This is a genomic window from Streptomyces sp. NRRL F-5630, from assembly GCF_000719475.1.
Lineage (GTDB): Bacteria > Actinomycetota > Actinomycetes > Streptomycetales > Streptomycetaceae > Streptomyces.
Window position 1 is genome coordinate 1 of sequence record NZ_JOGO01000046.1, and the last position, 52,555, is coordinate 52,555.

The following is a 52,555-nucleotide window of genomic DNA, read 5'->3' on the forward strand; positions in this document are numbered from 1 at the left end:
GACGGCATACGAGATTCGCCTTAGTCTCGTGGGCTCGGAGATGTGTATAAGAGACAGGTCCGGGCGGGCCGGGGAGCGGGGCCACGCGGAGGGACGTCGGCGGCGCGGGCGCCGATGCGAGGTGGGGCCGGGCGGGGGGCGCGGGGGACGCGCAGGCGAGGGGGACGAGGGCGAGGGTCACCGTGAGCAGGACGGGGCACGACCTGCGGGCGGCTCCCGGCCGTGGGCACGACGGCATCGAGGACGTCAACCGATCTCCAGCGAACGCACGAACGGATGAACAAACCGTCGCGGACCGTAACCCCCCGCCGCCCCGGGTCCCGCCGGGCGCGGACGTGACGCGCGGGAGGTCACCCGCCTACCGGTACCGCGGCAGAGGACCATGGCGCCCCCTCCCCCACCGCCGGCCCGCCACGCCCGCGTGCCGGCCGGCACTCCGTCACGCCCTCACCGGTCGCGCCCCGTACGGCCGCTCCGTGCCACCCCGCCGGTCACGCTCCGTACCGCCGCGCCCTCCGGCCTAACGCCCGGGCCGGGGCCCGTCAGGCGCCCGCTCCCCCGTCCACCGGCAGGATCGCTCCCGTCACCATCGACGCCCGGTCGCTGAGCAGCCAGGCCGCCGCCTCCGCGACCTCCCGGGGCTCCGCCATGCGGCCGAGCGGGACGGTGGAGGTGATCCTGTCGACGACGCCGGGTGTCGCCGCCTCCCAGTCCTCGATCATCTCCGTCGCCGTACCGCCGGGGGTGATGCCGTTGACGCGGATGCCGTCGCCCGCCCAGGTCACGGCCGCGCTCTCGGTGATGCTGTTGAGCGCGCGCTTCATGGCCCCGTAGGCGGGGAGCGCCGGGTTGGCGCGGCGGCTGCCGATGCTCGACGTGTTGACGATCGCTCCGCCGCCACCGCGCCGCATGAGCGCGGCCTCCGCGTTCATGGCGATCCAGTGCGCGCGGAAGTTGACGGTGAACTGCTCCTCGATCACCTCGTCCGTGGTGGTGTGGAGCGGTCCGGGCTGCTGGCCCGCCGCGCCGTTGTTGAAGGCGCCGTCCAGGCGGCCGTGGAGGTCCGCGACACGGTCGACGGCGGCGCGGATGCTCGCGGAGTCGGCGAGGTCCAGCGGCACGGCGTCCGCGACGCCGCCGGTGGCGCGGATCTCCTCGACGATGGCGGCGAGCGCGTCCGTCCCGCGTGCCGCGAGGACGACGGAGGCGCCCTCGGCGGCGAAGAGGCGGGCCGCAGCCGCGCCGATGCCGCGGCTTGCGCCGGTGACGAGGACGACCTTGCCGGTGAGCAGGCCGAGGGGAGTGTGTGCGGTGTGCTGTGTCATGACCTCAGCGTCGGCGCGGCACCGATCCGGATACAGGCACAAGCGGTACCAGGATGCCGCCGGGCGCACGGAGCACACTGGGCGTATGGACAAACAGGAGCTGGGCGCGTTCCTCCGCAGCCGCCGGGAGCGGCTGCTCCCCTCGGACGTCGGTCTTCCCTCCGGCCCGCGCCGCCGCACGCCGGGGCTGCGGCGCGAGGAGGCCGCGGTCCTCGCGCACATCTCCACGGAGTACTACGTGCGGCTCGAACAGGGCCGCGCGCCCCGCCCCTCGGGCGAGGTGCTCGCGGGGATCGCGGGCGCGCTGCGGCTCACCGAGGCGGAGACCGCTCACCTGCACGTACTCGCCGGGACCACGCCCGTGCGCGAGCGGACGCACCGGCGCGAAGTGCGGCCGAGCATCCTCGCCCTCTTGGAGCGGCTGCCGCACACCGCGGGGTTCGTCCTCTCCGCGACCTTCGAGGTGCTCGCGTGGAACGCCCTCACGGTCGCGCTCATGGAGGACTTCGGCGCGCTCGACCGGGCGGACCGCAACCTCGCGCGCCGGGCGTTCCTCACGCCGGGGGAGCCGGAGTCGCCGCTGTACGGGATCTCCGACGCCGCCGAGTTCCGCCACCACGTCGTGAGGGAGCTGCGGGCCGCGCTCGCCCGCCATCCCAAGGACCCCGAGGTGACCGGGCTGATCGAGGAACTGCGGGCGGGCTCCCCGGACTTCGCACGGCTCTGGGAGCGGCACGACGTGCAGACGTCCCACGTGCTCACGAAGACGTTCCGCCACCCGCTCGCCGGGGAGATCACCGTCGACTGCGATGTCCTCGGTCTCGACGAGGGCGGACAGCGGCTCGTGCTCTACAGCGCCCCCCAGGGGTCTGCGAGCGCGGAGGCGCTGGCGTTCCTGGGCGTGCTGGGGGCCGAGGCGAGCCGGGCGCGCTGAGGAACCGGGGCGGGGAGCACTCAGCCCCTCGCGGCCCCGGCCCTCGCGCCGGGCCCGGTGCGCTCAGTGCGCGAAGCCCCAGTCGAGCACCTTCGTGGCGTCGTCGAAGCGGCCCGTGTCGTCGCCCAGGATGACGCCGATGAGGGTGCGGTTGTCGCGCTCGGCGGCGAAGACGACGCAGTAGCCGTCCTCCGGGCCGCTGCCGGTCTTGACGCCGAGAGCCCCGTCGTAGGTGCTCAGCAGCTCGTTGGTGTTGTTCCAGGTGTAGTACCGGGTGCGGCCGTTGGCGGCCGGTGCCTCGGTCTTGTACTGCGTGTTCTTGACGACCTCGGCGAACACCGGCTGGAGCATGGCGCGCTGGCCCAGCTTGGCGAGGTCGCGGGCCGTGCTGTGGTTGTTGCCGTCGTTGATGCCGTCGACGGAGTCGAAGTGCGTTCCGGAGAGGCCGAGTCGCTGCGCCTCGGCGTTCATCTGCGCGATGAAGTCGCTGATCCGCGCCTCCTCGGTGTCCCCGTTCCCGAAGTGGTCGGCGAGCGCGCGGGCGGCGTCGGCGCCGGAGGGGATGAGCATGGCGTGCAGGAGCTGCCTGGCCGTCAGGGTGTCGCCGGTCTGGAGGTCCGCCGTGCTGGCGCCCACCTTCTGCACGTAGTCCCGGTACTCCTGCTTGACGGTGATCTGCCGTTCGAGCCACTCGGGGTGCTTGAGCACCACGACCGCCGTCATGATCTTGGTGGTACTGGCGATCGGCACGCTCTCGTCGGCCTTCGCCCCGGCCCACAGCTCCCGCTCCTGGCTGCCGTCGCGCGCGTCGAGGAGGAAGGCGTGGTCGGCCTTGATGGCGGGGGCGGCCTCCTCACCCGTCTCGGTCGCCGTGGCGTGCGGGGTGCTGTCCGGGGCGGCGGCCTGGGCCAGCCCCGCGGCACCGATCGGGAGCGCCGCTCCCACGAGAGCGACCGAGGCGATGCGGACGCCGGTGCGGTGGAAGCGGTTGGGACGGGCGTGTGCACCCATGAAGTTCATTTCCTCCTGCCGGCGCGGACGCCGAACCGTACGTGCCCGGGGGCCCGGCGGGCGTGACACCGGCCGCGACGCCCGGAAGGCCCCGAGACCCTCCCGGGGATACACCGCCCAGACGATCATGAGGGGCGCACCTCGTTCAAGAAACCGCATGGTCTCGTCACAGGGCCCACACGCGACGGTCTGATCATCGTCATGCGGGCCCGTGGCCCACCGGGACCTGGGCCCGCTCACTCGCATACGCGGACAGGGACGGCGTGCCCGGGCGGCGGAGGTGCGCGCGCCAAGGCGGCCGACTCGCACGAGAGAGGAGCCGGGGCCTCCGCGAGGGGAGGTCCCCGCTCGCACGGCCCTCTCGCCGTCCGGCGGGACGGGCCGGGCGAGCAGTACCCGGTCCTCCCCGGGGGACACACGGCGTACGCGGCGGGGCGGCGGCTCGGCCGAGACCCGGACGCCCCTCAGCCCAGTTCGCGGAGCACGACCTCGGCCAGCGGCCCCGCCGACGCCGGGTTCTGGCCGGTGTGGAGGGTGCGGTCGCTCACCGTCTTCGGGGCCCACGCCTCGCCCTCCAGGACGTCCGCGCCGAGCGCGGTCAGGCGGTCCTGGAGGAGCCAGGGGGCGCGGGAGGCGAAGCCGGACTGCGTCTCCTCGGCGTTGGTGAAGGCGGTGAGGCGGTAGCCGGCGAAGGGGCTGTTCCCCTCGGCGTCCGCCGTGGCGAGGAGCGCGGCGGGGCCGTGGCAGACGAGGGCGAGCGGGCGCCCGGAGGAGAGGGCGCGGGTGAGCAGCGCCGCCGAGTCGGGGTCGTGGGAGAGGTCCTCCATGGGGCCGTGGCCGCCGGGATAGAAGACGGCGGCGTAGGCGTCCGGGTCGATGCCGGCGAGGGGGCGGGGGCGCAGCAGCGGCGTCATCGTGTCGAGCGCCTCGCGCAGCCGCGCCGCGCCCTCCGGACCGCCCGCGACGGAGGGATCGAGGCTCGCCGCGTCCACGGTCGGGACGACCGCCCCAGGCGTGGCGACCTCGACCTCGTACCCGGCCTCGGTGAACACGCTCCACGGCGCGACCACCTCGTCGGCCCAGAAGCCGGTGGGGTGGCGGGTGCCGTCGGCGAGCGTCCAGTGGTCGGTGCCGGTGAGGACGAAGAGGATCGTGGGCATGGGGGGCTCCTTGGTGAGGGGTCAGGGGGTGCGTGTGCCCCGGCCGGTACAGGTCAGGCAATGCCTGTGCCCCGGCCGGGACGGATCAGGCGAGAGGTGTGCCCGACCGGTAGGGGTCACGGGGTCCCTGCCCGGGCGGGTGCCCCGGTCCCGGCGGGGCTGCGCCGGACGGATGAGCTCTTCACCTGCGCGGCGGCAGCCGGGGGGCCGCGCGGGTGCGCTGGGGGCGGCGCGGCCGTGGGCTGGGCAGCGGCCCGCACGGTCCTCCCGTCGCGCGCCCGCCCGGGCGCCGCCGTGCCGCACCCGAGGACGGTCCCCATGCCTTGCGCGACTTCCCTGACAGCGACCGTGCTGGGCGCCTGCGCCCTGCTGGCACTCGCTCCCGGCGCCCACGCGGACGGCGCCCCGGCGCGGGATCCCGTGACGGTCCGCGCGCAGGGCTCGACGGTCCGGCTGACGACCTCGGCGTGCCCCGGGGGCGGCACGGCGACCCTCGTCCCGGTCGGCCGCGGCGCGGCCCACGCGGGTTACGCGGTGGACCTGGCGCCCGGAGGCCGGGCCCGCACCGCCTCCTGGCTCGCGGTCGACGACGGGCGGTACGTGGCGCGCGTACGGTGCGCCGACGGTACACGGCTGAGCGGGGCCGCCGTACGCGTACCGGGGCCCGTGCCGTCCCCTGCCGTGACGCCGCAACCGGAGGGGACGGGCGCGAAGGACTCACCCGTACCGCGCCCGAGCGCACCGGCGACGGCGAGTGCGTCGCCCGTGGACCCGTACGCGGACAGGGGGATGGCGGAATCACCCGCCGGTGTGCCCGGTGAGATGCCGAAGGGCGGGGTACGGGGCGGGCTCGGCGGGAGCGCGAGGGCGGAACGGGACTCGCCCGGCGCCTTCGGCGCGGGGATCGCGCTCGTCACGGCGGCGGGCGCGGGGGCGCTGGTGTGGTGGCTGCGGAGGAGGGTGTGGGGGCGGTGAGGGGCGGACGGGCTGGAAGAACCTCGGTCCAGGCCGCACCGCCCGGGGGCGGGTGCGGCTCGGTCCGACCGGTATCGCGCCGCGTCTCGGAAGCGCCGGTCCCCCGCCGTCTCAGAGGCGCCGCTCCCCCGGCAGCGCTTCCGCGATCCAGCCGATGGGCAGTTCCTCGTTGTCGACCGTGAGTGCCTCGACCGCGTTGTTCTCGGGGTTGATGTCGGCCTCGACGCCCTCGCCCGCGAAGCGCGGATAGCCGCTCGTGCCCTCGGCACCCGTCGGGCGGACGACCGCGCGGCGCAGTTCCGTGCCGTGGTCGAGGTGCCCCGCCTCATCGGTGATCTGGGGCTTGAGCACGACGGTGTACGTGAGATCGGCCGGCATCGATGTCATGGGGCCGGAGTGTAGGGCGGTCGTGCGCGGGAGCCGGGGCGCCGCGCCAGACCTGCTCCCCGTACGGCCGCCGCGCGAGGCGGGACCCACGCGAGGCGGGGACCCGCCCCTGTCCGCGACGCGCGGCGAACCGGGCCGCGTCAACCGTGCTCCCGGGCACGGCGGTTCGCTCCGGGACGGCGGTACCTTCGCCGCACGCGCCGTCAGGACGCCGTCGTCGGCAGCCCGGACGCCTTCAGCGCGCGCGGGGTGGGCCGTGCGCGCCGCGGTCCACGGCGGGAGACTGGGCGCATGGCGATTCGGCGCAGCGCGGGCCTGCTGGTGCACCGCACGACGGACGAGGCGGGGCTCCAAGTGCTGCTCGGCCACATGGGCGGGCCGTTGTGGGCGCGCAAGGACGCGGCGGCCTGGTCCGTCCCGAAGGGCGAGTACACCGAGGCGGAGGCACCGCTCGACGCGGCGGTGCGCGAGTTCACCGAGGAACTGGGCACCCCTCCCCCGCCGGGGCCGTACACGCCGCTCGGCGAGATCCGGCAGAGCGGGGGCAAGCACGTGACCGTGTGGGCCGTGGAGGGGGACGTCGACCCGGCGGCGCTGCGTCCGGGGACGTTCACGATGGAGTGGCCGCCGCGCTCGGGACGCCGCCAGGAGTTCCCCGAGCTGGACCGGGTGGGCTGGTTCGCTCCCGACGAGGCGCGCGGGAAGGTCGTGAAGGCGCAGGTCGCCTTCGTGGACCGGCTCCTGGAGCACCTGGGCTGAGGCGGCGGGGGCATTCGGTCCCGCGCGCGGGGCAGGTGTCCCGTACGGCCCCGTTTGCACGCCTGTGGCAGGCGCGCGAGCGTGGGAGAGGACGAGTACCTGCCAGGAGGAGAGCCATGCCCATCGCGACGGTGAACCCGGCCGACGGCGAGACGGTCCAGACGTTCGAGGCGCTGTCCGGGGACGAGGTGGAACGGCGGCTCGCTCTCGCGGACCGCACGTTCGCCACGTACCGTACGACGTCCTTCGCCGAGCGCGCCCGGCTGCTGCGCGCGGCCGCCGACCTCCTGGAGAAGGAGGAGGCTGAGATCGGGCGGACGATGACCCTGGAGATGGGCAAGACGTACGCGGCGGCGCGCGCCGAGGCGGCGAAGTGCGTCAAGGCCATGCGCTGGTACGCGGACCGCGCCGAGGGGCTGCTCGCGGACGAGCACCCCCAGCAGCGGGACGTCGAGGACTCGGGGGCACGCGCCGCGCGGGTCGTCTACCGGCCGCTCGGCGTGGTGCTCGCGGTCATGCCGTGGAACTTCCCGTTGTGGCAGGTCGTGCGCTTCGCCGCGCCCGCGCTGATGGCGGGCAACGTGGGGCTGCTCAAGCACGCCTCGAACGTCCCGCGAACCGCTCTCTACCTGGGCGATCTCTTCCGCCGCGCGGGATTCCCCGAGGGCGCCTTCCAGACGCTCCTCGTGCCCTCGTCGGCGATCGAGGCGATCCTGCGCGATCCGCGCGTGAAGGCGGCGACGCTCACGGGGAGCGAGCCCGCCGGGCGCTCGGTGGCCTCCATCGCGGGCGACGAGATCAAGCGGACGGTCCTGGAGCTGGGCGGCAGCGACCCGTACCTCGTCCTGCCCTCGGCCGACGTGGAGCGGGCGGCGCGTACGGCGGTGACGGCGCGCGTGCAGAACAACGGGCAGTCCTGCATCGCGGCGAAGCGGTTCCTCGTGCACGCGGACGTGTACGAGGAGTTCGCGCGGGCCTTCGTCGCGGGTGTCGCGGCGCTGCGCGTCGGCGACCCGATGGACGAGCACACGGACGTGGGGCCGCTCTCCAGCGAGCAGGGCCGCGCGGACCTGGAGGAGCTGGTGGACGACGCGGTCGCGAAGGGGGCGCGCGTCCTGACCGGCGGGAAGCGGCCGGAGGACCGCCCGGCGGGCTGGTTCTACGAGCCGACGGTGCTCGCGGACATCACCCCGCAGATGCGCGTCCACCGCGAGGAGACCTTCGGCCCGGTCGCGACGCTCTACCGCTTCGCCGACCTGGAGGAGGGCATCCGCCTCGCGAACGACACCTCGTTCGGCCTCAGCTCCAACGTGTGGACGCGGGACGCCGCCGAGAAGGAGCGCTGCGTGCGCGACATCGAGGCGGGCGGGGTCTTCTTCAACGGCATGACGGCCTCGCACCCGGCGCTCCCCTTCGGCGGCGTCAAGCGCTCGGGGTACGGGCGGGAGCTGGCGGGGCACGGGATCAAGGAGTTCTGCAACGTGACGACGGTGTGGGAGGGGCCGGAGGACTGAGCGGTCCCGGAGGTACGAGCGGGGCGCCCCGAGGACGACCGGGCGCCCCGCTCCCGTACCGTCAGGCCCCCCGCTCCTCGCCCCGCCCCTCCCCCGCCAGCCCCGCGAGGATCTTGTCGGGGGTGAGAGGCAGTTCCCTGAAGCGGACGCCGGTCGCGTGGTGGACGGCGTTCGCGAGGGCGGCGGCGGTGCCGACGATGCCGATCTCGCCGATGCCCTTGCTGCCCATCGGGTTGAGGTGCGGGTCCTCCTCGTCGAGCCAGTCCGCCTCGATGTCCGGTGTGTCGGCACAGGCCGGTACGTGGTAGGAGGCGAGGTCGGACTCGACGAAGGCGCCCGAGGCCGGGTCGAGCGAGCTGCCCTCGGTGAGGGCCATGCCGAGGCCCATGACCATGCCGCCCCGGAACTGGGAGCGGGCGGTGCGCGAGTTGAGGACACGGCCCACGGCGTAGTGGCCGAGGAGGCGCCGGGCGCGCACCTCGCCGGTCACGGTGTCGACCTGCACCTCGGCGAAGTGGGCGCCGAAGGCGTGCCGCGCGTACGGCGACCCGGCGCCCGCCAGGTCCGTCGTGTCGGCCGCGACGGTGAGCCCTTCGGCGGGCACGGAGCCGCCGTACTCGCCGAGCGCTTCGAGGAGTTCGGTGCACGCCTGGTGGACGGCCCAGCCCCAGGACGCGGTGCCGGAGGAGCCGCCCGCGAGCGGGGCGCGGGGCAGGTCGCTGTCGCCGAGGGCGAGGCCGACGCGGTCGAGCGGGACACCCAGCGCGTCGGCGGCGATCTGCGCGAGGACGGTGCGGGCGCCCGTACCGATGTCCGTGGCGTTGACCCGTACCGCGTACGTCCCGTCGGGGCGCGCGGTGGCCTCAGCCGTCGAGGGGGAGACCAGGACCGGGTAGGTCGCCGCCGCGACGCCGGTGCCGAGGAGGAGGCGGCCCTCGCGGCGCGCACCGGGGCGTGGGTCGCGCGTGTGCCAGCCGAAGCGCTCCGCGCCCGCGCGCAGGCACTCGACGAGGTGGCGGCTGCTGAAGGGGCGGCCCGAGTCGGGCTCCGCGTCGGGCTCGTTGCGGACGCGCAGCTCGACAGGGTCGATCCCGACGGCCTCGGCGAGTTCGTCCATCGCGGATTCGAGCGCGAACATGCCGGATGCCTCGCCGGGGGCGCGCATCCAGGAGGGGCTGGGGACGTCGAGAGGCAGGACGCGGTGGGTCGTGCGGCTGTGCGGCGAGGTGTACATGACGCGGGCGGGTACGGCGGCCTGTTCGACGAACTCCTTGATCCGCGAGGTGTGCGTGATGACCTCGTGGGCCAGGGCGCCGATCGTGCCGTCCTCGGCGGCGCCGAGCCGCAGGCGGTGCAGGGTCGGGGCGCGGTGCCCGACGACGGCGGGCAGCTGGCGGCGTGGCAGGGCGAGTTTGACGGGGCGTCCGACGTGCAGCGCCGCGAGTGCGGCGAGGACGGGCTGCGGACGCGGGGTGCCCTTGGAGCCGAAGCCGCCGCCGACGTGCGGGGAGTGGACGGTGATGTCCTCCTCGGACATGCCGAAGAGCGTGGCGAGGGCGGTGCGGACGGCGTTGGTGCCCTGGCTGCTGTCGTGGACGACGAGGCGGCCGGCGTCCCATGCCGCGACGCTCGCGTGCGGCTCCATGGGGTGGTTGTGGAGCGGGGGGATGCGGTAGGTGCGGTCGACGCGGACGGGGGCCCCGGCGAAGGCGTCGGCGAAGTCTCCGCGCTCGCGGTCGGCGGGGTAGCCGCCGTTCGCCTCCTGCGGGCGTTGGATGCCGGTGTGCCCCGGGCGCAGTCCCACGTCGTGCGGATCGGTCTCGTACGTGACGCGCAGCGCGAGCGCCCCGGCCCGGGCGGCCTCCAGGGTCTCGGCGACGACGAGGGCGACGTACCAGCCGAAGTGCGGGACGCGGGGGTCCTGGAGGAGGTGCAGCGTGGGGTCGTCGGGGGCGGCTAGGCGGCGGGCGTTCTCGTGGCTGAGGACGGCGACGACACCGGGCATGCGCAGGACCTCGGCGTCGTGGACGGCGGTGACGCGTCCGGAGGCGATGGTCGCGGGGACGGGCCAGGCGTGGGCGAGGCGCGGCGGGCGGTGCTCGGCGGCGTAGCGGGCGGTCCCTGTGACCTTGGCGCGGCCCTCCGCGCGCGGGACGTCGGTGCCGAGGACGGGTGCGGGGGTGTTCACGGCTGCGGCTCCGGGGCGGTCTGGGCGGCGGCGAGGTCGGTGAGGACGGCGACGGAGAGTTCCACGGCGAGGGGGACCTTGAAGGCGTTGTCGGGGCGGGGGTCCGCTTGGGCGAGTTCGGCCTCGGCGGCGCGGCGGAAGGTTCCCTGGTCGGCGCGCGCCCCCGTGAGGACGTCCTCGGCGCGCGCGGCGCGCCAGGGCCGGGGCGCGACGCCGCCGAACGCGAGCCTGGCCTGCCGCACGGTGCCGTCGGGGCCGAGGCGCAGGACGGCGGCGACCGAGACGAGGGCGAAGGCGTAGGAGGCGCGGTCGCGGGCCTTGCGGTAGGCGGAGGGGGCCCCGGCGGTGGCGGGCGGCAGGGTGACGGCGGTGATGAGTTCGCCGGGGGCGAGGGTCGTGTCGCGTTCGGGGTGCGCGCCCGGCAGCCGGTGGAGTTCGGTGACGGGCAGGGTGCGGGTGCCCTCGGGCCCTTCGACGGTCAGTTCGGCGTCGAGCGCGGCCAGGGCGACGGCCATGTCGGAGAGGTGGGTCGCGAGGCAGGAGGGGGAGGCGCCGAGGACGGCGAGGTCGCGGCTGTGCCCGGTGAGCGCGCCGCAGCCGGTGCCGGGGGCGCGCTTGTTGCAGGGCTGGGCGAGGTCCTGGAAGTAGGGGCAGCGGGTGCGCTGGAGGAGGTTGCCGCCGGTCGTGGCGGCGTTGCGGAGCTGTCCGGAGGCGCCGGCGAGGAGCGCCTGCGAGAGGACGGGCCAGTCGGCGCGGACGCGGGGGTGCGCGGCGAGGTCGCTGTTGCGGACGCCCGCGCCGACGCGCACGCCGCCCTCGGGGGTGTCCTCGACGGTGTCGAGGGGCAGGGCGGTGAGGTCGATGAGGGTCGCGGGGGTCTCGACGCCGAGTTTCATGAGGTCGACGAGGTTGGTGCCGCCGCCGAGGTAGCGCGCCGCCGGTGCGCTCGTGTGGGCCTCGATCGCCTCGGGGACGGTGCGGGCGCGGACGTAGCCGAAGGGTTTCACCGGGCGACCTCCGCGACGGCGCGCACGAGGTGCGGGTAGGCGCCGCAACGGCACAGGTTGCCGCTGAGCCGTTCGCGGATCTCGGCGTCGTCGAGCGGTACGGGGCCGGGTGGGCGTCCGGGCGGTGTGACGAGCGAGGGGTGCCCGGCCTCTGCCTCGGCGAGGACGCCGAGCGCGGAGCAGAGCTGTCCGGGGGTGCAGTAGCCGCACTGGTAGGCGTCGTGGGCGAGGAACGCCTCCTGGAGCGGGTGGAGGCGCTCCCCGTCCGCGAGTCCCTCGACGGTGGTGACCTCGGCGTCCTGGCACGTGGCGGCGAGGACGAGGCAGCTGTTGACGCGTCGCCCGCCGAGGAGCACGGTGCACGCCCCGCACTGCCCGTGGTCGCAGCCCTTCTTGGTGCCGATGAGGCCGAGGTGTTCGCGCAGCAGGTCGATGAGCGCGGTGCGGTGGTCGAGGGCGGGAACCTCGTACACGGTGCCGTTGACACGGAGGGTGAGGTCCGAGTGGTGGGGGCTGTCGGCGCCGACGCGGGGCTCGGCGGGGGTGTTCTCCGGCTGGGGCACGGGCTTCCTTTCCTGGGTACGTGCTCGGGCGGGCGTCCGGCGGGCTGCCACGGGCCCGGGTGCCCCGCTCCTGGTCACGGCTGGTGCGGGGGCGTGGTGCGGGGTCAAGACTGCGGTGGCGAGGGCGCCGGGGCCCGCCGGGCACGGGCGGGAGGGGGCCCCGTCACCCGACTGCCACACGCGGCGGCGAGGAGCGTGACCCGGCGTGCGCACGCGCGTTGGAGAGGGCACAGCGGTCACGGGGTGTGGCCGCTGCCTCTTGGAAGGAACACAGACATGTCGCGTATCGCGAAGACCGCCGCCGTTCTCGCGGGCACGGGTGCCCTGGTCGCCACCGGCGCGGGCCTCGCCGCCGCCGACGCCGGTGCCCAGGGCCTCGCCGCCGGTTCCCCGGGTGTCCTGTCGGGCAACGCCCTGCAGGTCCCGGTCCACATCCCCGTGAACCTCTGCGGCAACACGATCGACGTCATCGGTCTGCTCAACCCGGCGTTCGGCAACACCTGCGCCAACGTCGACGGCGACCGCGGCCACGGTGGCTACGGCGACGAGGGCTACGGCAAGTGAGCTGCCCTACCCCCGCGTGACGGCGGGACGACCGGGCCCCCGTGCGATCCGGTCGGCATCCGCCCGTGACGAGGAACGGCCCCGGAGCGCGCTCGCGCTCCGGGGCCGTCGCACGTCCGCCGCGCCTCTGCGCGGGGCGGTTCACGCGTACCGGTAGATCCCGCTGTGGTCGAGCAGTTCCGAGGGCTTCACGCGCCACGGGGGCATGGGGTCCTCCAGGGTGGGGACGCGGCCCCGTTGGGAGTTGCCGAGCGGGAGCGGCCGGTCGGGCAGGTAGCCGGAGCCGGGATTGGCGTGCTGCCAGCGGGACCAGACACGGTCGATGAAGGCGTGGTGGAGCCAGAAGACGGGGTCGTTGGGCGAGGCGCCGCTGAGCATCGTGCCGCCGACCCAGCGGTGGACGCGGTTGTGGTTGCGCCAGCGGGCGTTGCCCCGGCCGCTGCCCCAGCCCTCCAGTTTGTTGCGGAAGCCGCGCGAGGCGGTGGAGTCCCAGGGCGGGGAGTCGTAGGTGGTGTCGGAGACGGCCTCGTCGAGGTCCCGCGGGGTGGGCAGGTCCATCGGGTCCTGCGGGCGGCCGAAGGCCCGGCGCAGGTACGGGCGGTCGTCGGTGGACTCGGTGAGGGTCCAGTCGCCGTGCGCGTGGGCGAAGGCCCCGGTGGTGACCTGCTGGTCGGAGGCGCGTCCGTTGCCGCCGAGGAAGTCGTCGCGCCACAGCGCGGCCTTGGCGGTGCGGTCCTTCGTCCAGTCCCAGTAGGGCACGGTGACGCGCGCGTCGATCTTGCGCAGGTCGCGTTCGAACTCCAGGAGGAACTGGCGGTGCCAGGGCAGGAAGGAGGGTGTCATGTGGGCTGCGCGCAGGCCCTTCGAGCCGTCGGAGGTGTAGTAGCGGATGTGGGTGCGGACGTAGTCGTCGTAGCGTCCCGAGCGCTTGAGGGCGAGCACGGCGTCGACGAAGCGACGGCGCTCGGCGGCGCTCAGGTCGCGCTGGTTCTTGCGGGTGTACGTCATCGGGCGGTCTCCTGCGGGTCGCTTGTGTGCGCCTCAGGCGCCGTACGCGGGGGTGCTGAGCCGGGCGCCGCCGAGTTCGTCGACGGCGGCGCGCGCCGCGGCCCGGGTGTCCGGGTACGAGGTGTAGTGGTCGACGGAGCTGACGAAGCCGCCGTCCGCGCGGGGCATGAGGTGCAGGGCGCGGCCGTCGATCGTGGCCCAGTCGGGCCCGTACGCGAGGTGCCTGCCCCGGTACGTCTCGGCGGCGCCGGAACCCGTGGCGCCGGAATCCGCCGTGCCGGGGCCCTCGGCGGTGGTCTCCCGCACGGTGCGCAGGAGCGGGGCGAGGGCGCCGCCGGTCCCCGCGAGGCCGGTGAGCGCGAGCAGGGCGCCGAGGAGGCCGCGGCGGCGGGGGCGCGAGGGTCCGGGAGGTACGAGGGGCGTCGGCGGGACGGTTTCGGGGGGCGTGGGCGGGGCGGTGGGCAGCGGTGCGGGTGCGAGGGGGGTGGGTGCGGCCATAGGGGTGGTGCTCCGTCCTCGTCGTCGAGTGCGCTGGTCGGGGCGGGGTGCCGCCCGCTGGGGACAACGAGCGGTACGCGGGGCGGTTGCTCGTCCGTACGGCTTCATCGGCCAGAAACCGAAGCCGGGCGGTGGACGGAGGGGGCCGTGAATGGCCTGAATTCCTGGTGAATCGCCCTGGATAACAAGGATTCAGGAAACAGAAGTTGAAGGCACGGCCGGGCCAAAAACCAATTCCCGCACAGGACTTGACGCGTTCTTAACATCGGGGAAGCATCGTCACGCACAGTCCGCGACCCTTGGAGTGGCGCAGATGCCCTTTCCCCCCACGATGTCCCGTACCGATCCCCCCACCGGTTCTCCCCACAGAACCACCGGGACCCGGCGTGCGCGCGGCCGGCGCCGCGCGGGCGTGCTCACCGCCGTCTCGGCCCTGCTGACACCGTTGTTCCTGCTCGCGCCCACGGGGCCGGCGACGGCCGCGGACCTGCCGGGCGGCGGCGACCTCGGCCCGAACGTGAAGGTCTTCGATCCCTCGACCCCGGACATCCAGGGCCAGGTGGACACGATCTTCAAGCAGCAGGAGTCCGCCCAGTTCGGCGACGGGCGCTACCAGCTCCTGTTCAAGCCCGGCACGTACGACAATCTCAATGTCCAGCTCGGCTTCTACACCTCGATATCCGGGCTCGGCCTGAGCCCGGACGACACCACCTTCAACGGGGACGTCACCGTCGACGCGGGCTGGTTCGACGGCAACGCCACGCAGAATTTCTGGCGTTCGGCGGAGAACCTGGCGCTCAACCCCGTCAACGGCACGGACCGCTGGGCCGTCGCGCAGGCCGCGCCGTTCCGCCGGATGCACGTCAAGGGCGGGCTCAATCTCGCCCCGGACGGGTACGGCTGGGCCAGTGGTGGCTACATCGCCGACAGCAAGATCGACGGCGAGGTCGCGCCCTACTCGCAGCAGCAGTGGTACACCCGCGACAGTTCGGTCGGCGGCTGGACCAACGGTGTGTGGAACATGGTCTTCTCGGGGGTGAGCGGCGCCCCGGCGCAGTCCTTCCCCGAGCCGCCGTACACCACCTTGGACTCGACGCCCGTCTCGCGCGAGAAGCCGTTCCTCTACCTCGACGGGAACGACTACAAGGTGTTCGTCCCCGCCAAGCGCGAGAACGCGCGCGGCACCAGCTGGGAGGGCGGCGACCCGGCGGGCGAGTCCCTCCCGCTCGACCAGTTCTACGTGGTCAAGCCGGGAACGAGCGCCGACACGATCAACCAGGCGGTCGAGCAGGGCCTGCACCTGCTGTTCACGCCCGGCGTGTACCACGTGGACAAGCCGATCGAGGTCGACCGTCCCGACACGGTCGTGCTCGGCCTCGGCTACGCGACGATCGTGCCGGACGGCGGCGCGACGGCGCTGCGCGTCGGCGACGTGGACGGCGTGAAGGTGGCCGGGCTCCTCGTGGACGCGGGCACCACCAAGTCGGACACGCTCGTCGAGGTCGGCACGAAGGGTACGCACACGGATCACGCGGCGAACCCCACCTCGCTCCAGGACGTCTTCATCCGGGTCGGCGGCGCCGGTCCCGGCAAGGCGGACAACGGCATGGTGATCAACAGTGACGACACGATCATCGACCACACCTGGATCTGGCGGGCCGACCACGGCGACGGGGTCGGCTGGGAGACCAACCGCGCCGACTACGGGTTCACGGTGAACGGCGACGACGTCCTCGCGACGGGTCTGTTCGTCGAGCACTTCAACAAGTACGACGTGCTCTGGAACGGCGAGCGCGGCCGGACGATCTTCTTCCAGAACGAGAAGGCGTACGACGCGCCGAACCAGGCCGCCGTCCAGGACGGCACCACGAAGGGCTTCGCGGCGTACAAGGTCGCGGACTCGGTGCAGACCCACGAGGGCTGGGGGCTCGGCAGCTACTGCAACTTCACCGCCGACTCCTCGATCCGGCAGGACAACGGCTTCCAGGCCCCGGCCAACCCGGGCGTGAAGTTCCACGACCTGCTCGTCGTCTCGCTCGGCGGCAAGGGCCAGTACAACCACGTCATCAACGAGGTCGGCGGCGCCACCTCGGGCTCCGACACGGTCCCCTCGCAGGTGGTCTCCTGGCCGTAAGCGGCCCGGAACCCACCGTCCCGAGGACAAGCCGGGGCCCGGTCGCCTTCGCCGGAAGGTGACCGGGCCCCGGCCCGTGTCCGCGCGGGGACGGCGGCGCGCGGCGGCCCGGCGCGGGCTGCCTCAGCGGCCCCCGGTCACCCGCAGGACCGCCCCGGTGGCGTACGAGGACTCGGGGGAGAGGAACCAGGCGACGGCCGCCGCGATCTCGGAGAGCTCGCCGACGCGGCGCAGCGGGACCCCGGCGGCCATCCGCGCCGGGCGCTCCGGGTCCGGGTGGAAGTCGGTCACCACGGCGCCGGGTGCGACGGAGTTGACGCGGATGCCGGAGGGGCCGACCTCCTTGGAGAGCCCGATGGTGAGCGCGTCGACGGCGGCCTTGCTCGCCGCGTAGTGGATGTACTCCCCGGGCGAGCCGAGCGTCGCGGCGCCGGAGGAGATGTTGACGATCGCGCCCTCGACGCCGTCGCGCTCCCAGTCGCGCACCGCGCGGCGCGCGCAGAGCAGGCAGCCGAGGACGTTGACGTCGAGCGCGCGGCGCATCCCGGCGGCGTCGGCGTCGGCGAGCCTGCCGACGGGTCCGCTGACGCCCGCGTTGTTGACGAGCCCGGTGACCGGGCCGAGCGCGCTCGTCGCGGTGTCGAAGAGCCGCTCGACATCCGCCTCGTCGGCGGTGTCCCCGCCGACGGCGACGGCCTTCACGCCGCGCGCCCGCGCGTCCTCGGCGACGGCCTCGGCCTCCTCGCGGCCCTGGTGGTAGCCGACCGCGACGTGGTGGCCCTCGTCGGCGAGCCGGGCGACGACGGCGGCGCCGATCCCCCGGCTGCCGCCGGTGACCACCGTGACCTGCTGACGCGACATGGTTCCTCCACGGGCTCGCTCGCTGTGGCCCTCACCTGAGGGCCTGTCCGACGCTCCCTTCCGCGCGGACGACGGCGGGAAGCGTCGGACAGACTCTAGATCGGTCTCCCCCTGCGAGGACGCCCGGCCCCGGCACGCGCGGGGCGTACCGGGGCCGGGCGGTCCGGGAGGGGGCCCGGCGCGGGCTCAGCGCCTGCGGAAGGACTTCAGGTAGCCGCCGGCCGGGCTGCCGACGCCGGTGACGTCGTCGTAGCCGGGGACCGCCTTGAGAGAGGCGTCCTCGCCGAGAACGCGCAGCGTGGTCCGCGTGCCGTCGCCGTCGTCGTAGCCGTTGACGAAGTCGGTGCGGACGACCGCGAGTCCCTTGCCCTTGCCGAGCGGGCTGTCGGTGACGTCGTGGTAGGCGGAGGTGCCGTACCGGTCGTAGATCGCCGGGTTGGCGAAGCCGATCGGGACCCCGTGCCGCGCCTGCTGCGCGAGGGCCTGCACACCGGCGACGACGGGCGCGGCGAGCGAGGTGCCGCCGATGCGGTACTCGCCGTACCGGAGCGAGCCGTCGGGGAAGGTCTGCGTCTGCCCCACGAGGAAGCCGGTGTTCGGGTCGGCGACCGCGGCGATGTCGGGGACGGTGCGCATGGCCTTCTCGCCGCCCGCCTTCGCGAGCTTCCCGGGCACCACGCCGCGCTGGTAGAACGGCTGCTCGACGAGTTTGCTGGTGCCGCCGCCCGCCCCGGAGGTGTAGGCGCCGGGGAAGCCGGTCCAGGAGTCGCCGTCGGCGGAGAGCGGAGCGCTCCGGGTGCCCCAGCCCGTCTCCCACTTGTACGTGTCGCCCTTGCCGACCGCGAGCGAGGTACCGCCCACGGCGGTCACCCACGCGGAGTTCGTCGGCATGTCGACCTGCTTCGTCCCGCTCGACGCGACGTTGTCGCCGTTGTCGCCGGAGGAGAAGTAGAAGCCGATGCCCTCGACCGCGCCGCGCTGGAAGACCTGGTCGTAGGCGGCGGCCCCGGCCGTCGTCTCGTTCGACTCCAGGTCGCCCCAGGAGTTGGAGACGATGTCCGCGAGACGGCCGTCGACGATCTTGTCGAGCGAGTCGAGCAGGTCGTCGTCGTAGCAGGAGGCGGCACCGGCGTAGACGATGTCCGCGTCGGGGGCGACGGCGTGCACGGCTTCGACGTCGAGGGTCTCCTCGCCGTACCAGCCGGAGGCGCCGCACTCCTCGGTGCTGTTGTAGTCCGTGGGCAGGACCTGGGTGAGCTGGCCCTTGCGGTACTTCTTGTCGCCGTTGCGCTGGGCGTACCGGCTCGCGTCGGCGGCGACGGTGGGCGAGGCGTAGGCGTCGGTGATGGCGACGGTGACGCCCTTGCCGGTCTCCTTGCCCGCGCCGTAGGCGGCCCGAAGCTGCTTGCCCGTGTAGCCCTTGACCGCGTACGGGGCCTTCGAGCCGAAGGCCGAGGGCAGCTTCTTGTCCGTCTTCGAGCCGAAGTACGTCGAGAAGGGCCCGGCGTTGCGGAAGACGGCGTCCGGCGGCGGCAGCGTCTCGTCGTGGCGCGCCTTGTGCGGGGCGTTGTCGAGGCCCGTCACGGTGAGGACGGCGCCGTGCAGCGAGGCAGGGACGGAGGGGGTGGCGAGCGGCGCGTGGTAGGTGTGGCCGCTACGCGCGTAGTTGTGCAGCTTGGTGGAGAAGGCGCGCTCGACGGCGGAGACCCGGCCGCTGACGGTCAGGTAGTTCTGGTTCCGGTCGGTGATCTGGAGCCCGGCGCCGTGCAGCCAGGAGGTGATAGCGCCGAGCTGCCGCGCGTCGGCGCCGAAGCGCTCCCGCGTCTGCCGCGCCGTGAGGTACTTGCCGTAGGCGGGCGAGGAGGGGTCGGAGACCTGGGCGGCGTAGCGGGCGAGACCCGCCGCGTCACGCCCGGCCAGGTAGACCCGGACGGTGAGCCGCTTGCCCGCGGACAGGGCGCCGCGGTCGGCGGAGCCCGTGGCCCAGTGCGGCATGAGTCCCGCCAGGGTCTGGCGCGAGGCGGAGTGGCCGGAGTCGGCGGCCGCCGCGGGGACGGCGAGTGCGAGGCACCCGACAGCCAGCGGCAGGGCGGCGGCCCGCACCAGCGCGGCGCGCGGGCGGGAACGGACAGGTCTCATGAAACCCCCTGGGGTGACGGAGGGACGCGGTGCGGTCTTCCAGGACACGGCCGCACGCACCGTTCACTCTGTCGATCAAGTGTTCACGCGGGGTCCATACGTTGGTCTGGGAAGTACCAAAGGCGGACCACGGAGACCCCAAAGCGCTCGGCAAGCGCACTTCCCGCAAAGGGACATGACGCGCTTTCCGGCACCACTCCCCCACACGTTCCCGATAGCACTCCTTTCACGTTTCCCGGCGCCGCTCCCCGGCCGCGGCACGCCTCGCACACACCTCCCCACCCCCGTCTTGTGCATTTGTTCTTATGAAGCAGGAGGACAGTCCCGGCACCGGCCGGGGAAACGACACGCGAAGGCGCCCGCGCAGGCACGACCCCGCGCGCAGGACGCGGCTCCTCGACGCGACGCTCGACGTGCTCGTGAGCGACGGTGCCGCCGGGCTCACCCACCGCAAGGTGGCCGCGCGCGCCGACGTGCCGCTCGGCTCCGTCACGTACCACTTCGCGAGCCTCGCCGAGCTCCAGGCCGCCGCCTTCGCGCGCTACGTCGCGCTGCGCACCGAGGAGTTCGCCGCCGCCTTCGCGGAGGTACCGGACCGGGCGGGCCTGCTCGACGTACTCGTCGCGCAGGTGCGGGAGGTGACGGAGCGGCGGCGCAGCGCCGTGCTCGGCTTCGAGCTGCACCTCGCGGCGCTGCGCGACCCGGGGCTGCGGTCGCTCACCGAGGAGTGGACCGCGGCGAGCCGCGCCGTCCTCGCCCGCTTCACCGGCCCCGCGACGGCGAACCGCGTCGACGCGCTCCTGGAAGGCCTGATCCTGCGCGCCCTGCTCGCCACGGCACCCGAACCCGAGGAGGACACGCGCGCCGCGCTCTCCGCGCTTCTCGACCCGCCCGCCTGACCCGTACGCGTACGCCCTCCAGGAGCATCCCGTGCACGACCGCCCTCTCCTCGCCGTCCCCGACACCGCCCTCGACGACCTGCGGGCCCGGCTGCGTGCCGCGCGGCTTCCCCGGGCCTGGCCGGGGATCGCGCCCTGGGCCGCGGGCACCGAGCCCGCAGAGCTGCGACGGCTCGTCACGTACTGGGCGGACGGCTTCGACTGGCGGGCACGCGAAGCCGAACTCAACGCCCTTCCCTCGCACTTCGCCGACATCGACGGCACCCCTGTGCATTACCTGCGCTTCGACGCCGAGCGGGCGGACGCGCTCCCGCTGGTCCTGACGCACGGCTGGCCCAGTTCCGTGCTCGAACTCGTCCCGCTCGCCCGCCGCCTCGCCGAGCCCTCGCGCTTCGGCGGCGAGCCCGGTGACGCCTTCACGGTCACCGTGCCCTCGCTCCCCGGCTTCGCCTTCTCCCCGCCGCGTCCCGCGCTCGGCGGCCGCAGCAGACGCACGAGGTGTCTGCGCCAGGCTCAGGGCATGGCGCCAGGCTCAGTACGTGACACCGGGCTCAGGACGCAGCCCGGACGGCGCGGCTCAGAGGTCCGTCCCGTAGCGCTCCGCCAAGGCGCGGGCGTGGACGGTGAAGCGGGCGCGGAGGGCGGGCGGGGCGAGGACCTCGGCGTCGGCGCCGAGGGAGGTGAGCTGGTCGAAGGCGACGTCCTCGGACTCGGTGGGGACCGTGACCGTGACCCGGCCGTCCGGGCCCGGCGGGCCGGGTGTCAGCCCCTCCGTGCTCGCGGCGCCGAGCGCGCCGGGCAGGCGGCGCAGTCCCTCGGGGGTCAGGCGCAGGGTCACGGGAGTGCGCAGCAGGGCGCGGGCGAAGCGTTCCGCCTCGGCGCGCCAGTGCGTGGCGAGGTCGAAGGAGGCGACACGCGTGAAGGGTTCGCCCGGTTCGAGCGCGGTGAGGCGTTCGACGCGGTACGTGCGCCAGGCGGCCTCCCGCGCGCCCTGGCCGGGGACCCGCCCCACCACGTACCAGACCCCGGCCTTGAGGACGAGTCCGTACGGCTCGTAGAGGCGGTCGACGGTACGGGCGGGGCGGCCTTCGCGCGCGGGGCGGGCGTAGCTCAGGCGGACCGTGCGGTCGTCGCGGACGGCGCGGGCGAGGTCCTGGAGGAGCGGGGGCGCGGACGGTTCGCTGAACCAGGCCGGGGCGTCGAGGTGGAAGCGGCGCACGGAGGACTCGGCGGCGGCGCGCAGCGAGGGGAGCAGCGTGGCGGCGAGCTTGAGGCGCGCGGTGCCGGCCGCCTGGGCGAGGCCGAGGTCGGCGAGCGCGGTGGGCAGTCCGCCGAGGTAGAGGGTCTCTGCCTCGGCGGGGTGCAGGTGCGTGAGCCGGGTGCGGTGGCCGGGCGCGAGGTGGTAGCCGCCGGCCCGCCCGCGCTCCGCCCGTACCGGGATGCCCGCATCCCGCAGGGCCTGCGCGTCGCGTATCACCGTGCGCTCGGAGACCTCCAGCTCGCGGGCGAGGGCGGGGGCGGTGAGACCGGGCGAGGACTGGACGAGCAGGGCCATGCGCAGAAGACGGGCGGCACGCATCGGCTCAGAGCGCCGCGGCGTTCCGGTCGTCGACCTCGGCCTGGGTGCGCGCGAACCACGCGGACTCCCTCGTGCTGAGCGCCTGTTCGATGCGGAAGAGCGAGAAGCGCTCCAGGGGCGGGAGCGCGTCGAGGGCGAACCAGGCGACCTCCAGGGACTCCTCGTCGGCGACGAACGCCTCGCCGCCCGTGGCGCGGCAGCGGAAGGTGATGTCGAGGAACTGGCAGCGGTCGCCGTTGGGGTAGGCGATCGGCTTGAGGGTCTCGACGAGGACGAGGCGTTCGGCCTCGCAGTGCACCCCGGTCTCCTCCAGGACCTCGCGGACGATGGTCTCGGCGGGCTGCTCGTCCGGCTCGCAGATCCCGGCGGGCAGCGCCCATCTGCCGGTGTCGGCGCGGCGCCCGAGGAGGAGGCGTCCCGTGTCGTCGAGCACGACGCCGTTGACGCCGGGCAGGAGGAGGAGGTCCTGACCGATCTTCTCGCGCAGGCCGAGGATGAATTCCGGAGTGGGCATGTGCCGAGCCTATCGGGAGGCGCGGAGCGCCTTCGGGGCGCGGGGGCCCCCGCACACCGGACGGAGGCCCACGCGCACAACAGACCGGGCCGGCACCGGGTCAGGCGGCGCGGCGTCCCCGGACGGCGCGGGTGAGCGCCCAGGCGAGACCGCCGGCCGCGACGCCGACGAGGGCCATCTCGGGCGCGATGCCCGCACGGGTCGCGGGAGTTCGCGAGGTGCGCAGCGGAACGTCGTCGACGAGGGTCGCGGGGACGAACATGCCGGTGCGCCGGACGATCTCCCCGTCGGGCCGGATGACGGCGCTGACGCCGCTGGTGACGGGCACGGTCACGCTGCGGCTGTGCTCGACGGCCCGGACGCGGGACATGGCGAGCTGCTGGTAGGTCATCTCGCTGCGGTCGAACGTCGCGTTGTTGCTCGGTACGGAGATCAGCTCGGCGCCGTGCGTGACAGTGTCGCGCACGGCCCAGTCGAAGGCCGCCTCGTAGCACGTGGCGATGCCGACGCGGGTGCCGTCGACGGTGAACACGCCGGGGGTGGTGCCGCGGCTGAAGTCCTGGGCGACCATCGTCGTCCAGGAGTCGTTGATCTTGTGCAGCAGGGAGCGCATCGGCAGGTACTCGCCGAAGGGCTGGATCTGCCGTTTGTCGTACGTGGCCGTGGGGCCCTTGCCGGGCAGCCACAGGACCTGCTCGTTGTAGAGCTTGCCGTCGTCCTTCTCGACCACGGCGCCGACCGAGATCGGGGCCTTGATCGCCTGTGCCGCGCTGTCGATGGCGGCGCTCGCGTCGGGGTTGCGGAAGGGGTCGATGTCGGAGGAGTTCTCGGGCCACAGCACGAAGTCGGGACGCTTGACCTCGCCGCGCTCCACCCGGTCGGCGAGTCGCTTCGTCTCCTTGACGTGGTAGTCGAGGACGGCGCGGCGCTGGGCGTTGAACTCCAGGCCCGCCCGGGGCACGTTGCCCTGGACGACGGCGACCCGGGCCGTCCCGGCCTCCGCCTCGTCCGAGACGAGCGCGCGCGAGGCGAGGGCACCGGCGACGGGCAGGAGGACCGCGACCCCGGCGGTGACCGCCGCCGCGCGGGGCAGGACGCCGCGCGCGCGGCGCTCGTACACCGCCCGCCCCGCCGCGTGCAGGCCGAAGCCGCACAGGACGACGGCGAAGCCGAGGAGAGGGGTGCCGCCGAGCGCGGCGAGCGGCAGGAAAACGCCGTCGGCCTGGCCGAAGGCCACCTTGCCCCAGGGGAAGCCGCCGAAGGGGACACGGGCGCGGGCGGCCTCGCCCGCCGTCCAGAGCGCGGCCGCCCACAACGGCGCGGCGGGCAGTCGTGAGACGACGGCGATCCCCGCGCCGACGAGGGCGGCGAAGACGGCTTCGGCGGCGGCGAGGGCGAGCCAGGGCCCTGGACCGACCTCGACGCCGGTCCAGACGAGGAGGGGGAGGAAGTAGCCGAGGCCGAAGAGGTAGCCGAGACCGAGCCCCGCCTTCCAGCTCCGGCCGTGGAGGACCCAGGCGAGCAGGGCGAGAGCGGGGAGCGCGAGCCACCACACCGTACGGGGCGGGAAGCTCAGGTACAGGAGCACGCCGGCGAGCACGGCGCCGGCCGCGGGCACGAGACGCAGCAGTCGCCGCCCGCCCCGGGACGCGGGGGCGGGCGGCGAGGCTTCGTCCGGTGGGGAAAGGGTGACGGTCACGCTCCGGAGTTTACGGCCGGGGACGAAAGGTGGCCCTGTGGTGTGGGTCTCGGGTGGGACGGGGCGCGTCGCGCCTCGGCGCGGGTCACGCTCCGGCGGGTGCCTGTCCGGGACCGGCGTGGCCGCCGTGGCCGCCGCGACCGCCATGGCTTCCGCGGCTTCCGTAGAGGTGGAGGCGTCTGCGGATCTCGTGCACGGCGGATTCGGCGTCGTCGACGGTGAAGGTGAAGGTGCGGCCGTCGCCGAGGCGCAGGACGACGCCCTCGCCGCGGCGCACCACGACCGCGGTGCCGAGTTCCGGTCGCCAGCGGTAGCCGTAGCCGCCCCACTGGCGCGGGGTGACGGCGGGCGCGAAGTCGGCCTCGACGACGTGGGCTAGGGGGATGCGGCGGCGCGGTACGCCGATGTGGCCGCATCGGACTTCGAGGGTGGCGTGGTCGACGCGGACGGCGACGCTCACGAAGGCGAGGGTGCCGAAGAGGATCAGGAGCCCCGCGAGCAGGCAGCCGACGACCGACATGGCGAGCGCGGCGACGCCGGAGGTCCAGGTGGAGTTGACCGCGAGGGCGATACCGAGGGCGACGCAGGCGACACCGGCGAGGGCGAGTACCCATTGCACGCGGTTCGTCGCGGTACCCGTCCAGACCTCGGGGTGGGCACCGGCGTCCGCCGGGCCCGTGGGCGCGTCGTCATGGGGTGGATGCCTCATGGCGCCGAGGGTACTCAGAATCCGCGCCGCGGGAGGCCCCCTCGCACAGGCGCGTCCGGTGGAACCGGCCACACCGGGCGGTCTCAGCGGGCGGCACCGACCCCGGCGAGGAGGCGGCCCTCGGCGTAGGCGAGAGCCTCCGGCGGCAGGGCTTCCTCGACGCCGCCGTGCAGGACGGTCAGCTCGCCCGTTCGGGTGAGGTCCGGCGGCCCGCCCGCGGCGCGCCGCAGGGCCTGGGCGGCGACGGCGGGGGCGGAGCCGAGCAGGGTGGGCGGCGCCCCGCCGGGGCGGGTGAGCGCGGCGGCGATCCTGGCCCCGACCAGCTCGTAGTGGGTGCAGCCGAGGACGACGACGCGGACCCCGGCGGGGGTGCGCGCTGCGGCGTCGGCGATCGCGGCCTCCGTCGCGGCCTCGTCGGCGTGCTGCACGGCGTCGGCGAGACCGGGGCAGGCCACGGCGGTGACATTGCCGCCGGGAGCGAACTCGGCGATGAGGCGACGCTGGTACTCGCTGCCGGTCGTGGCGGGCGTGGCCCAGATCGCGACGGGGGCGCCGAAGGCGGCGGCGGGCTTGATCGCGGGGACGGTGCCGATGACGGGGAAGGTGTCCTCGAAGCGAGCGCGGACCGCGGGCAGCGCGTGCGTCGAGGCGGTGTTGCAGGCGATGACGAGCGCGTCGGGTCCGAGCGCGGCGGCGGCCTCGGCGGCACGCAGCGCGAGGCGCGTGATGTCCTCGGAGGTGCGCGGCCCCCACGGCATCGAGGCCGGGTCGCTGGAGAGCACGAGGTCCGCGTCGGGCCGCAGGCCGCGTACCGCCGCGGCGGCGGGGAGCAGGCCGATACCGGAATCGAGGAGCGCGATCTTCACCCGGCCACTTTATGTCATGGGCTGACGCTTGCCGGGGACAGCAGGGGCGGGATCGGGGTCGGCGGCGCACGTGACGCCGCCCGGCGGCCGCGACGCCCCTCGCCCGTGGCGCACCCCGGTACCCGTCGCCCGCCCCGTACCGTCGCCGCCGCCCCCGCCGCCGCTCCCGCTCGCGGCGAGAGCACCGCCCCTCCGCTCCCCCGCGCGGCGTCGCGGGGCCGTCCCGGGGCTCGCGGCGGCGGCCCGCATGTCCGGCCCCGTGCCTCTCCCCCGCTGGTGGCAGACTGCCGCGCGTGAGTGCCGTCATGTGGATCGCCGTACTGTCCCTCGCGTCCTGGGTGTGGATGCTGCTCGCCCAGGGCTTCTTCTGGCGCACCGACGTCCGGCTGCCGAGGACCGCCGGGGAACCGGAGCGGTGGCCCTCGGTGGCGGTCGTGGTGCCGGCGCGGGACGAGGCCGAGGTGCTGCCGCTGAGCCTGCCCTCGCTGCTCGCGCAGGAGTACCCGGGGCGCGCGGAGGTCGTCCTCGTCGACGACGGCAGCACGGACGGGACGGGCGAGCTGGCTCGGGAGCTGGGGCGGCGCCCCGGAGCCCTGCCGTTGCGGGTCGTCTCACCGGGCGAGCCGCCGCGCGGGTGGACGGGGAAGCTGTGGGCCGTGCGCCACGGCATCGCGCTCGCCCGCGAGAACGACCCCGCGTTCCTGCTCCTCACCGACGCGGACATCGCGCACGAGCCGGACAGCCTGCGCCGCCTCGTGGCCGCGGCGGACGGGGCGGGGCTCGACATGGTCTCCCAGATGGCGCGACTGCGGGTCGCGAGCGTGTGGGAGCGGATGGTCGTCCCCGCCTTCGTCTATTTCTTCTCGCAGCTCTACCCCTTCCGCAGGGTCAACAAGGCGGACTCGCGGACGGCCGCGGCGGCGGGCGGCTGCGTGCTCCTGCGGACGCGGACGGCCGAGGCCGCGGGCATCCCCGACGCGATCCGGCAGTCCGTGATCGACGACGTCGCCCTGTCACGCGCGGTCAAGCGCGCCGGGGGCCGCATCTGGCTGGGCCTCGCCGACCACGTCGACAGCATCCGGCCCTACCCCGCGCTGCGGGACCTGTGGCGGATGGTCTCGCGCAGCGCGTACACGCAACTGCGGCACAATCCGCTGGTCCTGCTCGGCACCGTGCTCGGTCTCGCGCTCGTCTACCTCGTCCCGCCGTGCGCCCTGGTGGCCGGGCTGCTCGCGGGCCACCCGGCGACAGCGCTCGCGGGCGGGCTCGCGTGGCTCGTGATGACGGGCACGTACATGCCGATGCTCCGCTACTACCGGCAGCCGCGGTGGCTCGCGCCGCTGCTGCCCGTGACGGCCTTCCTCTACCTGCTGATGACGGTGGACTCGGCGGTGCGGCACTACCGGGGTCGCGGGGCGGCGTGGAAGGGCCGGACGTATGCGGCGCCGGAGGCGGTGGAGGCGGGCGAGGGCTGAACTCCCGTTCCGCGCAAAGGCGTCGGGGCTTCCCTGTACGTGTCCTGTGCACCGGCCGAGGGGCGTCCCGCACGGGCCGTACGGACGGGCGGGCGACCCTCTGCGGCCAGGGCTCGGCGGGGTCCGTCGGCGCCCCGGGAAGAGGCCCCCGTAACGCCGTGGGCACATGCAACCCACGTTAAATCTAGGCAATCTGACGACCGTTTTGGTCGCCTTCGATCGCATTGCGGGCGGGGACCCGACAGGGACGCACAAAACAACCTTCTTATCGGACTCCCCACCCAGCACATCGTGGGCTTAACTTATGTGCCATGACCTCCCCCCGCCCCACCTACGGCAGCGGCTACTATTCCGCGCCGTCTTTCCCGGACACTCCGATCTACGACTCGCTCGTAGCGGAGCGGGGCACACCGCAGATCGCGCCGATCCGGGTGCCGTCCCTGTACGAGCCGAGCGGGAGTTCCCTGCCCGCGCTCCCCCCGGCGCTCCCCGCGCCCGCCCCCGCTTCCCCGCCTCCCGCGGCGTACTACGGCCAGCCGCCGCAGCAGCAGCAGTCCATGGCGCCTCTGCCCCCCGCGCCGCAGCCGTACATCCCGCAGCAGCCCGCGCCGCAGCGCGGCGGCTACCCGGGAGTCCCGCAACAGAGCGGCTACCGGCCCGCGCCGCAGCCCGCGACCGGGTACGAGGCGATGCGGCCCACGGCCCCGCGCCCTCCGCAGCCCGCGCCCGCCCCGTACCAGGACCCCTATCAGAACGGCCCCTACCGGCCGTACTGAGCGCGGCGGCAGCCGCCACCCGTCCGGGAAGCAGACGCCCGGCACCGAGCAGCCCCCGGGGCGCGCGGTGCCGGGCGTCTCGCGTGCGGAGCCGTACCGGAGGGAGGAGACCGCGCGCGGACGGCGGGGAACCGTGCGGCACCCGGCTGAGAGCCCCTTCCTCCCGCGAAGGCCGCGCGAGCGGTGGGAAAATGGCGGCCATGCCCGCCGTCTCGCTCCTCTCCGTCCACCTCCATCCGCTCAAGGCAGCCCGTGCCCTCGACGTCCCGGAGGCCGTCGTCGAGCCGTGGGGGCTCGCCGGGGACCGCCGCTGGATGCTCGTGGACGGTGCGGGGCGCCAGCTGACGCAGCGGGACGAACCGCGGCTGGCACTGCTGGACGTGCGGCGGAACGACGACGGCGGGCTCGTGCTGAACGGCCCCGGCCACGCTCCGTGCCACGTACCGGTCCCGGCCGGGGAGAGCGTCGTCGCGGAACTGTTCCGCGACAAGGTCGAGGTCGTGCCGGCGGCGGGCTCCGCGTCCGCGTGGTGCGCCGCGTACCTCGGCCGTCCCGCGCGGCTCGTGCACCTCGGCGCACCCGCGACGGCACGCCCCGTGGACCCGGCGTACGCGCGGCCGGGCGAGACCGTGAGTCTCGCGGACGGCTACCCGCTGCTGCTCACGAGCGTGTCCTCTCTGGACGCCCTCAACGCCCTCATCGCCGCGGAGGGGCCGAGCGGGGAGGGCCCGGTGCCGATGGGCAGGTTCCGGCCCAATCTGGTCGTCTCGGGCAGCGCGCCGTGGGCGGAGGACGGCTGGGCGCGCGTGCGCGTCGGCGAGGTCCTCTTCCGGGTGGCGAAGCCGTGCGGGCGCTGCGTCGTGACGACCGTCGACCAGGCCACGGCGGTGCGCGGCAAGGAACCGCTGCGGACCCTGGCGCGGCACCGCAGGCGGGGCGGCAAGGCGATGTTCGGCATGAACCTCGTGCCGGAGTCGGCCGGTTCGGTGCGTGTCGGTGACCGGCTGACGGTGGTCGGGGCGGACGGCGCGGGGGCCGTCGCATAGCCTGCTGCCCGCCGGGAACGGTTACGGCGGGGGTGGACCGCGGGCGCCGGGTGGCGCGGGCGGGGAAGGGGGTGGCGCGACGTGCGAGCCATCATGGGGCTGTGGACCTGGCGGAACAACCCGCTGCGGCGTACGAGCGACCGGATCGAGGGCTGGGCGGGGCTGGCGACGGTCCTGCTGCTCCTCGTCCTCGTCCCGGTCGCCGGGGTGCAGGCGGCCTCCCACACACGCACCGCCCTCCTGCGGACCGTGGCGGAGCAGCGCCACGACCGGGTGCGCGTGAGCGCGACGGTGCTGAGCCCGGAGCGCGGCACCGCCTTCGACACCGATCCCGAGACCGGCGCGGGGCGGGTCGGCGAGGTCCGGGTACGCGCCACGTGGACGGGCCCGGACGGGGTACGCCGCACCGGGCTCACGAACGCCGCGCTGTCCGCGCCGCGCAAGGGCGACACCTTCCCCGTCTGGACCGACGCGCGGGGCCGCCTGATGCCGCGTCCGCTCGACGCGGCGGGCGCCCGCGCGCACGCCTTCCTCGCGGGCGTCGGCGCCGCCACTGCGGCGGTCGTGCTCCTGGAGGGCGGGCGACGGATCCTGATGTGGCGGCTGCGGCGGGCGCGGCTCGTGGCCTGGGAACGGGAGTGGCGGCGCACGGGACCGGACTGGGGGCGCGCGGGCACGGGGAGCTGACGGGCGTGCGCCCCGCCGGGGCCGGGCAGGTGCCGGTGGCCTGGGCCGGACACGGTCAACTCCCCTTGTCCGCACACGCTACGGTGGACCGCGCGCCGGTCCACAGGACACGCGTCATACTTCCCGCGTACGCACGAGGTGGGGGCACAGCAGCACATGGCACAGGGCACGGTCCAGGTGACGCACACCGGTACGTCGCGGTGGCGGCGCCGCACGGGCGAGTACGCCTCGCTCTCCGCCGCCCTGGAGGCCGCGGGGGACGGTGACGTCCTCAGCATCGGCCCGGGCACGTACCGGGAGAACCTCGTCGTGCGGCAGGCGGTGACGCTGCGGGCCGTGGACAACGCGGCGGGTCCGGTCAGGATCGCGCCCGCCGACGGCATCCCGCTCACCGTGCGCGGGGCCGCGCTGGTGCAGGGGCTGCACATCGAGGGCCAGGACTCCGCGGTGCCCGCCGTGCTCGTCGAGGACAGCGCGCCCGAGCTGGAGGGCCTGCGGATCATGACGCGGTCCGCCGTCGGCCTGGAGGTGCGCGGCGGGGCGCGGCCCACGGTCCGTGCCGTCACGGTCGACAACGCGGGCGGCCTCGGGATCGCCGTGCTCGCCGGGGCGAGCGGCATCTTCGAGGACTGCGAGGTCGTCGCGGCGGGGCAGTCGGGGATCGTGGTGCGGGACGGGGCGCACCCGCGCCTGGAGCGCTGCCGGGTGCATCACTCCTCGGGGGCCGGTCTCGCCGTGACGGGCGAGGGCAGCGGCCTGGAGGCGATCGGCTGCGAGATCTACGAGATCAAGGGCTCGGCGCTCCAGCTCAGCCAGCGCGGCACGGCGTACCTGACGGACTGCGCGCTGCACCGGACGACGGCGAACGGCGTCACGCTCGACACGGACGCGGTGCTCACGCTCGCCGACTGCCGGCTGCACGACATCCCGGAGAACGCGGTGGACCTGCGCTCGCGCTCGGTCCTGACGCTGACCCGTTCCTCCGTCAGCCGCTTCGGGCGCAACGGCCTCTCGGTGTGGGATCCGGGCACGCGGGTGGACGCCAACCAGTGCGAGATCCACGACTCGACCGGGGACTACCCGGCGGTGTGGGTGAGCGACGGCGCGACGGCGGTGCTCGACTCCTGCCGGGTGCACGACGTGCCGGACGCGCTCTTCGTCCTCGACCGGGGATCGCGCGTCGATGTCGTGGACAGCGATCTCACGCAGGTGCGCAACACGGCGGTCTCGGTCAGCGACGGGGCGATCGCCCAGCTCGACGACTGCCGGATCACGAAGGCGTCGACCGGCGCCTGGTTCCGCGACCACGGCAGCGGCGGCACCCTGAGCGGCTGCGCGGTCGCGGACGTGCAGACCGGCGTCATCGTCACGAAGGGCGCCGATCCCGCGGTGGAGCGGTGCACGGTGACGGGGGCCGCCGAGTCCGGCTTCTACGTGTCGGCGGACGGGCGCGGCACCTTCACGTCCTGCAAGGTCGCCGACAGCGCGGGGTACGGCTTCCACCTCATCGGCGGCGACCGCACGACGCTGCGCCGCTGCCGCACCGAGCGGTGCGCGCGCGGCGGTTACGAGATCGCGGAGGGGGCCGGGGGCAGCCCCGTCGTCGAGGACTGCGCGAGCGACGAGAGCGCCGCGGCCCCGGCCGCCCCCGCCGCGACGGCGCCGGTGCTGCCTCCGGTGGGCGGCGAGACGCTCGTGCGCGAGACGGCCCCCGCCGGGCTGCTCGGCGGCGTCCCGGCTCCCCGGCAGGGGACGACGGCCCCGGAGGGCGCGGCCGGGGAGGAGCGGCCCGCGCGCACGCCCGAGGACGTGCTGGCCGCGCTCGACGCGCTCGTGGGGCTCGACAGCGTCAAGCGCGAGGTACGCGCGATGACGGACATGATCGAGGTGGGCAGACGGCGCCAGGCCGCCGGGCTCAAGGCGGCCTCCGCCCGCCGCCACCTCGTCTTCACCGGCTCGCCCGGTACCGGCAAGACGACGGTGGCGCGCCTGTACGCGGAGATCCTCGTGGCGCTCGGGGTCCTGGAGAAGGGGCACCTCGTCGAGGTCTCGCGCGTGGACCTGGTCGGCGAGCACATCGGCTCGACGGCGATCCGCACGCAGGAGGCGTTCGGGCGGGCGAAGGGCGGGGTGCTCTTCATCGACGAGGCGTACGCGCTCTCTCCGGAGGACTCGGGGCGCGACTTCGGGCGCGAGGCGATCGACACGCTGGTCAAGCTCATGGAGGACCAGCGCGACGAGGTCGTCGTCATCGTCGCGGGTTACACGGCCGAGATGGAACGCTTCCTCGCGGTCAACCCGGGTGTCGCCTCGCGCTTCTCACGGACGATCACTTTCGGGGACTACGGCCCGGAGGAGCTGCTGCGCATCGTGGAGCAGCAGGCGGAGGAGCACGAGTACGAGCTGGCGGAGGGCACCGGCGAGGCGCTCCTGAAGTACTTCACGGCGATCCCGAAGGACGCCGGTTTCGGCAACGGCCGCACCGCCCGCCAGACCTTCGAGGCGATGGTCGAGCGCCACGCGGGACGCGTCGCGCAGCTTTCGAGCCCGGACAAGGCGGACCTGACCCTGCTGTACCCGGAGGACCTGCCGGAGCTGAGGTGAGGGAGTCACGCGGGGAGCCCGGGCCGGTCCCGGGGTCCCCGCGTACGGGTACAGGCCCGCGCTCAGGCTCCGGCCGCGCCTCCGGTGGGCTCCGCCTCCTCCGGTGCCGTGCTCGTCGGGCCGGGCTGCCGGGGCACGGGGCCCGCGGGGCGCAGGCGGCGCAGGAGGGCGGCCCGGGCCTCGGCGAAGGCGGGGTCGCAGGGGTAGTCGCCGTGGCCGTGGAGGGGCGGCGGAAGGGGTTCGTCGGGGGTGCGGCCGTAGGCGAGGGGGTCCTTGAGGGGCGTGTGGTCGACGCCGGGGACGCGGACGGGGCCGCCGATGGGGTCGGTGGCGCGGTAGAGGTTCGTCCACTGCGAGACGTCGCCGTGCAGCCCGGTGAGGGCCGTGGGGCCGAAGTGGGCGGGGAACCAGCGGCCGTAGAGGCGTTCGAGCGGGGAGCCGTAGGTGAGCAGGGCGATCCTGCCGCGGACCTGTGAGGGGAGCTGCCAGGCCGCGGCGGCGGCGAGCACACTGCCCTGCGAGTGGCCGGAGAGGACGAGCCGCCCGCCGGTGCGCGCGGTCCACGTCGCCATGCGCCAGGTGAGGTCGGGGACGGCGCGCTCGGCGTAGCAGGGCGGCGCGAAGGGGTGGGCGGCACGCGGCCAGAACGTGCCGACGTCCCACAGGATGCCGATCGTGCGGCGCGCGTGCGGATCGCGGTAGGCGCGGCGACCGAAGGCGAGGAAGAGCAGCGCGGCGAGGCCGGTGAGCCAGGAGCCGAGCGCCTGGCACGTCTGCGCGACGCCGTGCGCGGCGGCGGGCAGCCCGCTCGTCGCCTCGCCCGGCACCTCGCCGCTCGTCCACGCCCCGAGGAGCGCCACGGCGCCGAGGAGCAGAATCCCGGCCGCGCTCAGCCCCAGCAGAGCGGGGGCGCGGTCGGTGAGCGCGGCGGCGGCCCGGGTGAGGGCGATCGCGCGGGTGCGCGCCTCGTCGTGCCGCACGCCGGGGTAGTCGGCCTCGACCTGGGCGGCCCCGGCGCGGGCGCGGCGCCAGGTGGCGAGGCCGAGCCTGGCGGCGAGCAGGAGCAGGAGGAGCAGCATCGGCGGGAGCGTGGCGGCCTGCCAGGAGAGCAGGACGGGCGGTCCGGCCAGAGGGCTGCCGCCCTCGCCCGGCGTCGCCGGGCCGTCGAGCCAGTCGGCGACGCGCTGGGCGAGGCCGCCGGTGAGGACGCCGCCGAGGGCGCAGGCGAGGAGGGCGGTCGCCGGCCCCCCGTAGCCCCTCAGCGCAGTGCGCGAGTCGGGCGCGCTGCGGTGCAGGAGGGCGGCGACGACGGCGAGGACGAGGACGAGGAGCCCTTGGGTGAGGGTGAGGACGCGGAAGAGGACGTCCCCGGGGAGGGTTCCGGTGGACCGGTCGGCGGGGCGGTCGGCGAGGGCGTAGCCGAGAGTGGCGAGCAGGACGACCAGGGCGGCGAGCGGCAGGGCGCGGACGGTGAGGCGGTCGAAGGCGGGGTCGAGGCGCCGCTCGCTGCGCCCGCGTCGGCAGACGGCGACGAGGACGAGGACTCCGAGGACGGCGTACAGGCCGCACAGGAGGCGCCCGGCGAGGACGGGCCCGTCGTGCGCCGCGTCCTGCGCGGTGACGGCGGTGCCGACCCCGGCGGCGACGGTGAGGAGGGCCGCGGCGGTGTGCGCGGCGCGCAGCCTGGCGACGATGCGGCGGCCGTACCAGAAGCCGGGACGGGCGAGGGCGGGCGTGTCGCGCGGCACCTTCGCGTCCGGGGTGGGGGGTGTCGCGGCGGCCGCGTGGCCGGTGGCCGCCGCGTCGGCGACCACGTCGGCGTCGTCGGTCGCGGCGGGAAGCGGCCTCTGGTTCTCGTAGGCGCTCCAGGTCTTGTGCGCGAGGAACCAGAGGAGCAGCACGAGGGCGGCGGGCACGAGCGCGGCGAGGGCGAGGCGGCGGCCCGGCTGGGTCCACCAGTCGCCCGGTGAGGTGTGCGGGGAGAGGAAGCCGAGCCAGGCGCGTCCCTCGGCGCAGGCGGCGGTGCCCGCGCACTGCCAGGCGGTGAGGTCGAGGGCGACCTCGCAGGCGGAGGCGACCAGGAGGACGGTGAGGCTGAGGCCGATGAGGCGCACGAGCGCCCCGTACAGGCGCACGAGGCGCGGGCGGCGCAGGGCGCGCGGGCGCATCCAGTGCGCGAGGTTGACGACCATGAAGGGAAGGAGGAGGAGCCACAGGGCGCGGCTCGCGTCGCCGGAGGTGAGGTTGCACCAGACGTACGCCTCCTGCACCGGCGCGTCCCCCTCGGTCCCGTGCGCCCGGGACGCGTCCTCGCGCGGGGGTCCGTCCCCCTCGCGCGGGGGCGCGTCCTTCGCGCGGCGGTAGAGGGCTGCCGTGTCGTCACCTGCGACGCGGACCGTGTGCGGATCGTCGAGCATCTCGGCGGGGGTCGTGCCCCCGACTCCGTGGACCAGCAGTTCGAGGGCGGGCTGCTCCCCCGGGGCGGACTGCACGCGCGGTTCTCCCTGTGAACGGACGGGCGGGCGGGGCGGGTTCTCGTTCGGGACGGTGGACGGGGTGGGTGTCGTACGGGGCGGGTGGGGCGGTGCGCTCGGCGTACCGTACCGCCACCGGCGAGCGGCTGTCCCCGCCCGCAGGGCTGTCATGTCCCCTACGAGCATGGCGAGGCGAGGACGTACCCGGAAGGGCTCGGGCCGAGAGTCCCCCGGTCGGGTGATGCGGTGGCGGGAGCGGTCCCGCCGGGGCGGCCTCGCCGACGTGGGAGGATGACGGGGCCGACGACACAGCGGGACGCGCCGGAGTACGGGGGACGTCCGCACGCTCCGTCGCGCGGTGCGGAACGGGTCGGGGGACGACAGCAGCGGAAGGACCGGGCGGACGTGAGCGAAAACCTGAACCTCCTCGCCGAGCAGCGCCGGGCCGTGATCCTCGACGAGGTGCGGCGGCGCGGCGGGGTGCGGGTCAACGAGCTGACCAAGCGGCTCGGCGTCTCGGACATGACGGTGCGGAGGGATCTCGACGCGCTCGCCCGGCAGGGGGCGGTGGAGAAGGTGCACGGCGGCGCGGTGCCGCCGGCCGAGGCGAGCAGCCACGAGCCGGGCTTCGAGGCGAAGTCGGGCCGGGAGCAGGGCGCGAAGGAGAGCATCGCGCGCGTGGCCGCCGGACTCGTCGCGCCCGGCACGGCGATCGCGCTCTCGGGCGGCACGACGACGTACGCGCTCGCCCAGCGGCTCGTGGAGGTGCCGGAGCTGACGGTGGTGACGAACTCGGTGCGGGTCGCGGATGTCTTCCACCGGGCGCACGAGGGGCGGCAGGGCCGGGCGACGGTCGTGCTGACGGGCGGGGTGCGCACGCCGTCGGACTCGCTCGTGGGCCCGGTGGCCGATGCCGCGATCGCGTCCCTCCACTTCGATCTGCTCTTCGTCGGGGTGCACGGGATCTCCGCGCGGGCGGGGCTGTCGACGCCGAACCTCGCGGAGGCGGAGACGAACCGGCGGCTCGTGGCGGCGGCCCGGCGCGTGATCGTCGTCGCCGATCACACCAAGTGGGGCACGGTGGGCCTGAGTTCCTTCGCTCCGCTGAGTGCCGTGGACACGGTCGTGACGGACGAGGGGCTGCCGGAGGAGGCGCGCGAGGAGCTGGCGGAGCGCGTGGAGTCGGTGCTGCTGGCGGACGCCCCGCCGACGGCCTGAGCCGCGCATCGGGGGACGGGCCCGGGGCCGCGTACCCATCGCGGGTGGCCCGGGGCCCGTACGGGAGGAAGCGCGGCTCAGTCGGCCGGGCCGCTCGGCCAGCTGCCGCTCGCGAGGAAGGTCTCCAGGGTCGCGGTGTACGGCGTGATGTCGAGGCCCTGCGCGGCGAGCCACTCGTCCGCGTAGTACTTGTCGAGGTAGCGCTCGCCCGGGTCGCACAGGAGGGTGACGACGCTGCCGCTCTCGCCGTGCGCGAGCATCTCGGCGACGATGCGCAGCGCGCTCCACAGCCCCGTCCCCGTGGAGCCGCCCGCCTTGCGGCCGAGGACGCGTTCGAGGAAGCGCACGGCGGCGATGCTCGCGGCGTCGGGAACCTTCATCATGCGGTCCACCGCTCCGGGCACGAAGCTCGGTTCCATGCGCGGGCGGCCGATGCCCTCGATGCGCGAGGCGCGGTCGCTCACCGCTTCGGGGTCGTGGTGGGTCCAGCCCTCGTAGAAACAGGAGAAGTCGGGATCGGCGACGCAGACGCGGGTGTCGTAGCGCATGTAGTGCACGTAGCGGCCGAGGGTCGCCGAGGTGCCGCCGGTGCCCGCCGTGGCGACGATCCAGGCGGGCTCCGGGTAGCGCTCCTCACGGAGCTGCTCGTAGATCGACTCGGCGATGTTGTTGTTGCCGCGCCAGTCGGTGGCGCGTTCCGCGTACGTGAACTGGTCCATGTAGTGGCCGCCGGTCTCCGCCGCGAGCCGGGCGGATTCCGCGTAGACCGTCCGGGGGTCGTCGACGAAGTGGCACCGGCCGCCCTGGAACTCGATGAGCCGGCACTTCTCGCGGCTCGTGGAACGGGGCATCACGGCGATGAAGGGGACCCCGATGAGGCGGGCGAAGTACGCCTCGGAGACGGCGGTGGAGCCGCTGGACGCCTCGACGACGGGCGCGCCCGGCCTGATCCAGCCGTTGCACAGCGCATAGAGGAAGAGCGAGCGGGCGAGGCGGTGCTTGAGGCTCCCCGTGGGGTGTGTCGACTCGTCCTTGAGGTAGAGGTGGATGTCCCAGTGGGCGGGGAGCGGGAAGCGGAGGAGGTGCGTGTCGGCGCTGCGGTTGGCGTCGGCCTGCACCTGCCGGACGGCCTCCTTGAGCCAGGCCCGGTAGGAGGGATCGCTCCGGTCGGCATCGAGCGTGCGGGCCGGAGCGTCGGGGGTGTGCGCCGGGGGGCCGGGGCGGTTCTGCTCGGGGGTGGGCACGAAGCCGCTCCTGTGGAATGGGCGCGGGAGGCCGCGCGCGGGCTGGTGGGAAGTGATCCTAGACCTCCTCGCACCTCTTCTCACCTGCATAAACACCTCTTTGAGCGGCCGAAGCACAAGCTTGGGGGCACACCCTCTGCGGGCGGAGGCACGGTGGGCTCACGGGTGTGTTGGCGGTGCGCGCGGGGGCTCGCGGGGGGCCGTAGGTATGCGCCCGCGCGCGCTCCCGGTGGGGGTGCCGGGCCCTGGTGCGGCGCGTGGGGGCCGTGCAGACTGCATCCCGGACGCGCGCCCCGTGGCCGACAGCCGACGGGGCTCGCCGCGCGTCCTGACGGGGAGGAGTGCGGTGGTACGGGTCGTGGCGACGAGTTGCGGGGGCGGTTGCCCCGGGTCACCCTGGACACACCTCACTCTGGGTCCACCGGCGATGACGCTGTGAACCAGCCGCCGTACCGGTCCCTCTGTACGCCGACGGGAGTGGGAGCCGCCGGCCGCGAGCATCGTCTTCTTCCGGACTCATCTCGGGGAGTGACAGCCGTGATCAGCCAGCCCAGCAGGCACTGCGCGGTGGAGCTTCAGGCCCTGCCGTCGCGGATCGGCCAGGTCCGCAGAATCGTCTCCGCCCAGTTGCGTTACTGGCATCTCGACGCCTTGATCGACCAGGCGATCCTCGGCGTGACCGAACTGCTCACCAACGTGCACCGGCACGCGGGCCCGGACAAGACCTGTTCCGTGCGGATCGACTACCTGCTCGGGGTACTCACGGTCTCGGTGCACGACCGCGACCCGAAGTACCCCGAGTTGCGCCGGGTCCCGGACACGGAGACGTGCGGACGCGGCCTGGCGCTGGTCGCGGCGGTGAGCGAGAGCTGGGGCGTCCGTCCCGACGAGCGCGGCAAGGTCGTGTGGTTCACGCTCGCCGCCGCCGAGGAAACGGCGCCGGTCCCCGCCGTGACGCCGCGTCGGCGGTACGGGGCGGACGCGGAGCCGTTCGCCGAGGCTCCCGCGGAGGAACGCGCGGGGCGGCGAACGGCACGGGCGGTAGGGGTGGGTTGACGAGGCCGCGCGCGCCCCGCGCCGACCCCTCACCGGACTGTTCAACGCGGGCATTTCCCGTCCGGCCGCCGCCGGTCTTCCCGCGGCCGGGCCGCTCAGCCGGTCAGCGCGGAGAGGGGATCGTCGAGGACCGGTTGCCACGCGAGTTCCGCGGCACCGACGAGGCTGCCGCGGTCGAGGGCGGTGGCCAGGAGGGGGACGCTGCCGCTGCGGCCCCACAGGCTGCGGTCGGCGACCACCGCGTGGAGGCGGTCGGGGGCGGCGGTGAGGAGGGTGCGGTGGAGGCCGCCGAGGAGGACGCGGTCGGGGTTGAGGATGTTCACGAGGCCCGCGAGGCCGAGGCCGAGGCGATCGGTGAGGGTTTCGACGGCGGCGCGCACGGCGGGCTCCTCACCGTGCGCGGTGATGAGGTCCTGGGCCTCGCGGAGCTGGGAGTCGCCCGGTGTCCGCCCGAGGGCGAGGAGGAAGGCGCGCGGGTCGGTCTCGACGTCGAGACAGCCCCGTCCTCCGCAGTAGCAGGGGTGCCCGCCGGGGCGTACCACGAGGTGCCCGACCTCCATGGCGAGTCCCGAACTGCCGGTGTGCGGGCGCCCGTCGACGACGAGCGCGCCCCCGACACCGCGGTGCCCGGTCGCGACGACGAGCAGGTGGCGGGCGCCTCGCCCGGCGCCGTGGCGGTGTTCCGCGAGAGCCATCAGGTTGATGTCGTTGCCCGCGAAGGCGGGGACGTCGAGGCCCGCCGCCCGGACCTGCGCGGCGAAGATGTCGCGTACGGGGGCACCGGCGGGCCAGGCGACGTGCAGGGGGTTGAGAGCCGTGCCCTCGGGCTCGGCGACGGCGGACGGCACGGCGAGACCGGCGCCCACGCAGCGTCTGCCGGTCTCGCGGAGCAGGGCCAGCCCCGCGGCGACGACCGAGCCGAGCACGTCCGCCGGGTCGGCCCCGACCATTTCGCAGCCGGGCGAGGTCGCGACGAGCTGTCCGCCGAGGCCGATCAGGGCGGCGCGGTAGCCGTCCGCGTGCACCTGCGCGGCGAGGACGACGGGGCCCTCGGGGTCGAGCGCGAGCCGGTGCGAGGGACGGCCGTGCGAACCGGCGGGGGCCGCGGGACGCGCGTCGACCCGGATCAGCCCGAGCGACTCCAGCTCGGCGGCCACGGCTCCGGCGGTGGCGCGCGTGACACCGAGCGCGGAGGTGAGGACGGCGCGGGTGGGGGCGCGTCCGGTGTGGACGAGTTCGAGCGCGGGGCCGAGCGCGCCGCGCCCGCGCTCCAGCCGCGTGCGCTCGCTTCGGCCCCGCTCCCCCGCCGTCCGCTCCCCCACGGCCCGCTCGCCCCCGGTACGTCCCACCGCGGCACCGTCCGCCCGCGTGCCGACCGGGGTACGGGCCGCCGCCTCCTTGCCGTTCATGTCGGCGAGTCTGTCATGTCCCGTCATCCGCGCACCCCGCCCCGACTGCGCCTCCCGCCGCCCGCTCAGCCGGGCAGGCCCGTCACGCGCAGCGTGATGTTGAGCCGCCCCCGGGCCAGGCCGTCGCCCGGGTCACCCGTACCGGTGCGGACCTTGGGGACGCCGTGGTAGGCGAAGCGGGACGGGCCGCCGAAGACGAGGAGGTCCCCGGACTCCAGCTCGACGTCCTGCCACGGCCTGCCCCGCGTCTCGGTGTTGCCGAGGCGGAAGACGCACGTGTCACCGATGCTCAGCGAGACGACGGGCGCGGAGGCGCGCTCCTCCTTGTCCTGGTGCATTCCCATCGTGGCGCCGGGTCCGTAGTGGTTGACGAGGGCGACGTCCGGGTCGTAGCGCGCGGCGGCCTCCTCGTCGTCGTAGGCGGCGGCGACCGCGCGGCGGCCGAGGTCGCCGAGCCAGGCGGGCAGCGGCAGGACGGGGGCGCCGTTGACGTCGTCGGCGGTGCGGCTGTAGCGGTAGGGGAGCCAGTGGCGGCCGAGGCAGAGGCTGTCCACCGACATGACGCCGCCGCGCGGCAACCGCGTCCTGCGCATCGGCACGGGACCGCGCGCCCACTCCCTGCACGCCTCGACGAGCGCGCGGCGCCGCTCGGGCGGCAGCCAGTCCGGGACATGGACGGCCCCCGGGGCGAGCGTGGTGCGCGAGCGCGGCAGAAGTGTGGCCATGCCCTCCATGCTGGCACCCGGGTACGACAACGAGCCCGGCCGGGCTGAGAGGCCGCGGGCCGCGGCCCGTCCGCGCCCCGGCCCGTAAGCCCGCGCGCACCCCTGCGGTGCGCTCCTTCCACCCCCTTGTGAGCCACTCGCACCCCCCCGTACGCTGATTTTGTGTCGCTCCTGAACAAAGTAAGCCGCTCGCGCTCCACGCGTCCGCGCGCCGTCATCTCCGACGGCTCCCCCGGTTCCCTTCTGCGGCTGCGCGCCGCGATCACCGTCTTCTTCGCGCTCGACGGATTCGTCTTCGCGGGCTGGGTGGTGCGCATCCCGGCCATCAAGGAGCAGACGCACGCGTCGGCGAGCGCGCTCGGCCTCGCCCTGCTCGGGGTCTCGGCCGGGGCGATCGTGACGATGGCGCTCGTGGGCCGCGCGTGCCGGCACTTCGGGAACCACCCCGTCACCGTCGCGTGCGCGGTGCTCGTCTCGCTCGCGATCGCGCTGCCGCCGCACACGCACACGGCCTGGTCGCTCGGAGCGGTGCTGCTGGTCTTCGGCATCGGGTACGGGGGCATCAACGTCGCGATGAACAGCGCGGCCGTGGACCTCGTGAACGCCCTCGGACGCCCCGTCATGCCGAGCTTCCACGCGGCGTTCAGCCTCGGCGGGATGCTCGGCGCGGGGCTCGGCGGCCTCGTCGCCTCGCACCTGTCCCCGTCCTGGCACCTCGCGCTGCTCACGGTGATCGGCCTCCTCGTGACCGCCGCGGCCACCCCGGCCCTGCTGCGGCACCGTGCCCCCGGCACCCCTCCCCCGTCCCGTCCCGTCAAGCTCGCCGCGGGCACCGACCCGGCGGAGCCGTCCGGCGGTGGCACGACCGCGAAGGCCCCGGCGCACGGCAAGATCACGGGAGTCGTCCTGATCCTCGGCGTCGTCGCGCTCTGCTCCTCGTACGGGGAGGGGGCGATGGCCGACTGGGGCGCGCTCCACCTCGACCAGGACCTCGACGCGAGCGCCGGCACGGCCTCCGCCGGGTACTCGCTCTTCGCCCTCGCCATGATGATCGGGCGGCTCTCGGGAACGACGCTGCTGGAAAGGCTGGGCCCGACCGTCACAGTCGTCGGCGGAGCGTTCGTCTCGGCGGCGGGGATGCTGATATCGGCGCTCGCGCCGACGCTGTGGCTCGCGCTCGTCGGCTTCGCCGTCATGGGCCTCGGGGTCGCGAACATCTTCCCGGCCACGATCGGCCGCGCGGGCACCCTCGCGGGCCCGCAGGGTGTGGCGACCGCTTCGACGCTGGGCTACGGCGGGCTGCTCCTCGGTCCTCCGGTCATCGGCTTCATGGCCGACTGGTTCTCACTGCCGACCGCCCTGCTCAGCGTCTCCGTCCTCGCGGCGCTCGCAGGTGTCATCGCGTGGGCGACGCGGCGGGCGGGCGAGGCGCCGGCCCCGCAGGAGGCGGAGCCGGCCTGAGACGCCCGGCTCGCCGCGGAGGCGGCTGCCACCTGGGGACCAGCAGGCACTTCTCGCAGGAGCGCGACCCTCGGGTCTTACGGACGCGGCTACCGGCGCGCACGGTCCCCGGCAGCCGCTCCCCTACGGGCGCCCCCGGCCCTCCTCGGTCGAGGACGGCGGCCGGGGCGCCCGCGCCCTCAGCCCCGCGCCTCCGCTCCGGTTCCGTCGGGGGTCTCCTCCGATGCCGCGTCGGTGACCGGGTGCGGCTCGCGGGCCGAGGCGGAGGCGCCGCGCTTCCTCGGCTGCGGGTCGAGGCGCTGGAGCGCGCGATTGGCGAGCGGGTGGTTCCGGACGAGTTCGGCGAGGGTGAGGGAGCCGCGCGTGATGCGGGCGAAGGCGTTCCACGCCGGGCGGACGGTGGTGAGGGCGGTGTGGAAGAGGCCGGGGCGTCGCTCGAAGATGCCGAGCAGGCGGCGGCCGACCTCCATCTCGACGCCGAGCCCGGCCTTGATGGCGAAGGCGTAGTTGAGGGCTTGGCGGCGGGCGTCGACCGCGTCGTGCGCCTCCGAGACCCGTACCGCCCACTCGCCCGCGAGACGGCCCGACCGCAGCGCGAAGGAGATGCCCTCGCGGGTCCACGGCTCCAGGAGCCCCGCCGCGTCGCCGGCGACGAGGACGCGACCGCGCGAGAGCGGCGAGTCCTCGGTGCGGCAGCGCGTCAAGTGGCCGCTGGAGACCCTCGGTTCGAAGCCGGCGAGGCCGAGGCGGCCGACGAAGTCCTCCAGGTACCGCTTGGTCGCCGCGCCCTCGCCACGCGCGGAGATGACCCCGACCGTCAGCGTGTCCCCCTTGGGGAAGACCCAGCCGTAGCTCCCCGGCAGCGGGCCCCAGTCGATGTGCACGCGGCCCTTCCAGTCGGCGGCGACGCTCTCGGGCACGGGAATCTCCAGTTCGAGCCCCAGGTCCACCTGGTCGAGCTTGACGCCGACGTGTGCTCCTATCCGGCCCGCGCTGCCGTCCGCGCCGACGACGGCCCGCGCGAGCAGCGTCTCGCCGCCCTGGAGGACGAGCGCGACCGTGCGCCGGTCGGGCACGGCGGGGCCGTGCTGCTCGACGCGCTGCACGACGGCGCCGGTGCGCAGTTCGGCGCCCGCCTCCTGCGCGGCCTCCACGAGCCCGAGGTCGAACTCGGGCCTGTTGACGAGGCCGAACAGCATGTGCCTGGCCTTGCGGGTGCGCTGGTACTTGCCGTCGAGGCTGAAGGTGACCGCGTGCACCCGGTCCTGGAGTGGCAGGTCGAAGCCCGGCGGCAGGCTGTCCCTGGAAGGCCCGATGATGCCGCCGCCACACGTCTTGTACCTCGGCAGCCCGGCCTTTTCGAGGAGCAGGACGCGCCGCCCCGTGACGGCCGCCGCGTAGGCCGCCGAGGCTCCGGCGGGACCCGCGCCGACCACCACCACGTCCCACACCCGTGAGGTGGCCGCCGAGTCCTGAGCTGTGTTGTCGCTGCTCACGATGTGCTTCCGCTCCCCATCCCGCTGTTGACTGCTGTGCGTGACCCCGGTTCCCGGGCATCCTACGGCCGGGCGGCAGGTGGTCCGGCTGTGGGAGTATCGAGAGATCGTTCGCCGTGCACACACCCGCGCGCGAGCCGTCGGGATGTCCGTGAAGTCCCTTGCGGAAGTGCACGGAGAACCCCGTGTACCCGCTACAACGTCGCAGTCCCCTGGAGGGTGCCCATGTCGCCGAATCCGTCTGCCGAATCCGCCGCGGCGAACCCGCTCGCGGAGTCGGTCGCCTCGTTGATCCCGCGTGCCCAGGAGGAGCTGGCGGAGCTGGTGGCCTTCCGTTCCGTCGCCGACTTCGAGCTGTTCCCGCGCTCCGAGTCCGAGGGCGCGGCGCGCTGGGTCGCGGACGCGCTGCGCGCCGAGGGCTTCGAGGATGTCGCCCTGCTCGACACTCCGGACGGTACGCAGTCCGTGTACGGCAGGCTCGCGGGCCCGGAGGGCGCGCCGACGGTGCTGCTCTACGCGCACTACGACGTCCAGCCGCCGCTCGACGAGGAGGCGTGGCGGACGCCGCCGTTCGCGCTGACGGAGCGCGAGGGGCGCTGGTACGGGCGCGGCGCGGCCGACTGCAAGGGCGGTGTCCTCATGCACCTCCTGGCGCTGCGCGCCCTCAAGGCGAACGGCGGCGTGCCCGTCACGGTGAAGTTCATCGCCGAGGGTTCCGAGGAGCAGGGCACGGGCGGCCTGGAGCGGTACGCGGAGGAGCACCCCGAGCTGCTGCGCGCCGACACGATCGTCATCGGCGACTCGGGGAACTTCCGGGTGGGCCTGCCGACGGTGACGACCACGTTGCGCGGCATGACGATGGTGCGCGTCTCGGTCGACACGCTGGCGGGGAACCTGCACTCGGGCCAGTTCGGCGGTGCGGCACCCGACGCGCTCGCGGCGCTCGTGCGCGTACTGGACTCGCTGCGGGCCGAGGACGGCTCGACGGCCGTGGACGGGCTCGCGGCGGACGCGCAGTGGGACGGTCTCCAGTACGCGGAGGAGGACTTCCGCGCGGACGCGAAGGTCCTCGACGGCGTCGAACTCATCGGTTCGGGGACCGTTTCCGACCGGATCTGGGCACGGCCCGCCGTGACGGTGCTCGGTATCGACTGCCCGCCGGTCGCCGGTGCCACGCCGTCCGTGCAGGCGGCGGCGCGCGCGCTCGTCAGCCTGCGGGTGGCGCCCGGGCAGGACGCCGTCAAGGCGACGGAGCTGCTGACAGCGCACATCGAGCGGCACACGCCGTGGGGTGCGCGGGTGACGGTGGAGCAGGTCGGCCAGGGGCAGCCGTTCCGCGCGGACACGACGAGCCCGGCATACGGCGCGATGGCGCGCGCGATGGCCGTCGCGTACCCGGGCGAGGAGATGCAGTACGCGGGCCAGGGCGGCTCGATCCCGCTGTGCAACACGCTGGCGGGGCTGTACCCGGAGGCGGAGATCCTGCTCATCGGTCTGAGCGAGCCCGAGGCGCAGATCCACGCGCCGAACGAGAGCGTCTCGCCGCAGGAGCTGGAGCGGCTGGCCCTCGCGGAGGCGGTCTTCCTGACGGAGTACGCGACGGACCGGGGCTGAGGGACAGGGCGTGAGGCGGCGCCGCTCGTGGAGGACGGGCGGCGCCGCTCGCGTGTGTGACGGGCAGGGTCGCTCGGAAGTGCGGTCGGCAGGGCCGCTCGGGTGGGCGACGGGCAGGGCCGCTCGGGTGTGGGGTCGGCGGCGCCGCGCGCCTGCGGAGCAGTCGGGGGCGGACGCGGAGCGGGACGGCTCGCGGTCCCTGGCGGGCGGTGTCTGTGGACCTGGGCGGCGTCAGCGTGGGGGCGGAGCCGGGGCGTGGCGGGTGGCGTCGGGGGCCTCCGTGCCCGTACGCCGGGCTCAGCCCTGAGCGTAACGGCGTGTGAAGCCGGGCCGGATGGCGCACGTTCGGGGCATGGAGACTTTGGCGATACGGCCCGGCCTGCACGTCTTCCGCTTCGCGGTGGGGCAGGCGTATCTGTGGCACGAGAGGGGCGAGGACGGCGCGCTGACCCTGGTGGACGCGGGTCCGGTCGGCGCGGGCGAGGAGATCGCGCAGGGCATACGGGGGCTGGGGTTCGACCCTGCCCGGCTTGAGCGCGTGGTCCTGACGCACGCGCACGAGGACCACTGCGGCGGAGCGGCTGAACTGGCCCGCGCGTACGGGGCCGAGGTGATCGCGCACCGCTGGGAGGCGCCGTACGTACGGCAGGAGACGCCGCTGCCGCCACCGGTGCTCGTCGAGGAGGAGCTGCCCCTCTGGGAGGCCACGCGCGGTCTGCCGCCCGCCCCGCCGACGCGAGTGGACCGGCTGGTGGACGACGGTGATCCGGTGCCGTTCGGCGGCGGTGCGCGGATCGTGCACACGCCGGGCCACACCCCGGGCAGCCTCGCGGTCCATCTGCCCCTGCACGGCGTCCTGTTCACGGGCGACACGGTGGCGGTGACGGACCGGGTACGCCTCGGTGTCTTCCACATCGACCGCGAGGCCGCCCGCGCCTCCCTCCGCCGCCTGTCGGTCCTGGGCCCGGCGATCCTGTGCCCGGGGCACGGCGAGACGGTGACGGAGGACGCGGCGGCGGCGCTGGTGTACGCGGCGGAGCGGGACGGGGGGTTGTGAGGGGCAGTGAGTCTTTGCGAGCGGTGACTCGGTGATGTGCAGGGGCGGGGCTTGCCGAGGACGGGGTGCGGCGGATGTGGATCGTTGTCCCGGTGGCGGCCTGGCGGGAGGGCGAGGCGAGTGGAGCCGTCTGCCGTCCGCCGGGGACTCCTCGCCTGTGGACAAGTCGGGGGCAGCGGCACATCGCGCCACCCTTTCGGGTGAGCGGTTGTGCGGGGTGAGCGGGGTTGTCCACAGATTCGTGCGGGTGGGCGGGGAGGGGGTGGGGGTTTGGGAGACTGGTATAGGGGTCGCCCCCCGGGCGGGAGGGGGCTGCCACGGGGGAGCTCTGGACGCAGCTCCAGCGCAATGCCCTCCGGCGGGAGGGGGCTGACGCGGAGGAGCTCTGGACGCAGCTCCAGCCCGAGGTCCCCCCGGCGGGAGGGGCTACGGCGGGACTCTGGAGGCAGGTCCAGCGCAAGCTCCCCGGGCGGGAGGGGGCTGACACGGCGGGACTCCAAGCCCAGCTCAGCGCGAGCCCCCCCCCGGGCGGGAGAGGGAGACGTCGCGGGACTCCAGGCATGAGGTGGCCCGCCCCCGGGCGCGAGGTGGCCCCCCGGGCGGGTGGGGGCTGACGCCGCAGGACTCCGGCCCAGCTCCAGCGCCAGGTCACTCCAGGCGCCGGTCGCCCCCAGGCGCCAGTTCACCCCCAGGCGCCAGGTCGCCCCCGCGCCCGAGGAACTGACACGCCGATGAGCGTGACCAAGGGCCGGCACCAAGGTCCCCCCTCAATCCGTCAGCGGCGTTCCTCGCTCCAGGTAGGCGATCGTCCCGGTACGCCTCGCCCGCAGCGCCCACCACAGGCGCGCGTAGCGGACGGGCGGCAACAGCTTCGCCGCCTCCTCCTCCGTGACGAAGCGCCAGTCGCGCAGTTCGGGGCCCGGGAGGGCCAGCGAGGCGTGGGCCGTTTCGGAGAGGCGCCCGCCATCGAAGAGGAGACGCATGCCGCCGAATCCCGGCGGCATCGGGGGTTCCCAGTCGACGACGAGGAGGCGGAGTGTGCTCCGCAGTCTGAGGCCCGTCTCCTCCTCGACCTCGCGCAGCCCCGCGAGCGAGGGGGCCTCGCCGCGTTCGACGACGCCGCCGGGGAACTCCCAGCCGGGCTTGTACGTCGGGTCGACCAAGAGGAAGCGGCCGATCTCGTCGAAGAGGAGCACCCCCGCCGCGAGGGTCTCGGCGGTGGGTTCGGCGGTCTGGACGATGGGGCAGGCGGGCAGGGCGCCGGAGGCGAGCAGCCGGGCGAGTGCTTCGGCGGTGGGGCGCGGGCCGCGCGGATCGGCGGGAAGGGGGTGCGCGTCGGCGGCGAGCCACTCCGCGAGTGCCACCGTGTAGGGGCTGGTACGGGCCGGAGTGGCGGTGCCGTTGACGCTCGCGGGGCGGGTGCGCGTCGCCGTGGTCGCGAGGTGGTCCCCCAGCGCCGCTTCGACCCGTAGCGTCTCGCTCCGCGCGGGCTCGGCCCGCGTCGGCTCGGCGCCTGCCCTCTCGGCCCGTATTGGCTCGGTCCGTATCGTCCCGGTCCGCGCCGTCCCGGCCTCTCCCCTCTCGTTCCGTACCGGCTCCGCCCACGCGTGCAGGATCGTTTCGTCAGCCTCGATCCGCACATGGTGCACAGCGATCGCGCGCGAGGAGAGGCGGCCGAAGAGATGGTCACGAAGCTCCTGCGCGTACAGCGGCAGCGGTATCACGAGCACGCCGCCCACCTCGTCGAGCAGTGCTGCCACCGTCTCGACGAACAGGCGGCGCCCCAGCGGCAGATCGAGCGGATCGCTCCCCTCGGGCGGCGGCACCGGGAGCCCCGCGAAGAGGTCGCGCGGGTCGAACAGCGTGCTGTCCGCGAGCACAGCGCGCACCTCACGGGCCACCGCCCGTACCGCCGCACCCGACGCCCCGTTGATCCAGACGATCACGGTCCCCCCTCTCTTCGTGGCCCCCTGTGGCTTGCCCGGTCCGCACGGGAGCGAAAACCCCGGGGGCGCAACCTCCCGCACGGGGGCGCGCGGTGGCGGATGGCGATCCGTTTCGGGGGCATACGGCTTGGCACGAAGGGACAAGGCCACGGCTGGAACAGGTGGAGGTGCGCCATGACGCACACACAGGTACTGGATCGCTTCCCGGCGGGCGGCCCGCGCGGCAGTTGGCCGGCGGAGGAGCGCGCGGCGCGGGAGCGGGCGGCGGGCAGGGCGGCCACGGTCGTCATGGACCTCGCCTCGGACGACTACCTCGTGGTCGTCGAGACGGGCGAAGCGGCCGAGCCGCTCGCCGCTTGACGCGGACGGTGAAGGTTCGACGAGGCGCGATGGACCCCGGGGCGTGAGCGTGCGACCCCGGGGGCGTACAGCGGTTCACGGGGCGCGGGTGGAAGCGCGGGGGCGCATCGGCGCACGCCATGGGGCGCGCGTGAGCTTCCGGGTTCGCTTCTCGTGGGCCACGCGGTGGTCACGGCCGTCCCGCGTGTCCCACGGGAGGCGGATGTTTCGCCGATATCGCCCGAACAGCCCTCACGCACGGCAATCTGTCCTCGCGGACTGTTCCCTTTCAACGCGAGGACGCACCATGTCTCAGCTTCCCGACGCGCCCCTTGGCATCGGCACCGGCCCGCTCAGCGCGGCGCTCCAGGAGGAACTCGCCCACCTATGGCGGGACCTCGACGACGCGCGGCACGGAGCAGTGAACGGTTACTGGTCGATGCGCTGCGACTGGCTCGTGAGCCGTATCAAGCGGATCACGCCGCTCGTCGGCCCGACCCCCTATCAGCACATCCAGACCCCGCTCCTGGAACAGGGCATCTACCAGCGTGTGCACGCCGAACTCGGGATGCCCGCGCCGGTGGACATGGACGAGGTGGCCGCCCGCCACGAGACCGAGGAGGCGCTGCCGACGAGCACGCGCTGACGGCGCCGGGGGAACCAGGGCCGGACCGGATCTCTCGGCCTCCCGTCGAAGCACCTTTCGACGTCCGGTCGAGGTGCTTCGACGTCCGGTCGAGTCCCCTTCTGCACGGTCTGTCGCGGGGCGGTAGGCCAATCGACCCGGCGCCGCTCCCGGTACGGGCCGCTCGGCCTCGTGCCTCCCGAGCGCGCGCCGCTCGAATCCGCGCCGCTCGAACGCGCGCCGCTGGGCCCCGTTCCGCTCAGGCCCCCGTACCGCCGAAGTGCCGCAGGGCGCCCGCCGCGGCGCCCACGAGGCCCGCGTCCGTGCCCATCTGGGCGGGGACGGCCTCCAGCCCCTGGACGAACGAAAGCGTCGCGTACTCCTTGAGCGCGGCGCGCAACGGCGTGAAGAGCAGGTCTCCCGCCTTCGCGACGCCGCCGCCGATGACGGCGATGTCGATCTCGACGAGGGTCGCCGTCGCGGCGATCGAGGCGGCGAGCGCCTGTGCCGCGCGCTCGAAGGAGGCGCGGGCGATCCGGTCGCCCGCGCGCGCGGCGGCGGCCACACCGGCCGCGGTCGCGTCTCCGTCCTCTCCGGGCTCCCAGCCGTCGGCGAGGGCGCGGCGGGCGATGTTGGGCCCGCTCGCGATCCGTTCGACGCAGCCCCGCCCCCCGCACGGGCACAGGTCTCCGTCGAGGTCCACGCTGATGTGGCCGATGTGGCCGGAGTTCCCCGTGGGCCCCGGGTGCACCTGGCCGCCGAGGACGAGCCCGCCGCCGACACCGGTCGAGACGACCATGCACAGCGCGTTGTCGTGGCCGCGCGCGGCGCCCTGCCAGTGCTCGGCCGCCGCGATCGCGACGCCGTCCCCCACGAGGCGCACGGGGAGGCCCCCCGTCACCTCGCGCACCCGCTCGACGAGCGGAAAGCCGCGCCAGGCGGCGACGTTGACCGGGCTGACGGTCCCCTCGCTCGCGTCGACGGGGCCCGCGCTGCCGATCCCGACCGCCCGCACCGCTCCCCAGTCGGGCGCCTCCCTGAGTTCGCCGAGGACCCCGGAAACGGCGCCCATGACGGTCTCGCCGTCCTCCTTGGCGGGCGTCGGCCGCTGCGCGCGGGCGAGGATGCCTCCCCGCCCGTCGATCAGGGCGCCGGCGATCTTGGTGCCGCCGATATCGAGTGCGGCGACGAGGTCCGTGTGCATAGGAGTCCGTATCTTCCTGATGAAAGCGGGGAGACAGGGCGAGGGTCATTCTGTCCCCGATCATTCTCCCCCCGGACTGACAACGTTGTCTAGGTTCTATGCTCAACGCCACGGACTCCCGACCAGACAGGACCTTCTCGTGGCACAGACCACCCACCGACCCGCCCCGCGCTACGGCAACCGCCCGACGATGAAGGATGTCGCGGCCCGGGCGGGCGTGGGGCTCAAGACGGTCTCGCGGGTGGTGAACGACGAGCCCGGCGTCACCCCGGACACCGAGCGACGGGTACGGGAGGCGATCGCTGCGCTCGGTTTCCGCAGGAACGACAGCGCGCGGGTGCTGCGCAAGGGCCGTACCGCGAGCGTCGGCCTCATCCTGGAGGATCTCGCCGACCCCTTCTACGGGCCGCTGAGCCGCGCGGTGGAGGAGGTGGCGCGCGCGCACGGCGCCCTGCTCATCAACGGGTCGAGCGCCGAGGATCCCGAACGGGAGCGGGAGCTGGCCCTCGCGCTGTGCGCGCGGCGCGTGGACGGCCTCGTCGTCATCCCGGCGGGGGACGACCACCACTACCTCCAGCCGGAGATCGCGGCCGGGATGGCGGCGGTCTTCGTGGACCGCCCGGCGGGCGGCATCGAGGCAGACGTCGTGCTGTCGGACAGTTTCGGCGGCGCGCGCGAGGGGGTGCGGCACCTGCTCGCACACGGGCACCGGCGGGTCGGCTTCATCGGTGACATGCCCCGTATCCACACCGCCGCCGAGCGTCTGCGCGGCTATCGCGCCGCGCTCTCCGAGGCGGGGATCACGCCGGCTCCCGAGTGGGTCTCGCTGGGCGTGACCGATCCGGAGCGGGTACGGGACGCGGCGCACGCGATGCTCAGCGGGCCCGAGCCCGTGACGGCGATCTTCGCGGGGAACAACCGTGTGACGGTGACGGTGGTCCGGGTGCTGGCGGAGCGCGCGCGGCCGGTGGCGCTCGTCGGTTTCGACGATTTCGAGCTCGCCGACCTCCTCGATCCGGGGGTCACGGTCATCGCGCAGGACGCCGCCCAGCTGGGGCGCACGGCGGCGCAGCGGCTCTTCGGGCGGCTCGACGGGGCGGCGCACGAGGCGGAGCGCTTCGTCCTGCCGACGCGGCTCATTCCGCGAGGCTCCGGCGAGCTGCCGCCCGCCCAGTGAGCGACTCTCACCCTTCAGTGGAGGGTGAGACTTGGCTTCCCCGGCGGCCGGCGAACGCTTCGAGGGTTTCCCTGTCCAGTCCGCTGCGCGTGGTGATCTCGTCCATGCCGAGTGCTTCGCAGTCGGCGCCGCGCAGGAGGTGCCCGGCGAGCGCGCGGGCGGTCGCGGGTTCGTCGAGCACGTCCCCGCCGGCGCGGGCCGCGTAGGCGGCGAGGCGGTCCGCCGTGCGCTGCCAGTCGGCGCGGTAGAAGGCGTAGACCGCCGCGTAGCGGGTCGGCAGGTGGGCGGGGTGCATGTCCCAGCCCTGGTAGTAGGCGCGGGCGAGGGCCCGCGAGACGAGGCGGTGGTGCAGGTGCCAGGCGGCGTGCACCCGCGCCGTGGGCCCGACGGGCAGGACGTTGGTGGAGCCGTCCGAGAGGCGCACGCCCGTGCCCGCCGCCGCGAGTTGCATGACGGCCTTGGCGTGGTCGGCGGCGGGGTGGTCGGGGGCCTGGTGCGCGGCGCTGACGCCGAGCGCGGCGCTGTAGTCGAAGGTGCCGTAGTGCAGCGCGGTGACGCGGCCCTGCCCGGCGTCGATCATGCGGGCGACGGTGGCCGCGCCGTCGGGGCCGAGCACGGCCTGCGCGGTCTCGACCTGGATCTCGAAGCCGATCGCGCCCGGCGCGAGCCCTCGGGCCTCCTCGAAGGTGTCCAGGAGACGGGCCATGGCGGTGACCTGGGGCACGTACGTGACCTTGGGCAGCGTCAGGGCGAGGCGTCCGGGCAGTGCGGGCGCGGCGTCGAGGAGGGCGGTGAGGAAGAGGTCGAGGGTGCGGATGCCCCGGTCGCGTACGGCGGCCTCCATGCACTTGATCCTGATGCCGAGCCGGGCGGGGACGCGGGCGGGGTCGGGATCGGCGCACGCCTCCGCGACAAGGCGCGCGGCGCGCAGCGCGTCGGCGTCCTCCTCGGTGTCGGGCCGCACCCCGTACCCGTCCTCGAAGTCGATCCGCAGATCCTCGACGGGCTCGGTGCGCAGCTTGGCCCGCACCCGGGGGTACACCTCGGCGGCGAGCGCCGGGTCGAGGTCCACGGCGGCGGCGAGCGCGGCGGCGTCCGGCGCGTGGGCATCCAGCGCGGCGAGCGCCTCGTCGCCCCACGTACGAACGGTGCCCGCGCCGAAGGCGTCGGCGGGCACGTACACCGTGTGCACCGGTTGCCGCGTGCCCGGGTCGCCCGGGTAGCGCCGCGCCAGTTCGGCGTCGACGGGGGCGAGGAGGTCCGTGACCTCCTTCGCGGCGTGCGGCCCGAGCGTGCGGTGTGCCGGCTCCTGCGCGTCCATGCGGACGCCTCCCGTCCTCAACAATCCGTTGAGGGAAGGTAAGCGGGCTCGCGGGAGGGAGTCAACGGCGCCCCGCACGGAGGGATGCGCGGCCACGACGCCACCGGCACCTGCTCGCGTCCGGCTGGCGGGCCTGAACCGCTCCGCCCGGACCGGCGGCGCGCGTCGGTTCGTGCGGAGGTGGACGTACGGGTACGGCCCCGTATCCGCCTGTTGTGGGTGGACACGGGGCCGCACAGCCAGCCGTGTGAGGCGGGTCAGCCCTTGCGGGTGTTGATCTCTTCGGTGAGCTGGGGGACGACGTTGAA

The 52,555-nt window shown here is 74.7% G+C and carries 44 protein-coding genes and 1 pseudogene; 21 read left to right on the forward strand and 24 right to left on the reverse strand.

What is annotated here, in order from left to right:
• Positions 1 to 542 precede the first annotated feature (542 nt).
• Positions 543 to 1,325 carry an SDR family NAD(P)-dependent oxidoreductase gene (locus IF99_RS0120460; protein ID WP_030998054.1) on the reverse strand — a complete coding sequence of 261 codons (783 nt, stop codon included), beginning with the start codon at positions 1,323 to 1,325 and terminating at the stop codon, positions 543 to 545.
• Between the two features lie 85 nt (positions 1,326 to 1,410).
• Between IF99_RS0120460 and IF99_RS0120465 the strand changes: the two genes are divergently transcribed.
• A complete protein-coding gene (locus IF99_RS0120465) occupies positions 1,411 to 2,259 on the forward strand; it encodes a helix-turn-helix transcriptional regulator (protein ID WP_030998055.1) in 849 nt (282 codons plus the stop codon).
• Positions 2,260 to 2,322: 63 nt separating this feature from the next.
• Here IF99_RS0120465 and IF99_RS0120470 read toward each other — a convergent pair whose 3' ends face one another.
• Together IF99_RS0120470 and IF99_RS0120475 are read right to left on the reverse strand one after the other, a co-directional pair.
• The gene (locus IF99_RS0120470; protein WP_030998056.1) at positions 2,323 to 3,270 is read right to left on the reverse strand and encodes a D-alanyl-D-alanine carboxypeptidase family protein; all 948 of its coding nucleotides are present in this window, start codon (positions 3,268 to 3,270) and stop codon (positions 2,323 to 2,325) included.
• A gap of 464 nt (positions 3,271 to 3,734) precedes the next feature.
• Positions 3,735 to 4,430 carry a type 1 glutamine amidotransferase domain-containing protein gene (locus tag IF99_RS0120475; RefSeq protein ID WP_030998057.1) on the reverse strand — a complete coding sequence of 232 codons (696 nt, stop codon included), beginning with the start codon at positions 4,428 to 4,430 and terminating at the stop codon, positions 3,735 to 3,737.
• 318 nt (positions 4,431 to 4,748) lie between these two features.
• Here IF99_RS0120475 and IF99_RS0120480 point away from each other — a divergent pair, with 318 nt between their 5' ends.
• Entirely contained in the window at positions 4,749 to 5,405 is a 657-nt protein-coding gene (locus IF99_RS0120480) for a hypothetical protein (protein ID WP_030998058.1), read from the forward strand.
• 111 nt (positions 5,406 to 5,516) lie between these two features.
• Here IF99_RS0120480 and IF99_RS0120485 read toward each other — a convergent pair whose 3' ends face one another.
• A complete protein-coding gene (locus IF99_RS0120485; RefSeq protein ID WP_037827240.1) occupies positions 5,517 to 5,783 on the reverse strand; it encodes a hypothetical protein in 267 nt (88 codons plus the stop codon).
• Positions 5,784 to 6,083: 300 nt separating this feature from the next.
• Between IF99_RS0120485 and IF99_RS0120490 the strand changes: the two genes are divergently transcribed.
• Positions 6,084 to 6,551 carry an NUDIX domain-containing protein gene (locus tag IF99_RS0120490; RefSeq protein WP_030998060.1) on the forward strand — a complete coding sequence of 156 codons (468 nt, stop codon included), beginning with the start codon at positions 6,084 to 6,086 and terminating at the stop codon, positions 6,549 to 6,551.
• Positions 6,552 to 6,667: 116 nt separating this feature from the next.
• A complete protein-coding gene (locus IF99_RS0120495; RefSeq protein ID WP_030998061.1) occupies positions 6,668 to 8,065 on the forward strand; it encodes an NADP-dependent succinic semialdehyde dehydrogenase in 1,398 nt (465 codons plus the stop codon).
• Between the two features lie 61 nt (positions 8,066 to 8,126).
• Here IF99_RS0120495 and IF99_RS0120500 read toward each other — a convergent pair whose 3' ends face one another.
• Genes IF99_RS0120500 through IF99_RS0120510 form a run of 3 tightly spaced genes read right to left on the reverse strand, consistent with a single transcriptional unit; the run spans position 8,127 to position 11,823 of the window.
• Positions 8,127 to 10,253, reverse strand: coding sequence for a xanthine dehydrogenase family protein molybdopterin-binding subunit (locus IF99_RS0120500; RefSeq protein WP_030998062.1), 2,127 nt, complete (start codon positions 10,251 to 10,253; stop codon positions 8,127 to 8,129).
• On the reverse strand, positions 10,250 to 11,260 hold the full coding sequence (locus IF99_RS0120505) for an FAD binding domain-containing protein (protein WP_030998063.1): 1,011 nt from the start codon (positions 11,258 to 11,260) through the stop codon (positions 10,250 to 10,252). The genes IF99_RS0120500 and IF99_RS0120505 overlap by 4 nt, the downstream gene beginning before the upstream one ends.
• Positions 11,257 to 11,823: a (2Fe-2S)-binding protein gene (locus IF99_RS0120510; protein ID WP_030998064.1), complete on the reverse strand. Its 567-nt coding sequence runs from the start codon at positions 11,821 to 11,823 to the stop codon at positions 11,257 to 11,259. Before IF99_RS0120510 ends, IF99_RS0120505 begins: the two co-directional genes overlap by 4 nt.
• Positions 11,824 to 12,099: 276 nt before the next feature.
• On the opposite strand from IF99_RS0120510, the gene IF99_RS0120515 reads away from it, so the two are divergent.
• Positions 12,100 to 12,387 (forward strand): chaplin, encoded by a 288-nt coding sequence (locus tag IF99_RS0120515; RefSeq protein ID WP_030998065.1) that lies wholly within the window; start codon positions 12,100 to 12,102, stop codon positions 12,385 to 12,387.
• Positions 12,388 to 12,528: 141 nt separating this feature from the next.
• On the opposite strand, the gene IF99_RS0120520 is transcribed toward IF99_RS0120515, so the two are convergent.
• Both IF99_RS0120520 and IF99_RS0120525 read right to left on the reverse strand, forming a co-directional pair.
• Positions 12,529 to 13,395, reverse strand: coding sequence for a tyrosinase family protein (locus IF99_RS0120520; RefSeq protein ID WP_030998066.1), 867 nt, complete (start codon positions 13,393 to 13,395; stop codon positions 12,529 to 12,531).
• Positions 13,396 to 13,428: 33 nt separating this feature from the next.
• Positions 13,429 to 13,893: a tyrosinase family oxidase copper chaperone gene (locus tag IF99_RS0120525; RefSeq protein ID WP_078655185.1), complete on the reverse strand. Its 465-nt coding sequence runs from the start codon at positions 13,891 to 13,893 to the stop codon at positions 13,429 to 13,431.
• Between the two features lie 412 nt (positions 13,894 to 14,305).
• On the opposite strand from IF99_RS0120525, the gene IF99_RS0120535 reads away from it, so the two are divergent.
• Entirely contained in the window at positions 14,306 to 16,027 is a 1,722-nt protein-coding gene (locus IF99_RS0120535) for a hypothetical protein (protein WP_030998068.1), read from the forward strand.
• 123 nt (positions 16,028 to 16,150) lie between these two features.
• Here IF99_RS0120535 and IF99_RS0120540 read toward each other — a convergent pair whose 3' ends face one another.
• A complete protein-coding gene (locus IF99_RS0120540; RefSeq protein ID WP_030998069.1) occupies positions 16,151 to 16,888 on the reverse strand; it encodes an SDR family oxidoreductase in 738 nt (245 codons plus the stop codon).
• A 186-nt stretch (positions 16,889 to 17,074) separates the two neighbouring features.
• Positions 17,075 to 19,027, reverse strand: coding sequence for a S53 family peptidase (locus IF99_RS0120545; protein WP_030998070.1), 1,953 nt, complete (start codon positions 19,025 to 19,027; stop codon positions 17,075 to 17,077).
• A gap of 305 nt (positions 19,028 to 19,332) precedes the next feature.
• Between IF99_RS0120545 and IF99_RS0120550 the strand changes: the two genes are divergently transcribed.
• Together IF99_RS0120550 and IF99_RS35055 are read left to right on the forward strand one after the other, a co-directional pair.
• Positions 19,333 to 19,926 carry a TetR/AcrR family transcriptional regulator gene (locus tag IF99_RS0120550; RefSeq protein ID WP_051703593.1) on the forward strand — a complete coding sequence of 198 codons (594 nt, stop codon included), beginning with the start codon at positions 19,333 to 19,335 and terminating at the stop codon, positions 19,924 to 19,926.
• Between the two features lie 31 nt (positions 19,927 to 19,957).
• Positions 19,958 to 20,218: pseudogene (locus IF99_RS35055) on the forward strand (epoxide hydrolase N-terminal domain-containing protein); the annotation flags it as partial.
• 285 nt (positions 20,219 to 20,503) lie between these two features.
• Here IF99_RS35055 and IF99_RS0120555 read toward each other — a convergent pair.
• The 5 genes from IF99_RS0120555 to IF99_RS0120575 all read right to left on the reverse strand — a co-directional run bounded on the left by IF99_RS0120555 (position 20,504) and on the right by IF99_RS0120575 (position 25,293).
• Positions 20,504 to 21,505, reverse strand: a complete 1,002-nt coding sequence (locus tag IF99_RS0120555) for a helix-turn-helix transcriptional regulator (RefSeq protein WP_030998072.1) — start codon at positions 21,503 to 21,505, stop codon at positions 20,504 to 20,506.
• A 4-nt stretch (positions 21,506 to 21,509) separates the two neighbouring features.
• The gene (locus tag IF99_RS0120560) at positions 21,510 to 22,019 is read right to left on the reverse strand and encodes an NUDIX hydrolase (RefSeq protein WP_030998073.1); all 510 of its coding nucleotides are present in this window, start codon (positions 22,017 to 22,019) and stop codon (positions 21,510 to 21,512) included.
• Positions 22,020 to 22,119: 100 nt separating this feature from the next.
• Positions 22,120 to 23,718 carry an apolipoprotein N-acyltransferase gene (gene lnt / locus IF99_RS0120565; protein ID WP_030998074.1) on the reverse strand — a complete coding sequence of 533 codons (1,599 nt, stop codon included), beginning with the start codon at positions 23,716 to 23,718 and terminating at the stop codon, positions 22,120 to 22,122.
• 85 nt (positions 23,719 to 23,803) lie between these two features.
• Positions 23,804 to 24,427 carry a hypothetical protein gene (locus IF99_RS0120570; protein WP_030998075.1) on the reverse strand — a complete coding sequence of 208 codons (624 nt, stop codon included), beginning with the start codon at positions 24,425 to 24,427 and terminating at the stop codon, positions 23,804 to 23,806.
• Positions 24,428 to 24,510: 83 nt separating this feature from the next.
• Complete coding sequence (locus IF99_RS0120575) at positions 24,511 to 25,293, reverse strand: glutamate racemase (protein ID WP_030998076.1); 783 nt, start codon at positions 25,291 to 25,293, stop codon at positions 24,511 to 24,513.
• Between the two features lie 305 nt (positions 25,294 to 25,598).
• Here IF99_RS0120575 and IF99_RS0120580 point away from each other — a divergent pair, with 305 nt between their 5' ends.
• From IF99_RS0120580 to IF99_RS0120600, 5 genes are all read left to right on the forward strand, one after another.
• Complete coding sequence (locus IF99_RS0120580; RefSeq protein WP_030998077.1) at positions 25,599 to 26,768, forward strand: glycosyltransferase; 1,170 nt, start codon at positions 25,599 to 25,601, stop codon at positions 26,766 to 26,768.
• Between the two features lie 311 nt (positions 26,769 to 27,079).
• Positions 27,080 to 27,544, forward strand: a complete 465-nt coding sequence (locus tag IF99_RS0120585; RefSeq protein ID WP_030998078.1) for a DUF6643 family protein — start codon at positions 27,080 to 27,082, stop codon at positions 27,542 to 27,544.
• Positions 27,545 to 27,744: 200 nt separating this feature from the next.
• Positions 27,745 to 28,590, forward strand: a complete 846-nt coding sequence (locus IF99_RS0120590) for an MOSC domain-containing protein (protein WP_030998079.1) — start codon at positions 27,745 to 27,747, stop codon at positions 28,588 to 28,590.
• Between the two features lie 81 nt (positions 28,591 to 28,671).
• The gene (locus IF99_RS0120595; RefSeq protein ID WP_037827243.1) at positions 28,672 to 29,277 is read left to right on the forward strand and encodes a hypothetical protein; all 606 of its coding nucleotides are present in this window, start codon (positions 28,672 to 28,674) and stop codon (positions 29,275 to 29,277) included.
• 156 nt (positions 29,278 to 29,433) lie between these two features.
• Complete coding sequence (locus IF99_RS0120600) at positions 29,434 to 31,881, forward strand: right-handed parallel beta-helix repeat-containing protein (protein WP_030998081.1); 2,448 nt, start codon at positions 29,434 to 29,436, stop codon at positions 31,879 to 31,881.
• 62 nt (positions 31,882 to 31,943) lie between these two features.
• On the opposite strand, the gene IF99_RS0120605 is transcribed toward IF99_RS0120600, so the two are convergent.
• On the reverse strand, positions 31,944 to 34,373 hold the full coding sequence (locus IF99_RS0120605; protein WP_030998082.1) for a membrane protein: 2,430 nt from the start codon (positions 34,371 to 34,373) through the stop codon (positions 31,944 to 31,946).
• Positions 34,374 to 34,760: 387 nt separating this feature from the next.
• On the opposite strand from IF99_RS0120605, the gene IF99_RS0120610 reads away from it, so the two are divergent.
• Positions 34,761 to 35,573, forward strand: a complete 813-nt coding sequence (locus IF99_RS0120610; protein ID WP_030998083.1) for a DeoR/GlpR family DNA-binding transcription regulator — start codon at positions 34,761 to 34,763, stop codon at positions 35,571 to 35,573.
• Positions 35,574 to 35,650: 77 nt separating this feature from the next.
• Here the strand turns inward: IF99_RS0120610 and IF99_RS0120615 are convergent, their stop codons facing one another.
• Complete coding sequence (locus tag IF99_RS0120615) at positions 35,651 to 36,817, reverse strand: PLP-dependent cysteine synthase family protein (protein ID WP_030998084.1); 1,167 nt, start codon at positions 36,815 to 36,817, stop codon at positions 35,651 to 35,653.
• A gap of 537 nt (positions 36,818 to 37,354) precedes the next feature.
• Between IF99_RS0120615 and IF99_RS0120620 the strand changes: the two genes are divergently transcribed.
• Entirely contained in the window at positions 37,355 to 37,873 is a 519-nt protein-coding gene (locus IF99_RS0120620) for an ATP-binding protein (RefSeq protein WP_199806528.1), read from the forward strand.
• 95 nt (positions 37,874 to 37,968) lie between these two features.
• Here IF99_RS0120620 and IF99_RS0120625 read toward each other — a convergent pair whose 3' ends face one another.
• Together IF99_RS0120625 and IF99_RS0120630 are read right to left on the reverse strand one after the other, a co-directional pair.
• A complete protein-coding gene (locus IF99_RS0120625; RefSeq protein ID WP_078655186.1) occupies positions 37,969 to 39,282 on the reverse strand; it encodes an ROK family protein in 1,314 nt (437 codons plus the stop codon).
• A 65-nt stretch (positions 39,283 to 39,347) separates the two neighbouring features.
• On the reverse strand, positions 39,348 to 40,007 hold the full coding sequence (locus IF99_RS0120630; RefSeq protein WP_030998087.1) for an alpha-ketoglutarate-dependent dioxygenase AlkB family protein: 660 nt from the start codon (positions 40,005 to 40,007) through the stop codon (positions 39,348 to 39,350).
• A gap of 171 nt (positions 40,008 to 40,178) precedes the next feature.
• On the opposite strand from IF99_RS0120630, the gene IF99_RS0120635 reads away from it, so the two are divergent.
• Positions 40,179 to 41,468: an MFS transporter gene (locus IF99_RS0120635; protein ID WP_030998088.1), complete on the forward strand. Its 1,290-nt coding sequence runs from the start codon at positions 40,179 to 40,181 to the stop codon at positions 41,466 to 41,468.
• 179 nt (positions 41,469 to 41,647) lie between these two features.
• On the opposite strand, the gene IF99_RS0120640 is transcribed toward IF99_RS0120635, so the two are convergent.
• Complete coding sequence (locus tag IF99_RS0120640) at positions 41,648 to 42,964, reverse strand: geranylgeranyl reductase family protein (RefSeq protein ID WP_030998089.1); 1,317 nt, start codon at positions 42,962 to 42,964, stop codon at positions 41,648 to 41,650.
• Positions 42,965 to 43,189: 225 nt separating this feature from the next.
• Here IF99_RS0120640 and IF99_RS0120645 point away from each other — a divergent pair, with 225 nt between their 5' ends.
• A complete protein-coding gene (locus tag IF99_RS0120645) occupies positions 43,190 to 44,578 on the forward strand; it encodes a dipeptidase (RefSeq protein WP_030998090.1) in 1,389 nt (462 codons plus the stop codon).
• A 352-nt stretch (positions 44,579 to 44,930) separates the two neighbouring features.
• A complete protein-coding gene (locus IF99_RS0120650; protein ID WP_030998091.1) occupies positions 44,931 to 45,635 on the forward strand; it encodes an MBL fold metallo-hydrolase in 705 nt (234 codons plus the stop codon).
• Between the two features lie 767 nt (positions 45,636 to 46,402).
• Here the strand turns inward: IF99_RS0120650 and IF99_RS0120655 are convergent.
• Positions 46,403 to 47,581 carry an NUDIX hydrolase gene (locus tag IF99_RS0120655; RefSeq protein ID WP_030998092.1) on the reverse strand — a complete coding sequence of 393 codons (1,179 nt, stop codon included), beginning with the start codon at positions 47,579 to 47,581 and terminating at the stop codon, positions 46,403 to 46,405.
• A gap of 174 nt (positions 47,582 to 47,755) precedes the next feature.
• On the opposite strand from IF99_RS0120655, the gene IF99_RS0120660 reads away from it, so the two are divergent.
• Together IF99_RS0120660 and IF99_RS0120665 are read left to right on the forward strand one after the other, a co-directional pair.
• A complete protein-coding gene (locus IF99_RS0120660) occupies positions 47,756 to 47,941 on the forward strand; it encodes a hypothetical protein (RefSeq protein WP_030998093.1) in 186 nt (61 codons plus the stop codon).
• Positions 47,942 to 48,227: 286 nt separating this feature from the next.
• Positions 48,228 to 48,566 carry a hypothetical protein gene (locus IF99_RS0120665; protein ID WP_030998094.1) on the forward strand — a complete coding sequence of 113 codons (339 nt, stop codon included), beginning with the start codon at positions 48,228 to 48,230 and terminating at the stop codon, positions 48,564 to 48,566.
• Positions 48,567 to 48,804: 238 nt separating this feature from the next.
• Here IF99_RS0120665 and IF99_RS0120670 read toward each other — a convergent pair whose 3' ends face one another.
• Positions 48,805 to 49,749: an ROK family protein gene (locus IF99_RS0120670; RefSeq protein ID WP_030998095.1), complete on the reverse strand. Its 945-nt coding sequence runs from the start codon at positions 49,747 to 49,749 to the stop codon at positions 48,805 to 48,807.
• Between the two features lie 139 nt (positions 49,750 to 49,888).
• On the opposite strand from IF99_RS0120670, the gene IF99_RS0120675 reads away from it, so the two are divergent.
• Positions 49,889 to 50,926 carry a LacI family DNA-binding transcriptional regulator gene (locus IF99_RS0120675; RefSeq protein ID WP_030998096.1) on the forward strand — a complete coding sequence of 346 codons (1,038 nt, stop codon included), beginning with the start codon at positions 49,889 to 49,891 and terminating at the stop codon, positions 50,924 to 50,926.
• A 7-nt stretch (positions 50,927 to 50,933) separates the two neighbouring features.
• Here the strand turns inward: IF99_RS0120675 and IF99_RS0120680 are convergent, their stop codons facing one another.
• On the reverse strand, positions 50,934 to 52,247 hold the full coding sequence (locus IF99_RS0120680) for a DUF6986 family protein (RefSeq protein ID WP_030998097.1): 1,314 nt from the start codon (positions 52,245 to 52,247) through the stop codon (positions 50,934 to 50,936).
• Positions 52,248 to 52,555 lie beyond the last annotated feature (308 nt).

What these genes read in the sequence shown, in the direction of transcription:
- IF99_RS0120490 (WP_030998060.1), top strand. Translation starts at nt 6,084, where the DNA reads ATGGCGATTCGGCGCAGCGCGGGCCTGCTGGTGCACCGCACGACGGAC.
- IF99_RS0120465 (WP_030998055.1), top strand. Translation starts at nt 1,411, where the DNA reads ATGGACAAACAGGAGCTGGGCGCGTTCCTCCGCAGCCGCCGGGAGCGG.
- IF99_RS0120680 (WP_030998097.1), bottom strand. Translation starts at nt 52,247, where the DNA reads ATGGACGCGCAGGAGCCGGCACACCGCACGCTCGGGCCGCACGCCGCG.
- IF99_RS0120585 (WP_030998078.1), top strand. Translation starts at nt 27,080, where the DNA reads ATGACCTCCCCCCGCCCCACCTACGGCAGCGGCTACTATTCCGCGCCG.
- IF99_RS0120650 (WP_030998091.1), top strand. Translation starts at nt 44,931, where the DNA reads ATGGAGACTTTGGCGATACGGCCCGGCCTGCACGTCTTCCGCTTCGCG.
- IF99_RS0120495 (WP_030998061.1), top strand. Translation starts at nt 6,668, where the DNA reads ATGCCCATCGCGACGGTGAACCCGGCCGACGGCGAGACGGTCCAGACG.
- IF99_RS0120600 (WP_030998081.1), top strand. Translation starts at nt 29,434, where the DNA reads ATGGCACAGGGCACGGTCCAGGTGACGCACACCGGTACGTCGCGGTGG.
- IF99_RS0120460 (WP_030998054.1), bottom strand. Translation starts at nt 1,325, where the DNA reads ATGACACAGCACACCGCACACACTCCCCTCGGCCTGCTCACCGGCAAG.
- IF99_RS0120660 (WP_030998093.1), top strand. Translation starts at nt 47,756, where the DNA reads ATGACGCACACACAGGTACTGGATCGCTTCCCGGCGGGCGGCCCGCGC.
- IF99_RS0120520 (WP_030998066.1), bottom strand. Translation starts at nt 13,395, where the DNA reads ATGACGTACACCCGCAAGAACCAGCGCGACCTGAGCGCCGCCGAGCGC.
- IF99_RS0120670 (WP_030998095.1), bottom strand. Translation starts at nt 49,749, where the DNA reads ATGCACACGGACCTCGTCGCCGCACTCGATATCGGCGGCACCAAGATC.
- IF99_RS0120475 (WP_030998057.1), bottom strand. Translation starts at nt 4,430, where the DNA reads ATGCCCACGATCCTCTTCGTCCTCACCGGCACCGACCACTGGACGCTC.
- IF99_RS0120590 (WP_030998079.1), top strand. Translation starts at nt 27,745, where the DNA reads ATGCCCGCCGTCTCGCTCCTCTCCGTCCACCTCCATCCGCTCAAGGCA.
- IF99_RS0120525 (WP_078655185.1), bottom strand. Translation starts at nt 13,893, where the DNA reads ATGGCCGCACCCACCCCCCTCGCACCCGCACCGCTGCCCACCGCCCCG.
- IF99_RS0120485 (WP_037827240.1), bottom strand. Translation starts at nt 5,783, where the DNA reads ATGCCGGCCGATCTCACGTACACCGTCGTGCTCAAGCCCCAGATCACC.
- IF99_RS0120580 (WP_030998077.1), top strand. Translation starts at nt 25,599, where the DNA reads ATGTGGATCGCCGTACTGTCCCTCGCGTCCTGGGTGTGGATGCTGCTC.
- IF99_RS0120480 (WP_030998058.1), top strand. Translation starts at nt 4,749, where the DNA reads ATGCCTTGCGCGACTTCCCTGACAGCGACCGTGCTGGGCGCCTGCGCC.
- IF99_RS0120570 (WP_030998075.1), bottom strand. Translation starts at nt 24,427, where the DNA reads ATGAGGCATCCACCCCATGACGACGCGCCCACGGGCCCGGCGGACGCC.
- IF99_RS0120470 (WP_030998056.1), bottom strand. Translation starts at nt 3,270, where the DNA reads ATGGGTGCACACGCCCGTCCCAACCGCTTCCACCGCACCGGCGTCCGC.
- IF99_RS0120645 (WP_030998090.1), top strand. Translation starts at nt 43,190, where the DNA reads ATGTCGCCGAATCCGTCTGCCGAATCCGCCGCGGCGAACCCGCTCGCG.
- IF99_RS0120540 (WP_030998069.1), bottom strand. Translation starts at nt 16,888, where the DNA reads ATGTCGCGTCAGCAGGTCACGGTGGTCACCGGCGGCAGCCGGGGGATC.
- IF99_RS0120625 (WP_078655186.1), bottom strand. Translation starts at nt 39,282, where the DNA reads ATGAACGGCAAGGAGGCGGCGGCCCGTACCCCGGTCGGCACGCGGGCG.
- IF99_RS0120545 (WP_030998070.1), bottom strand. Translation starts at nt 19,027, where the DNA reads ATGAGACCTGTCCGTTCCCGCCCGCGCGCCGCGCTGGTGCGGGCCGCC.
- IF99_RS0120515 (WP_030998065.1), top strand. Translation starts at nt 12,100, where the DNA reads ATGTCGCGTATCGCGAAGACCGCCGCCGTTCTCGCGGGCACGGGTGCC.
- IF99_RS0120560 (WP_030998073.1), bottom strand. Translation starts at nt 22,019, where the DNA reads ATGCCCACTCCGGAATTCATCCTCGGCCTGCGCGAGAAGATCGGTCAG.
- IF99_RS0120665 (WP_030998094.1), top strand. Translation starts at nt 48,228, where the DNA reads ATGTCTCAGCTTCCCGACGCGCCCCTTGGCATCGGCACCGGCCCGCTC.
- IF99_RS0120630 (WP_030998087.1), bottom strand. Translation starts at nt 40,007, where the DNA reads ATGGCCACACTTCTGCCGCGCTCGCGCACCACGCTCGCCCCGGGGGCC.
- IF99_RS0120550 (WP_051703593.1), top strand. Translation starts at nt 19,333, where the DNA reads ATGAAGCAGGAGGACAGTCCCGGCACCGGCCGGGGAAACGACACGCGA.
- IF99_RS0120555 (WP_030998072.1), bottom strand. Translation starts at nt 21,505, where the DNA reads ATGCGTGCCGCCCGTCTTCTGCGCATGGCCCTGCTCGTCCAGTCCTCG.